A 57,671-nucleotide genomic window follows, 5' to 3' on the forward strand; every position below is an offset into this window, starting at 1 on the left:
CGCAGGCTATAGGGTGATCGACTTCGTTCGTTCTGGCGGCGTCATGACTATTCTTTTTCTAATCGTATCAATGGCGGGATTGAATCTCTTTTTCTGATTTGAGCGCTGCACTGCGAACAAACGCCCGATTTGAGGAACTGGGCCATTACGCTAAACGACTTACTGAACGTCCGGAATGGGCCGAGCCTCTGCGAATGATAGTCTTTGCGGGGTCGGCAGCGCGAACTCAAGAGGGCGCCTTTGCCTTCACTCAACTCGCCAAGTCTGCCACGGATACGCCTTTAAGTTCTTCTTCAAATAGGCGACGTGCGGCCTCCAAGGCGGCTCTGGTCGCATCGGTTGCTGCATGCTCCAGCAAGCACGGAGAGGAGGGCTCTGGCGCGCCTATAGCGAAGACGTTTGGGGAGCCAAGCGCTGTATAGACCTCCAACAGGCTGATTTCGGCCGTCGGGCGCTGTAGGTGCCACCCGCCGCCGTGCCCTTTGATCGACGCCACAAGCCCGTGTTTTCGCAGACCGCCCATGGTCCTCCGTACCAAAGAGGCGTCCATGCCAAACATCTCGCCCATGCGCTCAGACGTCACCGGCTCATCAATCTCATCGAGATGAAGCAAGATGTGTAGCACACGGGGCAGCCTGTTGTCTGTTCTCATGGTGTGGACTGTAACTGACCCAGCATCTCGTGACAATTGTCGACACGTGAGATTGACATGGCAAGTCATGTGACAATATAGATCACGTGACTTGATCGAACTGGAGTCTCCATGTCCAACCCGCAATCAAACCAATCGCACGCCACAAGCGCGCAATGGACAGCTGTCTGGGCTCTCTTGCTCGCGGCGTTTGTCACACTGTTGGATGTTACAGTGGTCAACCTCGCGGTGCCGAGTATCGCGGCTGATCTGAGAGCGACGAGTGTGCAGTCACAGTGGATCTTGCTGGCGTACCTGGTGCCGCTCGCAGCGCTCCTTCTGCCATTGGGCCGGTTTGGAGATGCCCTCGGGCGTCGCCGGTTGTTCCTGCTTGGTGTGGCCGGTTTTTCACTTGGTGGTCTGGTTGCAGGAACGGCGCAGAGCATAGCGGTGTTGATTGCAGCACGCGTTCTTCAAGGTGTCGGAGCCGCGACTATGATGCCGCAGGTTCTGGCGTTGAGGTCAGCTTACTGCCCCACCAACGCGAGTGGTAAATCGCAGCGAACGGCATATTTTGTTTAGAGTGCCATCGCACCCGATACCAGTTTGTCTTAGAGTGTTGCAGCCGAAGCCCCGGAAAGGGCCAAGCCACATCACCACGAACAGGCCGCAAAACAGGAGGCGATCGTGACGGCACTTGCAGCACCGGTTCGCGCACGGGACCGGATAGAGAGTATCGACGTGCTGCGAGGCTTTGCGCTTTTGGGCATTTTGCTGATGAACATCCAGAGCTATGCGATGGTTGAGGCGGCCTATTTCGATCCGTCGCAATATGGCGATCTGACCGGCACAAACTGGTGGGTTTGGGCGCTCAGCCATGCCTTTGCTGACACGAAGTTCATGGCACTGTTTTCGATTTTGTTCGGCGCAGGGATCGTGCTTGTTACGCAGACGCGGCAGGCCAAAGGTCTCCCCACGCTCGCGCATCATTATAGCAGGAACTTCTGGCTGCTGGTCTTTGGCCTGATCCATGCCTACCTGATCTGGTATGGCGATATCCTCGTGACCTATGCGCTTGCGGCTTTTGTGCTTTATTGGCTGCGCAACCTGCGAGCGCTATGGTTGTTTATTCTCGGGACGGTGTTGCTCAGTATTCCCCTGCTGATCAACCTTTCGCTGACACTTGCCCCACCGGTGGTCCTGAAGGAGGTCGCGGCAGACTTCGCCTACACGATGGAAGAGATCGCCGCCGAGCTCAGAGCATACCGGGGTAGTTGGTCAGAGGCATTCGCGTACCGCATTCCAGCCACCCTGGACATGCACCTTGCTGCCCTCCCAGGTTTCCTCTTTTGGCGGGCGGGGGGTCTTATGTTGATCGGCATGGGGCTGTTCAAAACCGGTGTTTTGGCGGGGCGTCGCTCTGCGCGATTTTACGTGAAGCTTGCGATCGCGGGGCTGGCGGTCGGTCTGCCGCTGGTCACTCTCAGCACCCTCAAGCTGACCGAACACGGCTATGATCCCCTCTTCGGTCAGCTGGGGATGGGGATAATTTATAACTACATCGGCAGCATCGCCATAGCTTTGGCCTATATCGGTGTCGTTATGCGGTTGGTGCAAGGGAAGTGGTTACCGGGCCTGCAAAAAAGGCTCGCGGCGGTTGGGCGAACTGCCTTCACCAACTACATCATGCAATCACTGATCTGCACATTCCTTTTCTATGGGTTCGGTATCGGCCTTTTCGGCTATGTTGAACGTTGGGAACAGGTGCCAATCGTCATTGCAGTTTGGACCTTGCAGATAATCATCGCCCCGCTTTGGCTCGCGAGATTCCGTTTTGGCCCATTGGAGTGGCTTTGGCGTTCGCTTACTTACATGCGACTGCAACCGATGCGGCGAAAGACATAAACTCGAAAGGCACGTTTGCGAATGCGGTATTAAAATCTAATGCCTTATGGCATGTCTCGATTTAAAAATACCAAATAGACGACAGCGGTGGATTTCGTCTTCGTCGGCAAAGTGTGAGGTCCAATGCTTCCGGATGATGCTGGCGTAGCGAATGTTGGCAAAGCGAGCTGCGACCGCAGCATCCTAGCGCCCACTCGAGTGACCGCTTTGAGGCCGTCCTCATCGGTGATTGAAGGATTGCGACAATCAAGATTCTGCACTGCCTCAGAGGTAAGCAAAGAGCCCAGGTGATAGAAGGACCCAACACGCCGCAGGTCCGTATGGAGATGCGCGGCTTAGGTCCAACTCGGATACGCACGCTCTTAGGCGCAGGGCCTATGCCTGGTATTATCGATCCCGTCTCTGACCGCTGCCTGTAACCGATTGAGATGAACCGTCCCAGAAGGTGCTACCATTCGGTATTCTGCCAGATGCCCACGCAGTGCATTAATTGTTTGGGTTTTTCCGCACGAGCAGGTCAAAGGTTCGAAGTGCAATGCCTGATGCCTGTTTCTACGCACTCTTCACGGCAGCAAAACGCATCGTGGCGCGAGACGCAACTTCAGCAATTGCTTCAGCGTCATTTGCACCGTTCTTTTGTCGCTTGACGTAGGTCTTCACGTAGATAGGGGGATCATTTTGACAGTATGCCCAAGAGCTCCAATCTCACGTTCCCAATGATGAGAGTTGGCACACGCCTCCATCGCCACGTTGCAAGTCGGAATACCAGCCAGCAGATACAGCAGCTTTGATCGCCGAGCCTTCTTCTTGAAAACCAGCCTCCCATCGGATGTCGCTCCGTGAATTTGGAGTATGTTCTTGGCCAGATCTACGCCAATTATGCCAATCTCTTCTATGGACGTCTCCTCCTCAACGTGGTGATCACACCACCAGTTTGGCACATCGATGCCGTCGGAGGGGCGTCTACCTCATCGGATACGTAAGAGCGACTTCCAAGAACATGCGAAAAATCATTTGCGAGCAGCAGCCGGTACATACAAGTAGGCCGAGCCCGTCAGATGCACAAAATCCGACCAAGACGGTCGTGGTGCTCGCGTCTCACAATGGTTTTCGGTGGCGGATCGTCTCCAATGTCAATTGTGGGGTTGGCAGACGAACCTGCGCCCCAACCGTTCTTATCAGATCGATCTACCTCCTTCCGATGTCGACTTCGCTCCTCGCCGATCAGAGCGGAAACTCATATCAGGCGGTGGCCTCCAATCTTGCAAGCAATGCCCGTCTGGGTCTCCGAAACGGGCATTGCTGAAAGCTATAACAACCAATTCTCCAGACAGAACGGTTGCCCTGTTTCAATCGGAACTGAACATGCAGCCCAAGGCCCAGAAAGAATAGCAGGAGAATTTCCATCACTGATGTATGCGACAACCCGTGCCGCTGCGATCAGCTATTTCGGAGTGGACCCCTCCAACTTGCCTCGCCTGATCATCAGCCGCACGGACGGACATATATCGAAACGCGTCTCCATCTTCTTCTGAGCACGCTTGAGGGCACCAATCGCAATCACACTCGACTCATCCTGTTCAAACAGCACATCGTTCCTGCCGGACCCGTAGGCCCAGAGCTCGGGAGTTGTGCCGATGGGAGTGTCGAACTTTGAATGTGGGGTCTCATTCTCGATCGGAATCTCGGTCTTGTTTGTACTGACTGCCTTGCCATTCAAACCACGTTGATTGAGTGGGATCGTCAAAATGCTGGAGACCGGGGCGTCGTTTGCCTTCAATTCCTTGGTCAATTCATTGATGAACGCCTTACCGAGCGCCGAGGCAGCGCCGCCCACCGGACCGAGCAGATTCTTGAGCACTGTATCGGCCAACTTTCCTGCCAGCGCCTTGGCCTTGTTCTCGATCTGAGACATGGCGACGCGGCTCACGAACGGTGTTTTCGTCGAGCCCGCCGGTATTGGCTCAAGGACAAGAAAGGCATCGACCAGATAGTAGCGCAGATCTTCATGGATGTGATTGCCCAACAGGGCCAGTGTCTTCAGACCTTTCGAGCGATCATCATCGTTGACATATTGCTGGCGCTGCGCCTTGATTTCATCCTTTGACAGAACTTCTCCGGATTTTGCCACCGCCAGTGGATCGTAGCCGGCAATATGCGTGAAGCGGTGGAAGGTGCCTTTCGCGACCTCTTTTGGAAATGACTTATGCCGGTCGGAATGCAGGATTGGGTCCAACTTGCCCGGGAATTCACCGTCGACCTGTGTAAATGTATAGTCTTGCCCATCGCTATAGAGCTTCACAGCCCCGGCGTCTTGCCGCCGGATCAGTTGGGCGAAGGGTTCTTCTATTCCTGGAAGCCGTGCCTCAATTACGAAGAACACATGAGCAGAATAGTCACGGTCCTCGATCCATGTCAGGCCTCGCCGATCGGGTGTTACAATGGTGTTCACGGTCGACCTCCATGGAATCGTCAGCCCTGAGATGTGCAGGGCATCCGTGTAGAGTTCAGAGAACAACGAAACAAAATTTGGCGGCCGATAATCTGGAAACTCCGGCCATTTCACTGCGAAGGCGTTGAAGGATTCGCGCATTACAGGGGCGATTTCCTTGATGTCTTGGGAAACGTATGGCAGGTCCTCGGCCTTCATTTTGGCGAGTAGAGCCATCTGCGGATCGCTCTCGATCAGATCGGGCTCGAGTTCCGCAAGCATACGCACCTGTGCCAAGAGTCCCGCCGCATCGGCCATGGCGATCCGGGAGGCAAAATCGGACGGGGATGGATCGGCTGGGTTCGTCGCGCGCCGCTCCTCTAGGACGGTAATTTCACTGGGATTGATGCGCCGTGATGGAATAAATGCTTCAGTCATAACTAATATCCTTTGTTTACAATCGACCCGGACAATCCGAACAAATGTTCTTTCCGGATCACTCAAGTATCGAATGCGGCACCAGAATAGTTTCAGCCAAGCGGTAACGAATCCGTGATCAACCATTCCTGGTTTAGTCAGGCTCTCGCGCTCTGCGTTTTCACCTTTTTCGTGACTTCGGTCACCTTAGACTGGATCGATTCTGAAACAGCTCCAATATTGGATAACTATCGGGGGTCAGCACCAATGCCGATTTACAAAGCGGGCCATTGCGTGCCCGTAGCAACCGGCCGCTCCGTCCCGTAGTGCGGCTTCCAGACGACATCAAGATTTCGCGCGCGCAGCGAATGTCGGCAACGCGGGTGCAAGTCTAGAATTTGAGGACTGTGCTCAAGGTCGGCTTTGGGCCGCTCGATGAAACGGTGCGCTAGAAATTTGCCGATGCTGCGTCGGCTCTAAGGTCGATAAAGAACTCACTTTGACCGGTTCTGCGCTATTGGACGAATGTCTTCGATGTACGGTTCGACCACAGAATTAATCAAAAATTAAGCAATACTAACGCAGTGTTTGCGCGTTGCGTCGCCAGAGCTGCATGCCGAGCTGTTTTAGTGCGCTGAGAGCTTTGGGAGAACACATCAAATGATCTTGGACGACACTCTGGCCCGTAACAATGTCACCGTCCTTGGAGCGGGAACCAAAACGTTCGTTCTGGCCCATGGATTTGGGTGCGACCAGACGATGTGGCAGTTGTTGACGCCCTATCTGGAGCAGGATTTTCGAATTGTCTTGTTCGATTATGTCGGGTCGGGAAAATCTGATCCAAGAGCATTCAAGGGCGAAAAATATTCAAAGCTGGAGGGCTACGCCCAAGACATTGTCGACGTTTGCGATGCATTGAACCTATCGGATGTCACCTTGGTTGGACATTCTGTCAGCTCCATGACCGGGTTGATTGCGGCGATTGAGGCCCCTCACATCATCTCGAAGCTGGTGATGGTCTGCCCGTCGCCGTGTTTTCTAAATGATCCGCCTGACTACCAAGGTGGCTTTGAACGGGCAGATTTGGAAGAACTGCTAGGGCTTATGGACCGGAACTATGTCGGATGGGCCAATCATCTGGCCCCTATTGTCATGGGTGTAAGTGGGGCCGACATGGTTGAGACGCTCGCAGACAGCTTTTGTTCAACAGATCCACTTTTTGCGAAGACCTTTGCGCGTGCCACCTTCTTTTCGGATTGCCGCGACTTGCTGTCGAAGGCCAAGCAGCCAACACTGATCTTCCAGAGCACCGAGGACACGCTTGCTGCGGTTTCAGTGGGCAAGTTCGTTGAGGCTCAGATGATCAATGCCCGGCTGGAAATAGTCGAAGCCAATGGTCACTGTCTGCATATGACCCATCCTTGCGAGATTGCGCCGACAATGGTGCAATTTGCACTTGAGTAGGTTTGATCGAAACGACATGGTCGACATCGACCAGTTTCCCTGCGGGTGTCTGATCACCACGCGCGATCAGAAAATACTGTTTTCAAACAGATACTTTGAAGAAGAACTGGGGTGGAAAGCAAAGGTGCTGGAAAGGGCATCGGTCCACAAGTTTCTGACGACAGCCTCGGTGGCGTATTGTAGCAGTTACATTGTTCCAACCGTCTTGAAGGAGGGTCGGTGCTCTGAGTCCCAGCTTTCGGTTGTCGACATTGCAGGCGCCAGACACCCGAAGGTGGTCAGTGTCAGGCGCTTGCCAAATGGTAACTTTGCATGGGTATTCGTCGAGGCGGAAAAAAGAGACAAGTTGTTTCACGAACTTGAGTCCACAAGGCTTGAACTGCAAGGTCAGAAGGAACAGCTGGAGCATCTATCCTTGACAGACGCGTTGACGGGTCTTGCCAACCGGCGCGCGATTGATGCCGCCGCCCGGCGCATCTTCGCGGATGCAGACCGGTCCGGGGCGGCGGTGGCAGTTTTGATGATGGACATCGATAATCTCAAATCCATCAATGACGCGCATGGTCATGAAGTCGGGGACGAAGCACTTTCGACGCTGTCTAAGGTGCTGAAAGCCACGTGCAGGTCAGCCGATACAATCGCCCGCGTAGGTGGTGATGAGTTTGTCTGCATTCTGCCGAATTCATCCTTGGAACACGCGAAACTGATTTGCAGAAGGATACACATAGCACTTGCAGATCGGGTAACGGGCGTATGCAAGTTTACGGTCAGTATCGGCGCTTCTTGGCGAACGGCTACATCCTCGGGCCCTTTTGCTGACATACTAAAGCTGGCTGACGTGGCCCTGTACGAGGCCAAACAAGCAGGCCGAGATCAAACCAGAATTCAAGAACCGAAGCCGAGTGCGTTGCAGCACTCAGACTGAATACACCCTCCCGAATTCCTTCACAAAGCAGTCATTGGTTAAATTTGCTCGAACGGCAGGTTCGACGGGCCGCGCCGCAGCATCGAGACCGCACTGTGGAGGTCGGCTTCGGGTCGTCCTTACAGTGCGGAGCCAATCAGCAGGCGAGCATGCTGCGACCGATCTAAGGGCGGTTGCGAGCCCATAATGCCGCACTACGCACGAAAGTCCGGATTACTATGCTGGCTAGAACCCTGCCAAAACCAAACGGAGTTTTGCTGGGGGCTTGTGACAAAAGATCTTTCAATGACTTCTGAAGCCCCACCCCTTCCATTGGAGCTCTCGCGTGTTGCGGTGCGGCCCGATAAACCTGCCGTTCACTTCGGGCGAAAAATCGAGGGCCGACTATACTCATAGTCTGAGTACAAACCTGATGCTCAATTCAGCGTGTTGAAGGTCGAGCATCTGTAAATTTCGCAACCAAATTTCATTGCGAAGACAAGTGCATTCCTGCCATCTGCCTGCGTTTCTCGAGGTCAGAAGCTATCTATGATTCGTCGCTGTAACGCTATGGCGGTATCGCGCGTCTTGCCAATTTCTGTCGGGATCACGTAGAATGCGGCCTCCGGTTCGGCATTGCCGCCCTGAAACGTGACAAGTTCACCACGCTCAACGGCCAAGCGCGTTATTTCCCGAGGCAGGAGTGCTACGCCATACCCGGACGCGACCGCGGAAAAGACGCTCAACGCGTCTCCGAAAGGGACGAATTTTGGCGGTGTTACTTTTGACCTGCCGCTTAGGATATCTGGCCAGAAGTTGAAAACCGCCTCGTGCAGGAGCGCAACATCCTTCAGGTCGTGCACATGGTGCGGACATCCGATGCGTTCCCATTGGTCAATCGCACAAACAGCTGACCATCCGGGCGCCCCAAGGCGCATGTCCGACGGTCCATCGTGTAAAAACCGTACGGCAAGATCGACCGGATCATCCTCGACGGGTGCATTGAAATTTGCCGATCTCAATTCGATGGTCAGTCCCTCATCAATCTGGCTGACAATAGGGTGAAGGCGCAAAGCAGCTATCGCAGGCGGCGCGCTGATTACCACGCGGCCCGGATGCGACGCGCGTCTGACCGCCATTGCCACGCGATCCAGCCGTTCAAAGGCGGGTGCAGACCCGTCCAGAAGAGCCCGACCAAGTGCCGTCGGCCGTGGTCGGCGCACGCTGCGATCCAATATCGGCGCGCCAATCCACGCTTCGAGCGTGGCTATTCGGTGGCTTACAGCGGATGGCGTGACACCGGATTCTTTGGCTGCGGCCCTCAGGGATCCAAGCTCTATCGCTTCAGCAAACAGCTGGATCGCGGCATATGGAACAGATTCTGAAGACATCAAGATCCGGTTATGTTGAGTTTATTTCACTGTAAATACGTATTTTGTGGGTTCACCTTCACAATAAGGTGAAATTTTCCCACGCTCACCAGGTTTCCGATGCCTCTGTCCAGATACGCGGCCAGATGCGTTGTGACGAACACAACTAAGGAAACTGCACATGGCACTCAAAGCTCTCAGGTATGCTGTGATGATGACAGCCTCATCTTTCGCGGCCTCGCAGGCGACAGCTGAAGTCACTCTGCACGACGATGACCGGACTTTCCTGGAGATCGTAGACCCAGGTCTCTATCCGGAAGGCGTGGAGTATGATGCCGCGCGCGACCGCTTTCTCCTTGGCTCCATCCGCCGGGGCGAAGTCGTAGCTGTGGACCGCGACGGGACACCAACCGTGCTGGTTGCAGATGATCGTCTGCGATCTGTTGTGGGCATTCGGGCCGACGCGACCCGCGGCCGCCTGCTTGTGAACTCAGCCGATTACGGCGTCGCCGAGCGTTCCGGACCTGAAGATAGGTTTGAGACTGCCGCGCTGGGGGTTTATGATCTGGAGACGGGTGCACCTTTGCAGTTCATAGATTTGTCTGCGCTGCGTCCTGGCGAAAGCAACTTCATCAACGACCTGGCGGTTGATAATGATGGAAATGCCTATGTGACCGACAGTCTTGCGGCTGCAATATACCGGGTCACGCCGGAGGGGCGGGGGGACGTCTTCATTGCGCACGAGGCGTTTCGTGGCCCGGGGTTCAACCTTAATGGCATCGTAGTGCACCCCGACGGATATCTACTGGTCGCGAAGAAAAGCGATGGCAGCATATTCCGCGTTCCGCTCGAAGACCCTGCCAGCTTTGAAAAGGTTACGATCGACACATCTTTGCGTGCGCCGGATGGGCTGGTACTTGTCGATGACCGGACCCTGCTGGCCATCACCAACCGAGCGGGCGACACTGTTGGCAACGCGTTTCACCTGCTCAGGTCTGAGAACGGGTGGGCCAGCGCTAAGTCTTTGGGCACCACGGCGGCAAGCGACAGCTACCCTACGACAGGAGTGATAGTCGATGGGCGGATGGTCGTTACACATGGATATTTGCATACGCTTGGGGCGACGCTCGAGGAAAATGCCCCCCTGCAGGAGACATTCAGGCTACAGGATGTCGGGCGATTAGATTGACCGCGCTCTGTCTCTTGGGCCGAAGCGAGATGAATTGCATCGGCCTTCTTTAAGCTAAAACCCAAGGTGCCTCATGACTGACACAGAACAAATCTCGCGTGATCGCGACGACATTGCCAAATTGATCGCAACCCAGTTCAGGTCTCTTTGTTGGAACGAAGATACCCCTCCAGACACGCAAGCCCTAACGGGCATTTACTTGCAAGGCGCTCAGCTTTTTGCTTCGGTGCGGCCCGCGCGTGGTCAAACCGCAGAAGAGTTTGGTAGACGCATGCGCGCCTTGAGAGAGAGCGGGCGGATTTCGGTCTTTGAGGAGAAAGGTGTTGGTCTGCACATCTGGGTCACGGGCAATGTCGCCGTGGCCATGGCGGGCTGTGAAATGCACGAAAAACAAGAAGATGTCACAGAAGATATCAGCGCTTTTCTTTTAGTCAAAAATCCGGACGGCTGGGCGATTGCGGCCCAAGCCTGGGACGTCCTTCCATCCATATCTGACGCATTTGCCGCAAATGGCCTTGATGCTGATCGCTTTGACACCAAAGACGGAGAATGCGCATGCTAAACCCACTTCATCTCGTTCAATCAGGCAGCGTCAATATGAACAGACGGATGTTCTGCACCGCGTCACTTGCTGCCCTCGCGGTGGGGTCATCTGGACAAGCAGGTACGAACACAAATGTGACATTTCACTTCTATGGTGCCGAAGACTGCCCACCCTGCATGGCCTTCAAGCGGAACAACTTGTCAGATGTTGAGGCGGTGGGGCGGGCGTATGGATTCGCGATCGAGGACAACATCATCACCAGGACCCGCGACGTCCCCAATCCGGGCGCTTACGGTGATCGCGACCCAATCCTTCGTTTGGCGGTGCCGCAGCTAGAGCTGGTATATCCACCCATTTTCTTCGTCTCACAACGAGGAGAAATTGTGTCGGTTCATGCGCATGACTGGCAAGCCGCACTTGAGTCCGCTCGCCAATCGGCACGCTCCCCTTGAAGCCCGACGTGGTGAACCGTCGAATTCGTCTTTGACCGGCAGCTTTTGAATGGCGTTAACATCCCGTGACATGCAACTAAGAGCGAGATCTTCAAGGCGATGACAATCAGAGTAGGATCTCCGCCACTGTCATTTTACGCCGTTCAAGGCGCAGTTGTTTGCGCCGTGTTGGAAAGGGCCGGATATGCCACCGAACATGTTATGGCGTTCCACGACGAGATCTACCCCAGACTGGGCTCAGGGGAAATCGACGTTTTCTGTGCCACTTGGCTTCCAAGCGCGCATGCAACTTTATGGTCCCCCATCGAAGAACGGGCTGTAAAGTTGGGATGCCTGTTTCGCGGGGGCGGGTTTTACATTGCTGCATCGCCAAGACTGGCGCAGGACGGAGCTCGGTGCATCCTTGACCTTGCGCAGTTTGATGCCGTTGAGCGGGCGGTGGTGTCAGTGGGATCTGGTGGTGCAACACTCACCAGCCGCGCGCGCAATGCCCTACAGGTTCATGGTCTGGATACAGCGGGTTTCCATGTACATGCGGTGCCGGAAAAAGACTGGTTTGAGTGGATCAAAAACGGCACGGAAAAAGGTCGCCGATTTGCTGCTGCCGTTTGGCGACCATCATTCGTCAACGCGACGACGGATCTCGCCTTACTTTCGGACCCTGAAAACGCGATGGGTCCGCAGGACGATGGCTGGATAGCAGCCAACCGAGATTTCCTTCGAACGGCACCCAATGCGCTAAAGCATCTTCTCGCTGGATTGCAACTGGAAATTGAAACGATTGAAGCTCTTGATATCGAAGTCACAATCAGGAGCCGACATCCGCCAGATGTTGCCATCGATTGGTTGGCCGCAAACGCCGAATGCATAGACAAACTGATCTCAGAAAGCCTTCTCGCCGCGGACCTTCAGGTCTAGATCTTGCTCCGAGTTGGTTTGGAATTTTGCACGTTAAAAGTGGAAATTTTGTTGAGACTTATATACGTGCTTGACCCAAAGCGGAACTGACACTAGATGCCCCGATCATTTGCTCATATGAGGCTATCTAAATCTTCACTCTCTTCCGGTTCGGTGCCACCAACATAATCTGCCGCCATATCAGCATCTTCACGCGGCCAGTAACCGTGACCTTTCAAATGAACGATACGTTCTTGCATTCGCCAAAGCATGGTTTGAAGAACGACAGGTGGGTTGTTCCCGTGAATAACAATATCGCGCTCCGCCAACTTTTCAAACAGCTCATCGCGTGAAAGGGGCGTCCCTTCTTCGCGCAATATTTGTTTCTGGCAAATCCGTTGGAGTTCTACACGGCAGTGGTTGCGACTTTAGGTGTCGCCTTCTGGTTACTAGATCGACGATCAACGAAAGCTGCGCTCGAAGCGATCAGGGGCACCGAAATCAACTACATCGGTGCGCATGCATTGCTGAGCAACCTGCCGGAAGTCAACCGTCTACTTGGAGACCGTGGTTATGATGCCGACTGGTTTCGGGAAGCATTGAAAGACAAAGGGATACGCTTGTATCCCTGGCCGGAAGCGACGGAAGAATCCGGTGAAATACGACAAGCGCCGGTACAAACGCCGCAATCGGATCGAGATCATGTTTGGTAGGCTGAAGGATTGGCGGCGTGTTGTAACCCGATACGACAGATGCCCAAATGTCTTCCTGTCAGCCATCGCGCTCGCCGCTATCGTCATTTACTGGCTATGAGTTCTGACCCTAGTCTATTGGTTGGACTTGGCATGCGTCAGAAATGCACCCTCAGAGCCCGCTTCCATAGTTAAATTACGTCCAAAGCATTCTATCCTTTGATTTTTTTGAGGTGTATCGGAGCGCTAACGGTAGCAAGGGCAGGAAGCGCGGAGAGCTCATACATCCTTCGAACGTCAAAAGCTCGTGTTTGATCACAATTGTATACAGCACGGGTGACTCACCGACTGAAGCCCTGATCAGCTGCACCACGCCAGAACCCTTGGCCGACTGATTGTGCCGGGTCTAACATAGCTGTCCGAAGCTGAGCAGCCTTTACCGTCAACGTCGTTTTAGGGAAGCAGCACCGCAGCACGAGATGATGATGTGGCGAATACCGCTTGTGGATGGCTCGTGCGTGGCAAGAGTCTTATGATTGCGACGGTCTGTCAGTACAATCGTGTGTCCGGCCTGTTTGCATGGCACTAGTCACTGCCCCTGATGAGTTCTGCATGCCAGGTTGTTATCGGTTAAACGACCTTTGACTACGACAACATAATGAGAATAGTCATCCACATCGTTTTTCCGGTTCGGTGCGAACGGGACATCACAACCGGAAACCGCTGGTTCACCGTCTTTGGTGACGATCATTCGGGTGTGATCGTCGGGCTTCCCGCTGTCCTTGACAGCGACAGTGGGGCGCAAGTTGTCAATGAACACGGCGAACGGTATAATCAAAAAGGCTCGGAAACGATGATTTTCAGTCGAAACTCGAATTACTCCAGGACATCGTTGCTCCTTTTTTCGAGCTGTTTGACGGTCCTCATATGGATTTAAATACGCTTCCCCACTAAGTGATAAGCACGCGGGACCATGTTAGAGGCAGCGCATTTCAGTTCTTCGTGCGATCATGGAAGTTGAAGAGGTCAGGCCGCAAACTCTCGGATAACCCGCCCGGCGTTCACCTCGGTGCGCTTTCCGTTGGACATGGCCAGTTTGCCATTGACCAGAACATGGGCGATGCCCGAGGCGTAGCGGCGTGGGTGCCGTGCGGTTGCGTTACTGGCGATATTGGCCGGATCAAATACACAAATGTCTGCGGCATAACCGGGGCGCAGCTTGCCTCGATCCTTTATGCCGAGACGTTCGGCGGGGATGGCGGTAATCTTCGCGATCCCTTCGGCAAGGCTCAGCACATTCCGGTCCCGGACATAATACTGCAAGAAGCGCGCCGCCCAGCCATATCCGCTGAGAGAGCCGATGTGATCTTTCAGGATGCCGTCGTTGGCGATGGCAACCGTGTCAGAGATGACGGCGCATTCGGGTTGTTGCAGACAGAGGTCCAGATCGCTGTCGCGAAAGCTCTTCGACGACCACATGCAGGACATGAGGTTGTCTCCTTCTTCCAGCAAGATATCGAGGACGGCGTCATATGGGTGCGTGTTCCGCATGCGCCCGATCTCGGCAAAATCGGCCCCGACGATATCTTTGTTCACGGTGGCATTCAAAAGGACGATGTCTTCCCATTTCTCGGCCTTTACGATCAGCCACATGGGCTGGGGGTTTGCCTTGATGCGCGCGCGGGCTACCGGGTCAGCGAGGCGTTTCATGACCTCTTCAACACCACCAGCCTGCGCCCATTTTGGCAGGATCGCAGCCATCAGAGTGTGATTCCAATCATGCGGGATCACGTCAAAGGCGATATCCACATCATGCTGGCGTGCCAGTTCGATCATTTCCAGCGTGTGGTTCATCGCGTAATCCGGCGCGCCGAACTTTGGTTGGATGTGGCTGATTTGGAGACGCGCGCCCGATTGCCGGGCCGTGGCGATGGCTTCGGCAAACCCCAGGTCGTAATGCGTATCACGATTGCGGACATGGGTGGCGTAGAGGCGGCCGCGTTCGGCGGCGACTTCGCACATGGGGACCAGATGTTCGGGCGCCGCGAGGATGCCGGGGAAGTATTCCAGACCAGAGGAGAAACCGCCTGCGCCTTCCTCCATCGCCTGATCGACCAATCTGGCCATCTTGACAACTTCCTCGGGTTCGCCGGCGCGTAATTCGTCACCCAGAACCGCGCGGTGAATTGTACCGTGTCCGACGAAGGCCATAACGTTGACCCCAAGACCGGTCGCGTTCAATGCATCAAGATATTCTCCAAACCCAAGCCAGTTCCGATGTTTGGCCCGATCCGTGTACCAGGGCGACACAGCGCGGATATCTTTGTGGGAACAGACCGGGGCGCAAGAGATCCCGCATTGGCCGATAACCTCGGTGGTAACCCCTTGATGCACCTGACTTTCCGCGCGACCGTCCGCGATGAGCGTGAAATCGGAATGGGTGTGCATATCGACGAAACCCGGCGAGACGGTCAGGCCCGCGACATTGATTTCCCGGGCGGCGGTGCTTTTGCTCAAATCTCCGATTTCGACGATTTTGCCGTCCGTCACGCCCACATCAGCGGTCATGCTTTCTGTTCCGGTCCCGTCCAGAACCTCGCCACCTTTAAGGATCACATCGAACATAACGGGCCTCCTATTTCGCCTCGCCGTAGGCCCAGTCGGGCAGGAACAACGTCAATTCGGGGAAGAAGATCAGGATCACCATTCCGATGATATAAGCAAGGATGAACGGCAAAACGGCGACGGAGATGCGTTCAATCGAGATGCCTGAAATGCGGGCCGCGACTGTGAGGTTGGCCCCAAGCGGTGGCGTCAGAAATCCGATCTCGCAGGTGATGACAGTGAAGACACCAAACATTACCGGATCAACGCCAAGCGAGGTGACCAGCGGCAGAAAGACGGCCGTAAACAGAACAATCTGCGCCAGGCTCTCCATGAAGGTGCCGATGAAAATGTAAAAGATGCCAATGAGCAGCATCACGAGAAACACGTTCGTGGTGATCGAGGTGATGCCTTCCTGCACGGCCGTCGGCACGTCGTAAAAGGCAGTCAATTGCCCAAAGGCCAGCGTCGGTGTCAGCAGGATCAGGATGCCGGTCAGGAGTGCGGTAAAGCGCAGTGCCTCGACGATCTTCATCAGGGTCAATTCGCGATAGACGAAAAGCCCCACAAAAAGGGCGTAAAAGACAGCGACACCGGCCGCTTCCGTCGGTGTAAAGGCCCCGCCGTAGATGCCGCCCAGAATGAGGACAGGTGCGCCGATGGCCCATTTACCGTCCCAGGCCGCTGTCAGGAACGGCCCCCAGGAAAAGGCATCGCCATCGCCGCCATAGCCACGGCGGCGTGCAATGATATAGGTGGTAATCATCAGAAGGATCGTCACCATCAAGCCGGGGATGAGACCAGCGAGAAACAGTCGCGGGATCGAGGTTTCCGACACCAGCCCATAGATGATCATCAGGTTCGAGGGTGGGATCAGGCTGCCAAGCGCGCCCGCGCTTGCGGTGATGGCGGCGGCGAAAGGCACGTCATAGCCGTCGCGTTTCATCGCCGGCACTGTGACAGAGCCGATGGCAGCCGTCGTCGCGGGTCCAGATCCGGAGAGGGCGGCAAACAGCATGCAGGCAAAGACCGTGACCAGCCCCATGGAGCCGCGATAAGCCCCGACAAGATTTGTGGCGATGGCGATCATTCGGTTGGCCATGCCGCCCGTTTCCATCAATCGTCCGGCAAGGACGAACAAGGGGATGGTTAGCAACGGGAAGGGCGTCAGGCTGCCGTAACCGGTTTGCGCCATCAGCGTGTAGGGGATGTCTATCAGGAAAAGCGCCAGTGCCGTTGTCAGCCCGACTGAGACAAACAGCGGGATACCCATGATCGTCAGCAGAACGAAGACGATGGCCAGGATCATGAGCGGACTCAAAGTGACTGCTCCTGATCCTTGGTCGTCTCTTCCCACTCTTCAGCAAGCATGCCGGGCAGGCCGTCTGCACCGTCTCGCCACCATTCAAAGTACGTTTGGATCAGCCGGATCAACATCAGGCCATATCCGATGACCAAAATAGTTTGAGGGTAGAATTGGTTGATCCCAAGGCTGGGGCTGGTTTCAGGGAACCGCCAAAAAATCACCAGATAATCCCAACTAACCCGGATCATGAACACGCAGAAGAATGCCCAGAGGATGTCGGCGATGAAGATAACGATGCGTCCGAAAGACGTGGGCAGCGAAGCCACCGCAACCATGATGCGGATGTGGAAGCGTTCCCGGACACAGAGCGAGGCCCCCATGTAAACTGCCCAGACCATGCACATTGCAGCGGTCTCTTCCGTCCAGTGCAGGGCGATCTGGAAAACATAGCGGGCGACGACCTGCGCGAAAACGCTGACCGCGATGATGGACAGGCACACGCAGCAAATCAGCTCCTCGAAATGCTGCTCAAGCCATTTGAGTGCCTTCATGTCTGCCCTTGCCTCAATTTTGTTTGGCCGGGGGCACGGTCACGCCCCCGGTGTTTTCTCGAAGAGCTTATTCAGCTGCCGCCTGAATGGCTTTCACAAGTTCCACAAACTCATCACCGCGTTTGGTGGCAAAATCGTCCTGAACAGTCTTGGCTGCTGCGACAAAGTCTGTCTTATCCGGATCGGTGCGGGTCATGCCGCCTTCGTCCACCAGCCACTGACGCACTTCTTCGGTCTCATTCGCGACCTGTGCCGCAAACTCCACACCGGCCGCTTCGGCCGCTTCCAGGATTTGTGCGCGCTGCCCGTCGGTCAATTTTTTCATGAAGTTGTCCGAGGCAAATAGGGGCGCGAAGGAGACAAAGTGTTCGAGGATCACGAGGTGAGGCTCGAACTCGAAGAACTTCATGTCACGGATAAAGGATGTCCCATTATCGCCGCCGTCGACGGTTCCGGTTTGAAGCGCAGTCGGTGTTTCTGACCAGGCCAGCGGCACGGGGTTCGCCCCGAATGCTTCGAAGGTGGCGATCATGACCTCATTCTTGGGAACGCGGATTTTCAGGCCATCCATATCGGCCATCGTATTGATTGGCCGTACAGAGTTGTAAAAATCGCGATAAAGCGCAGGACCGAAAGCCAGTAGATGAACGCTGGTATCAGCCTGAAGCTTGTCCTTCATCATCTGCCCGACGTCGCCGTCCAGCACCCGCGCCAAGTGGTCGTCGTTTTGGAAGATGTAGGGCAGGACTGTCACATCCATCAGCGGCCAATGCGGTGAGACGTTGTTGGCCGTGATGAAGAAACCATCGACAGTGCCAAGCTGCATGGCCTTGAAGGCTTCGTCTTCGCTGGAAATCTGGTTGCAGCAGCGCAACTTGACTTCGATGTCTCCGCCGGAGATCTCGGCGACCTTGGCCTGGAAAATCTTGCCGAAACGACCATAGAGCGATTCCTCGGGCGCGCCAAAGCCGACATTCATCGTGACGTCGGCCGCCGCCGCCGGCAGCGCCGTTACAGTCGCCAGCACCAACGCTGCGGTGGTTTTCAATAGGCTTCTTCTGATCATTCTGGACCTCCCAAGATCATTTGACGTTTTATTTTCTGTTTTGAATGAAGCGGATCATGGGAATGGTTGTGCCGTCAAGGAATTAAGTGGTGGTGCTGATAGACTTTGGAGATCGGATCGGCAAAGCTGCGGCACAATTGCGGGGCAGGCCCATGAGCGAAATACGCGTTTTCAAAGCACGAAAGATCATCACCATGGACCGCCTGCGGCCCGTGGCCAGCCATGTCGCCGTGCGCGACGGTCGGATTCTCGCAGTTGGCAACAGCGAGTGTGCCGCGCCCTGGGGGGACTTCGTCGCCGACGACCGATTGGCTGATGCGGTACTGATGCCTGGGCTTGTCGAGGGACACGCGCACTTAATGGCGGGTGCAATGTGGCAATTCACCTATGTCGGTTATCACGACCGGATCGATCCTGAGGGCAAGACCTGGGCCGGAATTGATACTGCGGAGGCAATGATCGCTCGCCTCAAATTGGATACGCCGCAATCCAACGAGAAAATTTTTGGCTGGGGTTTCGATCCGATTTTTCTGTCTTCTGAAAGGTTGAACCGATCGCATCTGGATCAAGTCTCGACCGACCGGCCGGTCGCCGTATTGTTTTCCAACTTCCACCTGATGTGCGTGAATTCTGTGGCATTGGAAATGGCAGGCTATGACGCCCAGACGCCCTTGGAGGGTGTGGTGAAAGGCCCCGACGGCACCCCGACTGGTGAGTTGCAGGAAATGGCCGCGATGTTCCCGGTTTTGCGTCGCATGGGCATTGACTTCAGAACTCTTTCGCAAAGTGCCGACGCCATCGAAAGCTATGGCAAGATTGCGGTGCGTGCCGGGGTCACCACGATGACCGACCTTTACTCCATGTTGGAAGACGAGGACATCGCGCTGATGCTGCGTCTGACAGGCGCCGAAGACTACCCTCTGCGGATTGTCCCGGCTCTTGGGGCGAGCGGCGCACCTGCGCAGGTCGCTGACAAGGCACTGGCGTTGCGCGAAAGATCGAGCGACAAGTTGAGACTTGGCGCCGTGAAGCTGATGACCGACGGGTCGATCCAAGGGTGGACCGCGCGTGTTCGGTGGCCGGGCTATATCGGTGGGCAACCAAACGGCATCTGGAATATGGCCCCCGACGAGATTTTTGCTGTGACCCGGGAAATGCAGCACCGTGGGGTGCAAATGCACATCCATGTGAACGGCGACGAGGCCGCCGAGGTCTCGCTTGACGCGCTGGAGGCCGCAGCGCGCGCGCATCCCTGGCCCGGCGCGCGGCATGTCTTGCAACATTGTCAAATGATGGATCGCGCATTGTTCGAACGCGCCGCTGAACTGGGCGTGGCCTGCAACATCTTTGCCAACCATCTTTGGTACTTCGGGGATCAACACGCCGCTCTGACCATCGGTCCAGATCGTGCAGAACGGATGGATGCCGTCCGCACCGCCATTGACACAGGTGGGATGGTCGCGGTTCACAGCGACGCCCCGGTGACCCCACTTGCTCCCTTGTTCACGGCATGGTGCGCCGTAAACCGCCAGACCATGGGCGGCCATGTGCTTGGCCCAGAAGAGTGCATTTCGGTGCCGGAGGCGTTGGAATTGATCACGTTGGGTGCTGCCCGTAGCTTGAGGCTGGACCATGAAATCGGCAGCATCGAACCGGGCAAACGCGCCGATTTTGCGGTGCTGGGAAGTGATCCGTCAACAATCGACGCGGCAGAACTGAAAGACGTGCCTGTGCTCGGCACGGTTTCCGGAGGTCGGGTGCACTTGCTATGAGCCCTGTACCCCTTTCGGTGATTGGTGGGTATCTTGGCGCTGGCAAGACAACCTTGATCAACCAGTTGCTGGGCTTGGATCACGGGCTGAGGCTGGCCATTCTGGTTAATGATTTCGGTGCGATCAACATCGACGCCGCCCTGTTGCAATCGGCCAGCGAAGATACCATCGAGCTGACCAACGGGTGCGTGTGTTGCACCATGTCGGGCGATCTGTTCTTCACAATTGGCGATCTGCTTGATCGCAGGCCACGCCCAGACCACATCCTGGTCGAAGCCAGCGGCATTGCGGACCCGGCGAAGATTGCTGCCGTGTCATTGGCAGAGAAGGAGCTGCGCTATGCAGGCATCATTACCGTCATCGACGGGTTGAATGTCGAGCGTCAGCTTGCTGACCCGCGAATTTCCGAGCAGGTGAAGGATCAGTTCCGCTCAGCCGACCTGATTGCTGTCAGCAAAGCCAGCCGGGAAAAGGTGGCATCTCTTTTGAAGGGTGAAGGCGTTGCGCCATGTGTCAGCACTTCGGACATCGCGGCGGTCACTGGGGTGGTCTTCGGGAGCAGTCTTTTGTCTCTCGATCCAGCGCCCGGAACTCAACCCCATCCGGCCTATGTGCAATGGTCCGAACCGGCACCCCTGGCATTGTCAAAGGATGACCTTGACGCCCGTCTTTCGTCCATTCCACCAGGCTTATTGAGACTGAAGGCTCTGCTTCCAAACACCGCCGGCAGGTATTGGGAACTTCACGTTGTCGGCGCGCAAATCGACCTCCAGAAGCTCGAAGATGTTCAATCTCTGGGTGTTGTGGCTATTGGGCTCAGAGACACACTATCGTCAGCAAAACTGCGCGCGTGGTGGATGGGGCCGTAGTTTTTCGATTTCTGTCCCGTCGAGAACCTCCCCGTCTTCGCCTCATGCAAACTCTCTCGTTGTTGATGATCTTGCAGAAAACTTTGGATGCGCCGGGACAGCGGCATTTGCGTGGGTCAGATGCCGTAGGCGTTCTGTCCACGGTTTTTTGTGGGTGAAAATTGGGCTCAGCAAAACGCTTTAGTCTGAGTGTTTTTTGTTGTCAGAGTATTAGACATTCATCCGGCTGGCGCCCATCACCCGAGCGAAGATCACGACAGCGGCAATCTGGCCCAATACCACCGCCGGCCAGATCAGGCCAAACTGTGCATCAAAGTACTTTTGCGGTCCGAAGGAAACCAATGCCATCATCACGGCAAGAAGGCTGAGGGCACGACCCACCGGCGTTGTCAAAGGCTGCACGATCAGGGCGGACACGGCGATGGATACCGAGGCGCCAATAAACGGCGCAATACCAAAAAGCGGTGTCGCTGCGGGCGGGTGCGGTCTGATTCCTGCGTTGAGCGCGGACAGCATGATCAGCTGTAGCAGGATCAGCGTGACGAGAGCGGCAGATGCATGCCGGTTCGGTTGGGTCATTTTGGATCCTCAAAAGCGTATTTAATATTACGGTTGCATATATCCGTAACTCCGGTTACGGATGCTGTCAACAATCCGGAGGCAAAAAAGATTGCGGGAAGAAAAGCGGTCGCGGCGTCAAAAGCAAATCGAAGAGGCCGCTTATAAGCTGTTGGAAGTAAAGGGGTACAGTGGTACCTCGATGCTTGGCATTGCCAAAGAGGCGAGGGCGTCAAATGAGACGCTTTATAATTGGTATGGCGACAAACAGGGTCTGTTTCAGGCGCTTGTTGCCCGGAATGCAGAAGAAGTGAAACGGCACCTCGAAGCCGAACTGGAGACCGATCATGATGCCCTGTCCATTCTCGGCACGCTTGGCCCGAAACTGCTCAGGCTGCTCACCGGTGATCGCGCCGTCGCCCTGAACCGCGCCGCTGCAGCGGACAGAACCGGTGAGCTGGGTGCGACACTGTCAAAGGCTGGCCGCGAAGCGGTTTTCCCTTTGCTGGAGCAGGTTCTGCTTCGCGCGAGGCACGACGGCCAGCTTGCGTTTGAACATGCCGGCGAAGCTGTTGGTCTGTACCTCGATCTTTTGATTGGCGATCAACAGATCCGACGCGTTATCGGCCGCCTGCCAAGTCCTTCGGAAGTCGTTTGCGAAGAACGCTCAGAACGTGCTTTAGGATACCTCCGCCAATTGCTTGGCCAACCGGACCCTTGTTAATAATCAGACTGGATAGCGCATATGGACACTCTTTTACCCCCCGAAACCTGTCACTCAATGGCAGAGCTTCGCGTGCAGATCGACGCTCTGGACGTCGAACTCATCTCGCTGCTGGTCGCCCGCAGTCATTATATAGATCGCGCCGTTGATCTTAAAAAAGCTGAAGGTTTACCCGCGAGAATAACAGACCGCGTGGCGGAAGTTCTGGGTAAGGTCAGCGCAACGGCAACGGCAAAAGGGTTGGATCCCGAGCTTGCCCGCAAGCTTTGGGCAGAGCTCATTGAATGGTCCATTCAACGGGAAATCAGAGAACTGGGCGCGTAGCATTGTGAGGCTTATTAGCCCGCCATTCCGCAAGCAGGCAGTCGTCTCGTCGCGGCGATAGCCTCCTTCGCCGCGCACAATTTAAATTCGCAAATGTCTGGATTCTCTGCGTGCGAAGATGTGCCAGCGTCGCTTGCTCTGCCCATTCATTTCAATGTTCTCTTTGGGCAGTTTGCAGCCAAGCGATCGGGTGTATTCGAAGATCTGCGGATGAGGGCTCGTGGGGCATTTGTGCCCGATCAATGGCGGACTTGTTTACCGAAACGCAAAATCGGTTTATCGTTTCGATATCTACAAGAAAAGTTTTTTGAAAATCGGTATCGGTTAAGGTCCGCATTGGAGAATAGTGATGCGACGATATGTTATTCCTGCTGGCATTGTACTTCTTCTCTCGCTGTCCTTTTCGTGGTTTTGGTTATCAGGATCGAACGCCACGGCTGAACACGATGGCTGCGGAGGATTTCAATATGAAGGCGCCTGGTTCACTGTCAAAATCCCTCAGGGAATGGAAGTGGAGCCGTCCCGGACCTCATCGATCGATAAAGAAGCACTGTCCATATGGGTTCGCTCGGAGGATGGCCGTACCGAATTCTATCTCTATTCACCGCAATGGGGCGGCACACCCTATGATATTTTCTTAGGAGCGCTGGCCAAACGTGAATTGACCCAACGTGATACGCCCACCGATAATTTTACCGATCTGGAACTGACTTACAAAGATGCCATTGGACGATTTGAGATTTCACAATCATCTGATCCAGTCTCGCACCGAACTGTGGGGTATAGAACGAAGACCGGAGAACTTTCGCAAGAAACTCTCCAGAAATACGATTGTTTCAAGAATTCGATAAATCAATATTCTGACTGAGAGAGGTATATGGTCATGGAACTACGCAAATCTGAAGCGAAGGCAATCCAGCGGGGGTTGAAGGACCTCGGTATCTACGCAGATGAGATTGACGGTGATTTGGGCGGAAACTCTCTGACGGCAGCAAATGCCTATCTGCTGGCAAATGATGCCCGCTTGCCGTCGGGATACAGCGCGTGGCCCAACAAGAGAAAATTTGTCGCCTGTATCCAAATGCTTTCAGCGGATGCGGGTTTTGATCCAGGTGTTATCGACGGTTGGCTGGGAACCGATACACGTAATGCCTCGACGCTTTATATCCGTACGCTTGATGGGCTCGAGATCATCAACGTGTTCGAATCGGACCCCATCGACGTTAACCCAAATAACTGGCCCTCAGATAAAGCTTCCGATTTGAATGCGTTTTATGGGACTCCGCGCAAAAACAACAACTGCAGCGCCATTGAGCCAAGGATTGTGAAAGTTGATAGCCCGTGGAGGATGCCTCTTGACTGGAATATGGCTCAATCGCGCAGCTTTTTTAAAGTTCACGAAATTGTTGCGCCATCACTGGAACGGATTCTGGCGGCGATCGAGGCAAGCTACTCTGAATCCGAGGTGAATCAGCTTGGTCTGAACCGTTTTTCGGGAGATTACGTGTGCCGCAAGATTACAGGAGGCACACGGATGTCGACCCATGCTTACGGCATCGCAATTGATTTTTATGGATCAAAGAATGAGTTGAAGCGCACAACACATGACACGCCGCCTCCGACCTTGGCGCATGCTGATTGCCAAGCCTTTTGGGAAGCATTCGAAAACGAGGGTTGGTACTCATTGGGACGCGCGCAGAACTACGACTGGATGCACGTCCAGGCAGCGAAGGGCAGAGCGTCCAGGTTCTATAGTCACTAAACGGGCTGGCGACGGGTTACAAAGCGGCACGGTCACAAAAGGGCTGACGGCAAAGGTGTTGGCCGCGCTGTTGAATGGGCGGATTTCTCTGAGACCAGATCAAACGCTTTAATGAAAATCCCGGCTCGGGAACAGTCGTTTGGCCTGGTCGCGTGGGTGCATGGCGCGCGCGGGGTGGCGGGATTTTTTGGGGGTATCATCTGCCCGAGACCCTTCGGTGGTGAGAGCCTCCGGCATTGGGTGGCCCAACTCATAAAGCTTGTGGGACATGTCGCGAATATCTTGCGCTATCAGATGCACAACAATGCCTTCGCGTTGCAGATAGCCCCGGACATGCAGCAATCGTGCACCCATCACGATGCGGCGGAACCGCTCATAGACTTTGGGCCAGACAACCACATTGCTGACCCCTGTTTCATCCTCGAGCGTCAGGAAGATCACGCCTGATGCGGTGCCGGGGCGTTGGCGGGTGATGACAAGCCCACAGATCGTATATTGCCCCAGGGGTACATTCATGAGCGCATCGTGAGGGGTGAGTCCCGCAATGCCGGGCCGCAATAATTCCATCGGATGGGCGCGCAGTGAAAGACGGGTGGAGACGTAATCTTCGACCACCTCTTCGCCCAAATGCATGGTGGGCAAGGTGATCTGTGGCTCATGAATGTTTTCTCCGTCAATCGGATCATTAAAAAGTGGCAGAGGCTTTTGACTGCGGATGGCCTGAACCTGCCACAGAGCATCACGGCGCGTGAGGCCCATGTCGCAAAATGCATCCGCTTCGGCCAATCGTGTCAGCACATCGGGGCGCAGGCCTGCCCGTAGCCATAACGCCTCTGGATTGGGATACCCATTGCCCCGCGCGGTAATAATCTGACCAGCATCTTCTTCTTTGAAACCCTTGATCTGACGAAAACCCAGACGCAGCGCCAATGCGCCATCGGGGCGGCGTTCAAGGGTGTTATTCCACTCTGAACGGTTGACGCATATGGGGCGTGTTTCAACGTTATGTTCTCGCGCGTCGCGCACAATCTGGGCGGGGGCATAGAATCCCATGGGTTGGGAATTGAGGAGCGCACAGGCAAAGACAGCCGGATGATGGCATTTTAACCAGGCCGAGACATACGCGAGCATGGCAAAGGCGGCGGCGTGGCTCTCTGGAAAGCCGTAATCTGCAAAGCCTTCGATCTGGGAAAAGCAGCGTTTGGCGACGTCCAGATCATAGTCATTTCGGAGCATCCCATTGATAAACTTATCCTCAAATGCGCCGATTGTGCCCATGCGCCGGAATGAGGCCAGTGACCGGCGCAGATGATCAGCCTCTTCGGCGGAGAATCCGGCCCCAACCACGGCAATCTGCATGGCCTGTTCCTGAAACAGGGGCACGCCAAGCGTGCGTTTTGTAACCTCCTCCAAGGCTGGGCCAAAGGGTTCCGGCTTTTCCAGCCCCTGACGGCGTTTAATATAAGGCTGCACCATGCCGCCTTGAATTGGGCCAGGACGCACAATCGCAACCTCGATCACGAGATCATAGAAAGTCCGGGGTTTCATCCGGGGCAGGAAATTCATTTGGGCCCGGCTTTCCACCTGGAAAACCCCTACCGCATCGGCCACACAGAGCATATCGTAAGTGGCTTTGTCCTCCTGCGGGATTGTCGCGATACTTTGGGTTTGCCCTTCGTATTCCTGTAACAAGTCGAACGCTTTTTGCAGGCAGGTCAGCATCCCCAGCCCCAGCACATCGACCTTCAAAATACCCAAAGCGTCGATATCATCCTTATCCCATTCGATGACCGTACGGTCCTCCATCGCGGCATTTGATATCGGGGACAGTTCATCCAGACGCCCGCGTGTGATAACAAAGCCGCCAACATGCTGTGACAGATGTCGGGGGAAGCCGATGATCTCAGCAATCAGGTTGATGGTTTGCATCAATCGGCGATCTTCCGGATCAAGGCCAAGTTCGCGGATGCGATCCAAATCGACACCACCATTGGTCATGCCCCATATCTGGCTAGAGAGGCCGGCAGTCACATCCTGGCTCAACCCCATGACTTTGCCTACTTCGCGGATAGCCGCCCGCGTGCGGAAATGGATCACCGTCGCGCAAAGCCCCGCGCGGTCGCGGCCGTATTTTTCGTAAATCCACTGGATTACCTCTTCACGCCTCTCATGTTCGAAATCGACATCAATATCGGGCGGTTCTCCACGATATTTCGAGATAAACCGTTCAAACACCATCGAGATCATATCCGGCCCGACATCGGTGATGCCCAGGAGATAGCACAGGATCGAATTGGCTGCCGATCCGCGCCCTTGGCACAGGATATTTTTTGACTTGGCGAATTGCACTATGTCATGGACGGTCAGGAAATAGGCCGGGAAGTTCAAATCCCGGACTACGGCCAACTCTTTTTCCATGAGCTGAATTGCCCGGGCGGGCGGGCCTTCAGGGTAGCGGCGCGTCAACCCTTCGCGGGCCAGCCGGTTCAGCCGGACCTGAGGCGTTTCGCCCGCAACCTCTTCGTGGGGATATTCATAAGATAATTCGCCCAGATCGAAACTGCATTTGTCGGCAATCTCCAATGTGCGGCGTATGGCACCCAGATGATTGCGAAACAATCGCGCCATATCCCGGCCTGCCTTGATCCGGCGCTCGCCATTGGGCAGGGCCCGGGTGCCGATCTGATCAATGGTGATACGTTCGCGCATGCAGGTCAGAACATCAGCCAGCTGTTTGCGGCTGGCCCGGTGCATCAGCACATCGCCAACCGCGACCATCGGGGCACATGCCTTTTGCGCGGCTTTGGCGCAGGCCGTCAGATAGGCCTGATCACTGCCGTTATAGCGGGGGGCGGCTCCGAGAAAGACGCAATTGGGAAAGCGCCGCCGCAATGCCTGGATTTCCGGCACGGCCTCTTTTAGTTGTCTTTGCGGTAGGGCGATTAAAGTCATTCCCTTGCAGGCGAGAAACATATCCTTGGTATAAAGCTCACAATCACCTTTTTCCGCACGGAGCTTGCCCAATGTCAGCAGGCGGGTCAGGCGCTGGTAGGCCGGCCGGTCGCGGGGCAAGGCGATCCACTCCACTGAACTGTCGCGCAGGACCAGACGGCACCCGATGATCAGTTTGGGCAATGTTGCGAGGGGCGGTTTTGCAAGGCTTTCCCCCGGTCCCATCTCTTGCCGGGAGGAGGAATCCACACGCTGCTGAGAACGGATTTTCAGCGCTTCCGTGGTTGCGCGTTTCAGTTCTTTCAGTGCCGTCCATGCCCGAACGACACCTGCCAGTGAATTACGATCCGTGATGGCAATCGCAGAGAGCCCCAGTTCAGCGGCGCGCACCACCAGCTCCTCAGGGTGTGAAGCCCCGGTGAGAAAGGTGAAATTACTGGTGACGCAAAGTTCGGCGTAGTCTTGCCTCTGCATCCGCATATCCAGCAGATCCCGGCGAAATGCCTCGACGGGACGATGGGTGCGATTGACCTCGATCACGGGAATTCCCCCTGCACGAACCATCCGGGATTTTGCGGCGTGTAAAACAGCCAGAGCCGCCGTCCCTGTATGGTATCCACCCGCCAGTAATCGCGCAGGCCTGACCGCCAGCTGTCGTCCTCTAGCCACCATTCGGGGGCAATGCGTTCAGGGCCGGTGGCGCGGCCCGTGGTCAGAAACATGCGCCGCCAGCGAAACTGTTCTGGCGGGTGCGGACCACTGGCTGCGATTGGTTCGGGTGGAAACAGGCAAAGGGGCCGTGGGTTTGGGGAGGCCCAGCCGCTTTGCGGTTCACAGTAGGCGGCAGGCGCAATGATGAAGCTGCGTTCCGGGATATGGCTGTCAGCGGGAAGGAACCGTTGAATATTCTCCAGGCCGATCCTTGTACCAAGGCGGGAAATCAGATCATCCAATTGATCTTTTCCGCGTTCTAGGGTGTGGCTGATCTGGCGCACGGGCAGGGCTTCGACCTGTGTTGCTTCCAGTCGCAACTGATCAATGCCAAAGCCTGCATCTACTCCGGCCAATCCCCGTTCAAACAGCGGCAGGATGCGATGGGGATCGCGCAAAGGGCGGGCCAGACGCAATTCGACTTCCTGTTGGTCCTGATCAACCCGGCGCAGGGTGACGGCAAGCACCCGCGCGCCCATTTCCTGAGCCTTCAGTTTGGCGCAAAGCTGGATCAGCAGCCGCTCGGTCCCTGCCATCACGTCGCTGACAAGGCCAATAGGGTCCGGCAATGTCATGCGCACCCCGTAATGCGGCGGATCAGCCAGCGGCATGATTTCTTCGGGCTGTTGCCCCAAAGCCTGATCCAGCCGCATCAGCACATCAGGCCCGAAACGGCGGGTCAGGAGGGCACGCGGCGCGGCGGCAAGATCGCCAATCTTGCGCAGTCCCAGCCGGGTCAACGCCACTGATGTTTTCTCATCCAGCCGCAAGGCCGCAACAGGGAGGGTTTGCAGCGCAGGTAGCATTTCCCCGGGGGATGCCACCCCTTCGCCATGATGCGCCAATGCCCAGGCCGCCCCGCGTGTGTCTGCCAAACCGATCTGCACTGACAGGCCCGCGCGCATCAGGCGTGCGCGCATATCGCTCAGCATGCCTTCTTCGCCGCCAAAGATATGAGCAGACCCGCTGACATCCAGCACCAGCCCATCCCGCCCCTCCAGCCCGACCCAAGGGCAGTACCGGATGGCCCAGCGGCGCAGAATCTGCAAAAATCGCTGGTCTTGCGGAAGATCAGCAAGTGCCGTTTGCAAGTCGGGACAAAATGCGCGGGCATCGGAATAGGGCATGCCCTGATGCAAGCCCTGCTGTGTGGCTTCTGCGTTGAGGCAATAGAGACGGTTGGCGTTGTTCTGTTTTATCGTCAAGGCAAAGGGACCATCCAGCGGATAGCGCCGCAGAACCCGGCTACTTGCCAGCCGGGGAAACCATAATGAGACGACGCGACGTTGCATCCCATCGAACATGCCAAGCTCCTAATGTTCCCGATTTGTTCTTAATAAGCTCCCATTTTTGCGGTGTCGAGTCTCCGTGCCCAAATACGGGTGCACAGCGCCAGCGCGTTTCAGCGGCATTGCTCCCCATACCTTCGGGAATAATAACCAGGCCGGTGGATTTTCCATCACGCGCCGCAAGTTGCAAGCGTCTCCCCTCCGTCAGCCCCAAAGGCTTGTTCAGGCTCACCACGACCAGCGAAACAGCTCCTGCGCGGAGCGCCTCTTCGGTAACGGCAAGACTTTGTATTTCGTCCTTTGTGTTGCAGAATATCAACTCCGATGGGCCAATGAAGTCGGCGAAACCATTCGGATTGATCAGAGTGAGGTCCCGTCTTCCGCGCACCCACATACACGCGCCCCCCAGTCGCGCCGCCAGCACGAAGGCGTAAGTATATGCGCCAGGTCCGCAAACCTCATGCATGCGGGCCTTAGAAGGCGGGAAAAACCGTGGGTCGGGATCGTGCATAAGCAAACTTTAGCACCTGATGATAGCATTGGAAAACGCTTGCGTGCCATATTCGAACTCCTTGTTGTTCGTTGGGTCACCGCGATGATTTTTGAGCTGGCGGGAGGGTGCCAAATTGGGGGCCTTGGACGCGAAAAACAAAAGCTGTGCAGCCGGGTACTTGCTAGATGCTTCGTTGGAACTTGGGTCGCGGAACCGTCATTCGCGCTGACAACGGGTTTGAGAGTGTCGACGTTTGAATGATCAAAGGAAGTCCAACAACTGTTGTCTGGTCGCATCGGGATCTTCCAACTGGGGCATGTGGCCAACACCGCGCAGCGCTGCAAACTCGGCATGTCCCACGGCCTTGTGCAGTGCTTTGCCGCGGTCAATTGGAATCCAGGGGTCATCTTCTCCCCAAATGATCTTGGTTGCGCACCGAATCTCGCCGAAATGGGGTTCGATCTCGGCGGTATATGCCTCATCTGCCTGAGCGAACTGTCGATAAAAACTGGTTGCGCCGTCTTCGGTCAACCATGGCGCGACGAGATGATCAAAATCGATTCGATCAATTTCAGTGGCGAAAGCCCCTTTTATATATGCTTCGACAATGGCGCGATGGATGTGCGGTGGGAGGTTTTGAAACGCTTCGACATGCTTGCCGACATGGTCAAAGAAGGCTGATCCCCAGGGGCGCATCGCGACAACGTTCATCAATACGAAGCGCTGAAATTCGCAGCCGAGCAGCAAGTGCGCCCTGAGTGTCGTGGCACCGCCAAAATCATGGGCTACCACCCTCGGCATTGTCAGATCCCAGTGCGCCAGCATTTCGGCAAAAACCTCGCCTTGCACATCGAGGGAGGTCCGTTGCTCAACAGGTTTTTCCGACTGGCCGTATCCGGGCATATCGTACCAGTGCACTCTGAACTGCCGGGCCAGTGGCGGGATCAAGCGGCGCCACGAATAGGATGACCACGGCCACCCGTGGGCGAGCACGAGATCGGGTCCATCGCCAGCCCGGCCTGCCGCAACCAGACCGGCAGACGTTTTGAAAGTCTCATTCAATGCCCATTCGGCCACGTTTTCTCCTCTCAAATCATCAAGCCCGATGCAGGTTTGCCAATTTCACGCCAAATCCGATGAACACCACGCCGATGGTGTATTTCAAGTACCTTTGTGCTTGGGAGCTTTGGGTCCAGCCCGAGAACCTGCTCAGCAAAAGGACCATTGCGCCAAACCAGAGGGCGTTTAGCAGGGAGTGGATAGCAACAAGAACAAAGGATGATAAGGCAGGTGCGTCGCCTACTGTCACAAACTGGGGGAACGCAGCAAGATAAAACATCGAAACCTTTGGATTGAGCGCGTTTGTCAAAAAACCTTCGGAAAAGGCGACAAAGAAGGAGCGGTATTTCCTCGTGGGGCTTGTGCGGGAAAAAGACGCACAGCGTTGCCTTGTGGATATCAGTGCCTTGACGCCAATCCAAATAAGGTAGGTTGCACCAGCAAACTTCACGATGGCAAAGGCGGTGGCTGACTGTGTCAGGAGAAGCGAGATGCCAAGGATGGACAACGCTCCATGCAGATAGAAGGCGGCCATGAAACCTGCGACATTTGCAAACCCAGCCCTGCGACCAGACGTCGGTACGGTTTTTGCGATCAACATCCCGTTTGGACCCGGTGACATCACAAGCAGAGAGGCCACAAGGGTGAAGGTTAAAACATCCGACAGGTTCAACTCAGAATGCCCCTGACTGGGCTTGATCCGATATCCCCTGACATGCTGTCACCTCGATCTCAACGAGCAAGTCGGGCGCCGCCAGTCCGGCAACGACGAGTGTGGTGACCGCTGGTCCGCTGTCGGATTGCCAGCGTTCTTGTCGCAGATCGCTGAGTGTTTTCAGATTGGCCGCATCGGTGACATAGTAGATCACCCGCAAGATATCGTCTTGCTGCATCTCGGCGGCGTGCAAGAGTGCTTCAACATTATCCATTGCTTGTCGCGTCTGCGCTTCAAAGCCTCTTTGCGTGATGCCGCGAGTGTCTACTCCGATCTGACCAGACAGGAAAAGAAAGCGCACAGGCGCGCTGATTTCCACACCATGAGAAAAGATCCCAGCATAGCGGGGTGGGATTTCAGAGACGGTTTTGGGAGCATGTCGGAGGATCATTGGTGACGCCTGTCCTGGTAAATACAGTGTACCAAGTGGCACCGATGTCATTGGTGAACCAACAAAATCAGGATACCCGCCATCAACTCAATTGATATGTCATGCTTGACGGTAAGCCCGTGTCGCTTTTTCGATCCATGACCGGAACCGGCGGATCTTCAATGCGTTTCGCCGGCTTTCGGGGTAAACCAGCCAATAGCCGCTGCCGTCATCGCCGATTTCCTCAAAGGGTTGTATCAGCTTTCCGCGTGCTAATTCGTTTTGGAAAAAGGCGGGTGTCAGCATCGCAACACCGTGCCCCGACATCGCGGCGCCCGCTTCGACCACCTGCGGGCCAAATGAGCGGGCTGCATGGGTCTCCGCAGATTTATCTGCGACGCCAGCGGTGGCCAGCCAGATGCGCCACCAAGGATCATCTTTTGACAAGATCGGGAGCTTTAGTAGATCTTCGGGGCTGTGAATGCCGCCAATGCTGTCGATCAATTCAGGTGAGAGCATGGGCGTGAAGGTTGTGGGCATCAGCAGGTGGCTGACCAGTCCCTCCCATTTGCCTTGGCCGCCCCGTATGGCCACATCAATGTCGTCTTGCGTAAAATCAGTGAGAGCCTCACCGATTTCCATCCCAACGGCGATCCCAGGTTGTTCGAGCTGGAACGCCCCCAAATGCTGTGCCAGAAAATTGGTGGCAAAGGTTGGGATTACGCTGATCGACAGAACGCCTTCCACCGCACCTTTAGCATCGCCATACGCGTCAGAAAGAATGTCCAGGGCAGCGGCCGTGCGCTGATGGAACCGTTGCCCGATGGCCGTCAGGCCGACACCGCGCGCGTAGCGTTCAAAGAGAGGTGCGCCAACGCGCTCTTCAAGAACTTTAATCTGATAACTCACCGCGGATTGTGTCATCCCAAGCTCGTCCGCTGCGGAGGTGAATGTCCCGTGCCGGGCGGCGGCATCGAACACCCGAACGGCGGTCAGTGGGGGTAGGTTGCGGGTATTCATATATCAATTCATTTGATGGCAGTTGCAGTTTTCGAATTGGTTTTCAGTTCCTCGAACGGCGATGTCAATACCGGCGCCAACCCAATCGGTTGCTGTTGATGATCGAGCGGAGATGAAAAGATGTTTCAATTTTTTAAAGGAAAAAGACGTCCATTGCCGCGTTTTGGAAAAGTTTTTAGGCGGTCGCGGGCAGACAATATCGATATCGCGAACTGGTCGCGACATATGAAGAATGATATTGGCTGGATTGATCGTTGTTCCATGAGTGGCGCACGTGATCATTTTACGGTGGTCGTTCACGGTTTTGCATTTCACGTAGATCGGTGATCCATTGGGGTTCACCGTAAATGCACAGGGCGGGTTTCCATGATCGACAGCGCTACGCAAATTTCTAACGACCGCCTGCGCTCCGCGATGAACCTGGCCTTTTCGGACTATCCGGTCCCAATGCGCCTTGAAGCGGATGCGTTCGATCTCATGATGCGGTCACGCGGCTTGAACAAAGGTTTGTCGCAGGTTGCGATCCTTGATGGAAAGGTTGCCGCCTTTTGGCTGATGGGCGCGCGTGGCAGCCGTGCCTACCTGATCTCAAGCGGGACGTTGCCACAATTTCGCAGAGGTGGATTGTCACGGATGATCGGGCGATCCGTGATCGACGATCTGAAATCGAAAACCTTTGACACGCTGCAATCCGAAGTGCTGGAAAACAATCCGGCGGCGCGCGCGCTTTACGGCGCGCTCGGCTTTGTCGAAACCCGGACTTTGGCGTGTTACACGCGCCCGATGCAAGCGCAGGAAGCAACCCCGAACGATTTGACAATCTGCGAGATTTCTTCGATTGCATCCTTGGCGACGCCGTTTTGGGAAAGTAAACCGAGTTGGCAGAACGACATCCCGTCGCTGATTGACACGGGAAATCACGCGACCTGCTTTGCAATCCAGGATACATCGGGATTGGTCGCTTATGCTGCATTTGTGCGGGCTCAATCGAGCCTGGCGCAAATCGCAGTACGTCAGGATATGCGGCGCAAAAATCTTGCAACCCAGCTTCTGACATATGGGCAAAATACGCTGAATATCGACAATTTAAGGGTAATCAACGTTGATCGCGCGAATATCGGTCTCAACACATTTTTATGCGGGGTGGGTGCCCGGCTTACCCTGTCACAAAAAGAACTGCGCCTGAGTTTCTGACACTTTCAAACAAGCCATATTGATGGCGCGCTGGCATAATTGGCTGGCTTTGCCCGTGACAAAGGACGAAATCCGGATAACGTTCGTTGGCAACCGACGAGGCCGGAGCCACGGTTTAAATCTTGGCTGACCTTGGGCGAAGCGGGATAAGGTCAAAGCATTTTCTTGGCGCAACCTTGTGCTAGATACCCGTCTCGCAGAGACCTGAGTGTCCTTCATCATATTGATGTTATATGATTTTCCGGGTCATTCCGGAAACCTGAACGGGTGCGCCTTTGATATTGTCCATCTTCACCTTGATTAACGAAGGGCTGCCCATATCTTCGCCCTGGCGAATGGTAAACTGCCCGCCATGGGGCCAATTCTCGTCCCTGAGATAACCGGCAAAGGCGGCAGCCGCCGCACCGGTGGCCGGGTCTTCGAGAACGCCACCTGAAGCAAAGGCATTGCGTGCCACAAACATCTGATCCGTTTCGATAAAGACGAGCATGACCGTGACAAGACCATGCTTGCGCATGACGGCACGCCCCTTATCAAGATCATAACCCATATCGGCCAGCTTTGCGCGGGATTTCAGTAGTATAACGATGTGGTCTGCGCCACCGTGGATGCGCGCTGGTGCAAGACGTGAGTCCAGATCGTCGTTCGTGAGGTTGAAAAGAAACATGACATCTTGAAGCTCATCATCACCGATGGCTTGGCTTCGGGTGGGGGGGGACGTGAGCGTGGCCAGAATGCCTCCGCCTTCGTTTGCAGCATCAACCGATATTGAGGCATTGTTCAGTGTCAGCGCGTATGTGCCTGCGCCGTGCTGTTGACCCAATGCGGCGCCAAGGGCAATCGTCGCGTGCCCGCAAAAGGGAACTTCGGATTCTGGTGAGAAATACCGTACGCGCCAATTCTTGCCACTGTCATCCAGCGCCACGGCAAATGCCGTCTCGGAATACCCGACCTCAGCGGCAATGCGTGCCATATCTTCGGCGCGCGCTTCAGTTTTCAACAACACTACACCGGCAGGGTTTCCCCCTTTGTCGCCCTGGCTAAATGCCGCAATCTTCTGAATGTTCATTTCCGTCTCCAGTTTGATTTGGTGTTAAAATAGCGGTTCGATCTGTGATTGTCCCAGTTGAGGCGAGTGCAATTTATCGATTCTCCTTTCAAATCATTCGTATTAGCGCTAATTCTCTTTCATGTCGAAATCTCTTGACCAAACAGACTGCGCCATTATCGAGATTCTCGATGGCGATGGTCGAGCAAGCCTTTCAGAAATCGGGAAAGGCGTGGGCCTGACCGGCCCCGCCGTTGGGGAGAGGCTACGTCGGATGCGCGATTTGAAATACATTCAGAGCATTGGCGCGCGCGTCAATTTGCGTGAAATCGGTTACACGATTCAGGCGCTTGTCAGAATCAAGCCGCGCAGCGGGCAGCTCCAAACGGTGGAACGTATGATCGAAGACCAGCCACGTTTCATGTCCTGTGACAGGGTAACGGGTGACGATTGTTATGTCGCGAGGCTGGCGCTGGCAGATGTGGCGGAACTGGATGACATTTTGCTTCCCTTTCACGACAGAGCCGAGACCCACACGTCGATTATCAAGTCGTCCATCTTTGAAGACAGATTGCCGCCACTGCGTCCATCGGCCTGAAACGTAGTTTCTGAAAATCGGCTGCTAAGCAGCTGGTTATTCAATCTAACGCCCGTTTTGTCATGTGGCGAGGACATGCTTACGACCAGGCGCCGTGCGACCACCCAATGAAGCTGCAACCCTCGACTTATCGGGGAGATCAACACGCAAGGGCGCGGTGCTGTATCTGCTCTGCTCGCGTCAATCTTTCCGGGTGTACCTGCGCGTTGTAACACAGAGTGGTTTCTCATCAGTGCAGCGCAATTAACCAACTCTTAAGCGCAAGTGCCTTATTACAAGTTAAGTTTAATTGGAATGAACTGGGAGGTCAGATGGCAGTTCAGAGTTCCGTTTTCGTGATTTTCTTTGCTGGCGCCTCTGTCGCCGGGGCGGCTGCTGGTTTTCACCGGGACGCAATCCTCGACAAAGTCGCAGGTGCGGTTCAGCCCTTAGAGGTCAATCCGATAAGTGCGATGACCGGCGCGCCCTTGGAGGGTTTGCCGCTCCTTCAAATCCCGGATGGGCGAAGTCAGTTCCGCCAAAAGCCCATCACAGACGCAACCTGGGCTGTGCCAACGAGACCGGTAGCAAGCCAACTCGCCGCTCAAACTTCAGACATACTTCCGGTGGAAGCGAAACCCCAGGCCCCCCAACTCTCATTGTCTCCGCTCCAAGAGGTCGATCTGGAAGGAATGCCGCCGATTGAATTGATGAAAAGTGCTGCAAAGGGGCGGCACACGCCAAAGCCATCACAACTTGATCTGATACTCTCCGCCTTGCCGATGGCTGAAAAAGGCAAAAACCAAAGCGTGGAGGTCAGCGAAGGGACTGACGACACCCATCCAGATGCGCTGAGTGAACAGGCGGCTGTCGTCAAACCACCCAAGGTCCGGGCTGCGCCCGTTCCACGACCGGTGGCGCATTCAGACCAGCAGACAAAGCACCCAGAGGCACCGGGCTATTCGGCAAAGCACTACCACAATCTTCGATATCATTTGAGTGGGCAAAAAAATAAGAAATCAGAGATCGCCTGTATTGCGGAGCTGCAATTGATGGCAAGTTACACGCAAATCTACTTCGACAGCGGCTCCAGCATCCTTGATGAACGTGGCGCAAGCGCGGCGCGACAAATTGCGGCCAAGGCCCAGTCATGTCCCGAAGCACATGTATCCATAATCGGGTTCACGGATCCCGGTGGTGCCGAAGACGTCAATCAGCGGATCAGCTGGAGTCGTGCGAACGGTGTTTTCCACTCCATAAAGGAAGCCGGGTTTTCCATGGAGAATATGGAGGTCAGCAGCCACATGGAAGATCACCCCGAGTTTTGCGTGCACTACGAGGGCATTGACCGGCGGGTTGTTTTTGACGTGCATGAAGAAGTCGACGATTGAGCGTGGGTGCTTTGAGCACCTTTTCCATGAAAAATAAACGGTTGAAAATGCTTGGTAAGCTTCGAAGCAGGCGGGTTCCTTGATTTTGCAGAGTTAGGCGCGCGCGCGTTTCTTGATTTGGTCTGATGCAAGAGCTTTGAGAGCTTGCAATCTCCATCAATTTTCCCGTGTTTGCCTGAGCTTGAGACGTCGTGGCTGGCTTGGGCCCGGCCACAAGAACGCGCGGACGATTCATTCTTCAAATTCCGCTGTCATTTTGGCTTCTCTTTTCAGAGACATTGAAAGCTTGGGCCGGGAATTGCCGCCTTCTCGAAGCGAGTGCGGAATTTCACAAAATCTTCGTGGCAAAGCCTGATGAATTCGGCTTTTATATTCCCGGGTGAGTTGTGAATCGGACATTCAGAATTCTCATCTCTGTGTTCGCGATCCATTACCAGTAAATCCGGTCAATTTGCCATTCACCAATAGCGGGGCTGTTCAATGAGCGCTTTCATAAATGAATTTCACTATGACAATGCTGGCGGAGATATCGGCGAATTTGTCGAAATCGCTGCACCGGCCGGTTTCGATCTGACTGGATGGTCTCTTGTTTTGTACAACGGCAGCAATGGGGCCAGTTATAACACGCTTGATTTGAGTAGATTGACCGTCACCGACAGCGGCAATGGTTTTGGTTTTGTGTCCGTCGATGCAGTGGGCATTCAGAATGGGTCACCAGACGGAATTGCGCTGGTTGATAATACCGGCGGGGTCGTGGAATTTCTCAGCTATGAAGGCAGTCTTGTTGCAACAGACGGCCCGGCTGCGGGCCTGACGTCTACAGATATCGGTGTGTCTGAGCCCGGGAATACGAATGTCGGACAATCTTTGCAAAGAACCGGGGATGGGCAAGCAGGTGCAGATTTCGTGTTTTCCGCGCCATTGGACGCCACGCGCGATGCGGTCAATGAGGGCCAGACGTTTGGTCCGGTTGTCGCAGCCCCTCCTTCTCTTGTGATCAATGAAATTCATGCGGACCCTGCCGCCGATATCTCTGGAGATGCGAATGGCGATGGCGTGCGGGATGCGACTGATGATGAATTTGTCGAGATCGTAAACCAGGGTGATCTGGAAGTTGATCTCTCGGGCATCACACTCTCTGACGCGGTGGGTGTCCGTCATACATTTGCAGATGGAACCACGCTCGCGGCCGGTGCGGCTGTTGTCGTCTTCGGTGGCGGAACGCCGACAGGTGATTTTGGTGGTGCACAGATATTCACGGCCTCCACAGGCTCGCTGGGGCTCAACAATGGCGGCGAGACTGTCAGCCTGGAAACGGCTGATGGCGAAACCATCCAGGAAGTCACTTACGGATCTGAAGGTGGTAACAACCAATCGTTGACGCGAGATCCGGATATATCTGGCGACCTCGCTGGCCATTCCGACATTGCTGCGGCCAATGGGGCAATTTTCTCACCGGGAACAGAGGTAGATGGCGATCCGTTTGAGCCGGACCCAGAACCTGTGTTGACGCTGACAATCAATGAGATTCACGCCGACCCTGCCGCCGACCTCACTGGCGATGCGAATGGCGATGGCACCCGAAGTGCCACAGACGATGAATTCATCGAGGTCGTCAACACCGGTTCGGAAGAGGCCGACCTTTCAGGAGTGACCCTTTCCGATGCCGTTGGGCTTCGTCATACTTTTGCAGATGGTACGATCCTTGCGGCTGGCGCCGCGATCGTCGTTTTTGGTGGCGGTACACCCACGGGTGATTTCGGCGGCGCGCAAGTTGTAACGGCGTCCTCTGGTTCGCTTGGGCTGAACAATGGCGGCGACACGGTTACCTTGGCCAACGCAGATGGCACCCTGTTCCAGGAAGTTGTCTATGGATCGGAAGGGGGAAACAATCAGTCAGTGACTCGCGACCCTGATCTTGACGGCGAGTTCGTTCAGCACACGGATGCAAGTGGTGCGGAAGGCGCGGTTTACTCACCCGGCAGTCAAGTGAACAGTGACCCTTTCGTGGCGGGTCCCGTGATGCTGACAATCAATGAGGTTGACGCGGATCAAACCGGCAGCGATGCAGCGGAATTCATCGAGTTGTATGACGGTGGCGTTGGGGGAACCCCACTTGATGGCTACACTGTCGTTTTGTTCAACGGGAACGATGACACTGCCTATGACGCCTTCGATCTCGACGGGTTCAGCACGGATGAGAACGGTTTTTTTGTTATCGGATCAGAAAACGTCGCAAATGTGGACCTTGAAGCCTTCACAACGAATGGTCTGCAAAACGGGGCTGATGCCGTGGGGTTATATCTTGGGGACCCCGCTGACATTTCTGTCGCCACAACGGATAATCTGGTTGATGCGCTTGTCTATGACACCAACGATGTTGACGATGCAGGTCTGTTGGCGGCGCTTGGTCAGACAACGCAATATAATGAAGGGGCGAACAATTCGACGGCAGATGCGCTGGCGCGCAATCCCGACGGTTCAGGCGAATTTGTTGCGCAAGCGCCAACACCCGGCGAGACCAACGAGGTGATTGCATCACCGGAGTTGGTCAAGATTTCGGAAATCCAGGGCAGCACGGCATTTAACGGGTTTGCAGATTTTGCCACTGTCGGCATAGATGATCGTTCGGTCCTCGAAGGCCAAACCATTCGAATACAGGCCATCGTTACAGCAGACTTCCAGTCGATGATGTCCAACGTAGAGGGCGCAGACCTCAACGGGTTCTTTGTGCAGGAAGAAGACGCGGACGCGGATGCAGACGCCAGCACATCCGAGGGCATTTTTATCTTTGACGACTTTGCGGAGGGCAATCCCGATGTGCAGGTTGGTGATCTTGTTGAGGTGACCGGCACGGTGTCCGAATTCTTCGGGGAAACCCAGATATCCGCCAGTGCAGTCGAAGTCATCGCCTCCAACCAACTGCTGCCGACCGCGACGGTCGTCAATCTGGGCAGCGAAGGGGTGATGATTGATCAAGATGGCGATTTTGTCGCAAATCTTGAGGCCTATGAAGGCATGTTGGTCACTCTGCCGCAGAGCCTTGAGGTGACCGAGCTTTTCCAACTTGGGCGCTTTGGGACGCTGAAAGCCTCCGCCGATGGACGGTTGGAGCAGTTTACCCAAAACAACGCCCCGGACGCCGAAGGGTATGCGCAGCACCTGCAGGATATTGCTGCGCGAACAATCACCCTGGATGATGGGTCGCGTGAGCAAAACGCCGACCTGATCAGAATACCCGATGGAAACGACGGCATTTTGACGGCCAGTGATAGTTTTCGCATGGGCGATACGCTGACCAATGTCACCGGCGTTCTGTCCTATTCAGAGGACTTCCAATCCAGTTCCGAGGAGCCCGAATTCCGCATTCATTTGCCGACTGCGGATTACGAGGCATCCAACCCGCGGACGGAAACACCCGAAGATGTCGGCGGCAATTTCAAAGTCGCCTCGTTGAATGTTCTGAATTACTTCACCACGCTTGACGATGGGTCGAACACCGCAGGCCCGAATGATGACCAAGGGGGCCGTGGTGCAGATGATCTGACGCGCTTTGGGGTAGAGCCGGCAACGGCTGAATTCGACCGACAGGTGAACAAGATCGTGCAGGCTGTGGTTGAGATCGACGCGGATGTCCTGGGCCTGGTGGAACTTGAGAACGATGATGATATCGCCATCGCCGATCTCGTTGCCCGTGTGAACGCCGAATTGGGTTCTGAGGTCTATGATTTTATTCCGACCGGTGATTTCGGCGGTGACGCGATCACTGTGGGCATGATCTACAAGATCGGATCGGTAGCACCTCTAGGCGAAAGCGCAGGTCTGTTCGAGTTCGAAGGCCGCAATTTTCTGGATCCGCTGGATGCGGGGCGCGAACTTAACCGCCCGGCTCTTGCACAGACATTCCAGGATCTTTCCAGCGGTGAGACGATCACGGTGGCGGTCAATCACCTCAAGTCCAAAGGGTCGCTTTCGGGTCTGGAGGCAGACAACGATCAACTTGATGGTCAGGGCAATAACAATGCGACCCGCACCGAAGCCGCGAAGATTCTTGCAGATTGGCTGGCCGCCGATCCAACTGGCCAAGGGGCCGAGAACACATTGATCGTCGGCGACCTGAATGCTTATGCTCAGGAAGACCCCATCACCGCGCTTGAAGACGCAGGTTATACCGATCTGGCAGATGCGTTCATCGACGGGGCCACAAGTTTTGTGTTCGATGGTCAAGCCGGAACATTGGATTATGCCCTGGCAAACGATGCGTTGTTGTCAAAGGTCACCGGGGTGACCGAATGGCGGATCAATTCCGATGAAGCAACGATCACTGACTACAATCTCGATTTTGGCCGCGATCCAACACTTTACAACGGCGATACTGCGGCGCGAAACTCGGACCACGATCCTGTCATTGTCGGTTTCAACTTCAAATCCGAAATCTTCGGTACTGCCAAAAACGACAAGCTGGTCGGAACGGAGTTCGATGATTTCATCGACGGCCTTGCCGGGCGTGACAAATATACGGGTGGGGATGGCGCGGACACCTTTATTCTGGGTGACGGGGACAGGGACAAGATTCTCGACTTTTCCAAAGTCGAGGGAGATCGGATTGACGTTTCTCAATGGGGTGTTCAAGGCTTCGAAGAACTGGAGATTTATGGCCAGGGCAGAACGGCGATCCTGGCCGATACGATTTCAGGCAATATCGCCAAAGTCAGGTTCGATGATCGCGATACACGCGGTTCCGATCTGACGGAGGACGATTTCGTCTTTGCGCCTGTGACAGATCTGGTTCTGGTCGGCGGCAAGTCTTTCGACCGGCTTAGCGGTCGACAAGGCGACGACCTGATTGATGGTGGCCGGGGTTTCAACGTTCTTTCGGGAGGCGGCGGGGAGGACGTGTTTGTCTTCAACGACAAATCCACCAATCTGGTGACAGATTTCGATGTTGGCGTGGATAAAATTGACGTATCCGGCCTTGGCATCAACACCTTCGAGGACCTGGCAATCCGTGACGTGTTTTCAAATGCTCTGGTAAGGGCGGACAAGGGATCAATGTATCTTACCGGGGTGAATTCCGCTGAACTGACCGAGGATGATTTCATTTTCTCGGATACGGTGTTTGTCTGACCAGACCTGGCGGGAGGCCTCTGTCCAGAACAATCAAACGGGCGCCTGTCTTTGCTATGTTGGATAGATGACAGACGATGTGAGACGGCAAGGGATACTTTGGAACCCGCGCAGAAATGTTTTAACGCCGTTTGTAGGGCCGCAATCGAGTTGATTGCGCCCTCACGTTTGACGCGCAATTGATGCCATCTCTTTTCCCCGATTTTCACGCCAACCAGGGACAATGAACCCGAGTTTGTGATCTGCATAAATTCTGAGCATCGACACCCGAGCCTGCTTGCCATTTGAGCAGCGCGACCCGATCATGGGCTTACACGCGTCGTGTCTGTGGATCAAAACCGCCAGCCATGTTGAACCCAATTGGTCGGGATCTGGGAGGTGGCTCCGTCTATGACGCATGTAATGCCGGTATCGCGGGAAACGGGTGCCACGCCACGGTCGGTTGGCTCGTTGAGGCTGTCGACCAAGCGTGTTCAAGAACGTTCGGGCATTGACCGCTTCAGAACTTCTGGCTCCATCAAGGTGGCGTTTCCGCGGCGTGATGATGCTGTCGAAGCCATAATTCTGAATACATCCGGAGGATTGACCGGCGGTGATCGGGTCGATCTGATGGCTGAAGCGGGTGCTGGCAGTCATCTTATCCTGACAACCCAGGCGGCCGAGCGGGCTTATCGCAGCCGATCAGGCCGTGCGCGTGTCGGCACACGATTGGTCGCTGCGGCGGGTTCGGTGCTGCATTGGTTACCCCAGGAGACCATCGTGTTTGACGGGGCTTCGATAGAGCGTCGGTTACACGTCGATCTGGCAACAAATGCCGAGCTGGTACTGGTCGAACCCATCGTTTTCGGTCGCCGTGCCATGGGCGAGACCCTGACGTCGGGAATGTTTCGCGACAGCATTACGATCAATCGTAACAACGAGCCGATCTATTTGGACCGGATTGATCTGACCGGGGACATCGGTACGCAACTGGCGCGCCCGGCCGTCTGTGCCGGCATGACCTCTCTGGCCAGTGCCCTGTACTGTGGGCCGCGTGCGCAGGGGCTATTGCCGACTGTCCGTCAAGCCTTGCCAGCGACGGGTGGGGCAAGCTTGCTGGCGCCCGATTTGCTGAGCATTCGGTGCCTTGCACCGGATTCGTTTCTTTTGCGTCGATCTCTGGTGCCCGTTTTGGAAATGCTCACCGACAAACCTCTACCAAAATCATGGAGCCTTTGAGCGATGCAATTGACCCCCCGGGAAAAAGACAAGCTGCTGGTTGCGGTGGCCGCCGAAATTGCGCGCAGACGCCTCGCTCGGGGCGTGAAACTGAACTACCCCGAAGCCATCGCCCTGATCACGGACACGGTCGTCGAGGGCGCGCGCGACGGTCGTTCGGTTGCAGACATGATGGAAGCAGGAGCCGAGGTCATTGGTCGCGACCACTGCATGGAGGGCATCCCCGAGATGATCCACGAAGTGCAGGTCGAAGCGACCTTCCAGGACGGGACCAAACTTGTCACCGTTCACAACCCTATCCGATAGGAGGCCGGCCATGATCCCGGGAGAATATTTCATCACCGATGGGGAAATCGAACTGAACAGTGGACGAAAAGCGGTGACGCTCATGGTTGCGAATACGGGAGACCGACCAGTGCAGATCGGCTCACATTACCACTTTGGCGAAGCCAACATGGCTTTGGATTTTGATAGGGATATTGCCCGCGGAATGCGGCTGGACATCGCTGCGGGAACCGCCGTGCGCTTCGAGCCCGGGCAACGGCGCGAAGTGCAACTCATTCCGATCGGCGGCGCGCGCAAGGTTTTCGGGTTCAATCAAAACGTGATGGGAGAGCTGTAATGCCAGCGATGATTTCCCGCAGGGAACATGCCGCCATGTTCGGGCCCACGACCGGGGACAGGCTCCGCCTCGCGGACACTGACCTGATCATTGAGGTCGAACGTGATTTGACCGGGCCATTCGGAGAGGAAGTAAAGTTTGGTGGCGGAAAGGTAATTCGGGACGGTATGGGGCAGTCGCAGGTGACCCGTATCGACGGAGCCGTTGACACGGTGATCACCAACGCGCTGATCGTGGATTCGACAGGTATCTACAAAGCTGATGTCGGCTTGAAGGATGGCCGCATCCACAAGATCGGAAAGGCCGGGAATCCAGATACGCAACCCGGTGTCAATATCATCGTTGGTCCCGGCACCGAAGTGCTTGCCGGGGAAGGCAGGATATTGACCGCTGGCGGCTTTGACAGCCACATCCATTTCATCTGCCCCCAACAAATCGAAGATGCGTTGCACTCCGGTATGACCACGATGTTGGGCGGCGGCACTGGTCCCGCACATGGCACGCTCGCGACGACCTGCACACCCGGTCCGTGGCATATCGGGCGTATGCTGCAAGCTGCCGATGCCTTTCCGATGAACCTCGCCTTTGCCGGGAAGGGCAACGCGTCATTGCCCGCTGCTCTCGAAGAGCAGGTGAAGGCAGGTGCTTGCGCGCTGAAACTTCACGAAGACTGGGGCACTACCCCCGCCGCCATAGATTGCTGTCTTTCCGTGGCCGACGCGATGGATGTGCAGGTGATGATACATACGGACACGCTGAACGAATCTGGTTTCGTTGAAAACACCATTGCCGCAATCAAGGGCCGGACCATTCATGCGTTCCACACGGAAGGCGCGGGTGGAGGTCATGCGCCCGACATCATCAAAATCTGCGGCGAAGCACATGTGCTGCCGTCCTCCACCAACCCGACACGTCCCTTCACGGTCAATACGGTTGATGAGCATCTTGATATGCTGATGGTCTGCCATCACCTGGACAAATCGATCCCCGAAGATGTCGCCTTTGCCGAAAGCCGCATAAGGCGCGAGACCATAGCCGCCGAGGATATCCTGCACGACATGGGGGCTTTTTCGATCATTGCCTCCGATAGTCAAGCCATGGGCCGCGTCGGTGAGGTTATCATTCGTACCTGGCAGACGGCCGACAAGATGAAAAAGCAGCGCGGACAATTGGCTGACGAAACCGGGGACAATGACAATCTGCGTGTCCGCCGTTACATCGCGAAATACACGATTAATCCGGCTATTGCTCATGGGTTGTCGAGCTACATCGGATCGGTCGAAGAGGGCAAACGTGCCGACCTTGTGCTGTGGCATCCCGCGTTTTTTGGCGTGAAGCCTGAGATGGTGCTGATGGGGGGGAGCATCGTCTGCGCACAGATGGGTGACCCGAATGCGTCCATCCCGACCCCGCAACCTGTTTACACCCGTCCGATGTTTGGCGCCTACGGCAGGTCTTTGGAAGCAAGTGCTGTGAGCTTTGTATCCCCGGCCGCGATGAGCGAAGGGATAGGCGGCAGGCTGGGGCTGGCAAAAGAAACGCTGCCGGTCGCGAATACGCGCGATATCGGTAAGAAAGATCTCGTGTTGAATGACGCTACGCCCGAGATCGAGGTTCATCCTGAAACCTATGAAGTGCGCGCAAATGGTGAGCTTTTGACCTGCCAACCCGCAACCGAGCTGCCGATGGCGCAGCGATATTTCCTGTATTGAGGCCCTATGACAAAACTACCCGTTGCCCAAAAATTTCACGCCGCCGGCACCTGGAGCGGAGCGGCCTCGACCTGCGCTTTGAGCTATGAAGACAGGTTTTTTCGTCGCAAGAAACTCACGACACAGGACGGCTGGTCGTTTGTTGCGGATTTTGAAAAAACGGTGTCGCTTAACCATGGCGATGCGCTGGCGTTGAGTGATGGGAAGCTGGTCGAGGTCAGGGCCGCCCCTGAAAGCCTGCTGGCAATTAGCGGATCGGACCTGCCGCGACTGGCCTGGCATATCGGAAATCGCCATACCCCCTGCCAGATTGAGGCGACACGCTTGCTGATCCAAAACGACCCGGTCATCACGCATATGCTGACCCATCTTGGCGCTACGGCGATGGCGGTCATCGAACCATTCACGCCGGAAGGCGGCGCATATGGTCTTGGCCGAACCCATTCGCATGAGCATGGGCACAGCGTGCATTCTCATGCCCATTGATGCAAAAATACTCACTCTTACCCAATGGTTATCCCCCGCCTATCCGATTGGCGCTTTCGCTTACTCTCACGGGATCGAGGCCGCCATCGCGCATGGCTGGATCGAAGATACCGAAGGGCTGGAGCATTGGGTGCGCGACTGTCTGACCCGCGGTTCGGGGCGCGCGGACGCGGTCTGGCTCCGCCTCGCTTTCGCCTCTGAAGACCCGTGTCAGATAGATGCTCTTGCGCGTGCCTTTGCCCCAAGTCAGGAAAGGTTGCGCGAGGCCGCGTTGCAGGGCAGAGCCTTCGTGCAAACCACGAATTCTGTCTGGGGGTTCGAACTGCCAAATCTGCTGTTGCCCGTTGCCGTCGGACACGCTGCCCGGATCGCGCATCTTGAAGAGGAAGCCACAGTCAGCCTCTTTTTGCAGGCGTTTGTGACGAACCTTGTTTCGGCGGCCATGCGCCTGATGCCGATTGGTCAAACCGCTGGTCAACGGGTCATCCATCAATTGCAAAACGATTGTCTCAAAGCCGTTTTCGAAACGCGAAGCGCAACGCCCGATGACGTTTTCAGCAACGCCTTTCTTTCCGACATTGCAGCAATGAAACATGAAACCCAGCAACCAAGGCTATTCCAATCATGACAAAGCTAAACGGCCCACTGCGGGTGGGGATCGGTGGCCCTGTCGGCGCCGGGAAAACGACGCTGACGGCCCGTCTGGCCGAGTTGATGAAGGCCGACCACTCAATTGGCGTCATCACCAACGACATCTATACTCAAGAAGATGCGGAGGCCCTGATGCGCATGCAGATATTGCCGCAGGATCGCATTATTGGGGTTGAGACTGGTGGGTGCCCCCATACGGCGATCCGCGAAGATGCATCCATCAATCTTGCGGCCGTCGCCGAAATGCGCGCCCGCCATCCGGACGTCGAGGTCGTTTTGATCGAATCCGGTGGTGACAACCTCTCAGCCACTTTCAGCCCGGAACTCGCCGATCTGACGATCTACGTCATCGACGTGGCCGCGGGCGAAGAGATACCGCGCAAAGGTGGCCCGGCAATAACGCGGTCGGACATTCTTGTCGTGAATAAAACGGATCTTGCGCCGCATGTCGGGGCGTCTCTCGACGTGATGCGGGTTGATGCCGCGCGTATGCGGGGTGATTTACCGGTTGTTTTTGCCTGCCTGAAAGAGCGGGAGGGTTCTGGAGAAGTGCTTGAGTGTCTCAAGTCCATATCCGGAATTTGACCTGTTTTCGGGGAGTTACGGGCTCGCTACCTATTCGGGTGCGCCGACAGTTATCTCGAAAGCTGCGAAATACGCTGCCAGATCCTTTAGGTCCTCGTCGCTCAGGTTCTTGACAATAAGGGTCATGCGCCGGTCTTCCCTGGCGCCGCTCCGATAGTCCTTGAGGCTTTTCTCCAGATAGAGAGCGGGCTGTCCTGCGAGATTGGGAACCTCGGGGTCCTTGGATAACCCGTCCTTGCCATGACAGACCGAGCATTGGCGAGACAGCTTCTTGCCGTTCTCGATATCGGCGGCAAGACTTGGTGCCGCGGCAAAAAGCAGGGCCACGACAGAGATCAGATTGACGTGTTTCTTCATGAAGGCTCCCGCAGAAGGGGCGGACCGGCTGAACCGGTCCGCAAGTCGCGTCGTGTCACTCAGAATAGGTAATGCGATAGACCGCGTTCGCAAAATCATCTGAAACCAGAAGGGATCCGTCTTTCATCGGAATGACGTCCACCGGACGGCCATCGTATTCGCCGTTCTCGTTCAACCAGCCTTCGGCAAAGGGCTCAGTTGTGGCGTTGCCTTCGTCATCAATGAAGGTGACCATGACGCGCGCGCCGATCGGCTCTGTCCGGTTCCAGGACCCGTGTTGCGCAGAAAAGATCGCATTCTTGTACTTTGCCGGGAACATATTGCCGTTGTAAAACGACATGCCCAGATCGGCGGCATGTGCAACCGTCTCTACTGCTGGCATCACCACGTCGACCGGAACTTCCTGGCCTGCGTATTCATTGGTGCGCACATCTCCGCCGCCGTACCACGGGTGCCCAAAATGTTGCCCCGCAGCGGTCTGGCGGTTGATTTCACCGGGCGGAATATCATCGCCCATGCCATCGACCTGATTGTCTGTCCACCAAAGCTCGCCGGTCACCGGGTGGAAATCATGGCCTACCGAGTTCCGGACACCGTAGGTATAGACTTCTCGGTTGCTGCCATCACGATCCATGCGGATGATGCCGCCGATCCCGGTTTCATTGTAAAGATCGAGCTTTTCCGGCGGGGCGACGTTAAAGGGCTGGCCGAGAGAGATATAAAGCTTGTTGTCCGGGCCTACTTTGACGACGCGGGCTGTATGATTGTAGCTTTCTTCCTCGACCGGGATCAGCGTGCCCTGAGGCACGATGGGAACTGCCACAACATCGGGGCTTTCATGGAAAAACTCCGCGGCAGGATACATCATCACCCGGTTACGTTCCGCAATGAACAAGAAGCCGTCCTTTGAAAAGGCGACACCATTTGGTACGTCCAGTTCCAGAGACGGGGCAAAATCCTTGACCTCATCGGCGACCTTGTTGCGGTCGCGGTCCATGACGGCCCAGACCTTGTTTTTCTTTGTGCCGACGAACAGAACTGTGCCTTGCGGAGCCATTGCCATATGGCGTGCATCCGGAACGAGCGCATAAAGTTCGATTTTGAAACCTTCCGGCATCGTGATGTTTTCCAGCACCGCCCGGATCGAATCCGCGCTGCCGCTGTTCTGGTCAACAACAGTATGCTCCTTCGTGCCGGTGACTTTGAATGCACCGAGCTTTTCCAGATTGCTTTGCGCCATTGCCGTGCCGCCAAGAAGGGCGATGGCCGTTGTTGCTGTAAGAAGTTTTTTCATATGATCCTCCCAAATCATGTAATCGCTTTGCAAATTTCGCCACGCTCGGCGAAACCCGCATTTGACGAAGGGTCCCAAAATTGAACGACCATGAAAGCTAAAGGATCGCGCTTACCTCGTTTCACGCGCGCCGGAATTATCGGTCTGGGCGAAGATAGCTTTGGTCACACAACCTAAGAACACTAGCCTGACATTGCGGGAATCCAAACACCTGAGAGTTAAGACTTTTGGGTGCATTTAAGGGTTGATTTGGCAGGATTGTGCAGAAAAATGTCGAATTGATCTCGATCACCGCAACCAATGGGGCAATTCGTCATCAACGATTCCAGAAGTTGCCGCCGCAGCGCAGGCCGCCAGCCCTCCGAAACGAACCTGCCGCCCCGACAGACCGGGCGCATAATGTGCGTATTTGCCAGAATTCGTCATCAACGTTTGCGCATCAGTTGGAAACACCGGCTCTGAAATGGAGCACCAACACAGGTCGCAAAGGACTTGGACGCCCTTGGCTGTGAGCTCGGACAAGAGGCCCTCGGCAGCCGCCGCTGCCTTTGTTGCCCGGCTTAAAGTGATGATGGTCGATGTTGAAGGATGGCATTTGCGTCCTGTCATCAAAGACGCGAAGGTGCGCGTCTCGCACAGCGAAAAATGCGGACTTCCAAGTGCCACAAGATCGATCTTTGACGGGCCCGTGTTGAACGCTTTCCAGGCGGCTTTAAAGTCTGCCTGGGTCAGTTGAACCTGCGTCGCACCCGCCTTTGCGGCGTGGTCTCCCTCTGGTGTGATCCCGGCAAGGTGTAATAACGGGGCCGCCGATGTCGTTCCGAATGCGGCGCAAACTGCGCGAAGATCGTCCTCACTGGGAGAAGTTCCCTCCAACCCTTTCAGCACCGGAATTCGGTCCGGTGCCTTTTGCCCGACCAACCATCCGATCAGCGGCCAGATCGCATCGTCAAATCCTGCTGGCAATGCGACATCGATGATCACTTCTGCCTGTCGATTTTCCGCCAAATACACACCCGACAATGGCGCGCGGCCCGTCAGTGCAATGAAGAGATCAAGGAAATCGGGATGTTTTGTGCTGCGTGCGCCCAGAACGCTATTGGCATAGATTACCGCGTTGGATTCCGACCAACCAACCTGCTCGCCCATCAGGGGGCGATCTGTCGATTGATAGGGGGCGCAGGTAAAGGTCGGTTGCGCGCCCATGTCGACATAGACGTCGGCGAGCCGACTGGCCGGCAACCCAAGGTCGGGCGGGACATCCTGATGCCGCCAGTTTTGCCGATCAACCGAAATGGCGTTCATGGTCGTAGGAATGCAGACCTTCGCGCCCAGCGAGGCGATTTTTTCAGCAAAAATAAGATTGGCAGGGCTCGCATAGATGCAGCCATCAATATGCGCCCGTGTCACATCCGTGAGCTGCTTGGCGTTTTGTGATGACGCAACAGTACAAAGGGTTTCCATTGCAAATTTCGCGGCGGATCCCATTGTTCCGTCCAGCATAGAACGGTCGCTTTCCGAGAGAGCCAGGTCCGATGTTGGCAATGCATTCAGCCTCAGCGAAAGCCCGTCGGCGAGAAGTCGGGTGCCGGTGATTTCCGCCTGAGACTTCGTTGCCAGCGTGTCATAATCGCGCGCTGCCAATCGAACAACGGTGATGGGGCGGTCAAACATGCGTGTGGCGATGATGGCCCCAAGGGTCAGGACGTCTTCCGGCTCGCGAAATATCAGGGCCGCGGGCGCCCGCCCGTTCATAGCAAGTTCAACAAGGACCCCGCTACCTGAGCAGGAGCCGCGACTGGTCGGCATCATGACAATTCGACCCGCAAGGCTTTGGCCTGATTGCGGATGATAGGCGTCAATCACCGCGCCGCTGCTGGCATCGACACCACCCCAGAAACTCAGCCCTTCTGTGCAAACCAGAATGCTGCCCGACGCGGGTGCTGGAACGATCAATTGCGCCATTGCCGGGCCTTCCATATCAGCAAATGCAGCGCGGGGCTGAGCGCTTCAGCGGTTGGATGTCGATCCGAAACCTGAATGGGATCACCAATCGGCCATCTTCAATGTACACTCCAGTCCCCGCCGCATGTGGTCATCAAGATGTGCCAACACTGCTTCCAGACCGTCCCCATTTGCAAGGCGGATATAGGTGTCGTGCGATTTTCTGAGCGAGCCGCCTCGCCCATGTGCCTTCTGATGCAGGGCAAAGTAGAATTGGAGGTTGGGCTTCAGCCGTCCCGGCAGGTGAGTGAATTGCCTATGTTTCAAGACGCCAAATACAACAGTCATTCGAGATTGAATGGCGTGATTGCCTGCTTGCAGGCTGAGCAGGCCGGGCCGATGAAGCGCTGATGCTGGACCCACATGGTTTTGCGAACACCACAAACGGCTGCGACTTTTTCATCGTGCGCAAAGGAGAGGTTTAGACCTCAACCGGGAACTATTGCATGAACGGTGTGACCCGTCAGAAGGCTATCGATCTTTGCCGTGCCAATGATATTCCGGTTCATGAGAAAAGTTACTCACTCTATGAAGCTTACGGGGCTGACGAAGCTTTTCTGACCGGCACATTCGGGGCTCAGACGCCTGTTGCAGAGATCGATGGCAAGCCGATTGGTGAAAACACCGGGGCAGGTCCGATGACGCTGAGACTCCGAAAGCTCTAGAAGGAGCTTGTCGCGCAAAACGTTGCTGATCAGAAAGCCCAGGGTCGTTGAATGCGTTTCAAAGCGGCTGGTTAAAGGCGAGCTGATACAAATGTCAGCTATAGCTGATCCGCATTCATCGCGAATACCGGTCGGGATAGGCGTATTTCACCAGCAACAAAACCCGCCGTCGACCAGCAGATCGACGCCCGTACAATAGGACGCCGCGTCCGATAGCAGGAAAACCGCCGGTCCGACCATTTCATTTACATGCGCCATACGCTGCATGGGCGTTTGCTGTTCGAACTCATTGGTTTGATGCACCATTTCCGGTCGGGTGTTCATGGGAGTGGCGGTATATCCCGGGCTGATGGAATTTACCCGGATACCACGATCCACCCATTCCATCGCCATTGATTTTGACATGTGGATGACCCCTGCTTTGGATGCATTATAGTGAACCTGTGACAGACCTTTGTTCACGATCACCCCCGACATGGACGCGATGTTCACGATGGCACCGCCTTTGCCGTGATCCAGCATGGCGCGCGCTTCGGCCTGACAGGAAAGCCAGACCCCTTTCATGTTGATGTCCATGAGGGTCTGGTACTGTTCTTCGCCCATCTTTTCGCAAGGGTTTGCATTGGCGACCCCTGCTGCATTAAGGGCAAGGGTCAGGGGACCGAGGACTTCCTGGGTTTGCGAAACGGCGCCCGCCAAAGCGTCGGCGTCCGTTACGTCTGCCGCGATTTGCAGTGATTTACGCCCTGTTTGCGCGATAAACTCAGCTGTCTGTGACAGGCCATCATCGCCGCGCCGATCCAGCAACGCAACATCCGCGCCGCATTGCGCGAGGCCCATCGCAATGCGTTGCCCGATGCCGCTGCCCGCGCCTGTGACAAGTGCCACCTGGCCGGACAGATCGAACATGGCAGGCGTATTCAGGGAGGGATCGGGCATTTCGTTTTCCATTCTGTGGTTGTGATCGGCACGGTTCAGGACATGATCAGGCCGCCGTCTACGTTGATGGTCTGGCCGGTAATGTAATCGGCGTCTTCGCTGGCAAGAAAGGCGATCAGAGCGGCAACGTCCTTGCCTTCGCCTGCGCGCTTCATTGGAATATTCTCAACCCAGCTGGCCATAAGTTCACCGGGGCCGAAATCGCCCAGCATTTCCCCCCAGACGCGGTCGTTGTAATCCCACATGTCGGTCTTGATGATGCCGGGGCAGATCGCATTGACGGTGATGTTGTCCAGAGCGACCTCTTTGGCGAGGCTCTGGGTCAGTCCCATCACGCCAAATTTCGACGCGGCATAGTGGGGGGTATAGATGAATCCGTCGCGTGCCTGACCCGACGCGAGGTTGATCAGCCGTCCGCCGTTGCCGGATTTCCGCATGCGCCTTATGGCCTCCTGACAGCATAAGAAAACGCCCTTGGTATTCACCGCCATCGTTGCATCCCATTCCGCTTCGGTCAGGTCTTCGATCTTGGCGATGGTGATGATGCCTGCATTCTGGACAGAGATATCGACCGATCCGAATTCTTCGGTTGCGCGATCATAAAGTTCGCTCACCGCTGCTTTGTCAGAGACGTCGCATTGCACGGCAATCGCTGTTCCACCGGCGTTGCGCAAGGTATCGGCCGCTTGCGCCACGCTGTCCTCGACTGACCCCAGCACCAGATTGGCACCTTCCTGCGAAAAACGTTTGGCGATGGCAAAGCCAATGCCCTTGTTTCCACCGGTCACGACAGCCGTTTTTCCACTGAACCGCTTCATCAGAATCTCCCTGTTGATCTCATGCGGTGGCCAACTCCATGACCGACACATCGTTGGCCTCTGCATGATCCAGAATGCCGGATTGCCGCCCCGCCGCCATCACCAGAATGCGATTGGAAACGCCAAGTACCTCTTCAAGATCGGAACTTACCACAACCACGGCGACGCCCTGTGCCGCCAGCCCATGAATAATCTCGTATATCGAAGAACGCGCGCCCACATCGATCCCGCGTGTGGGCTCATCCAGAAGCACCACGCGGGGATTGCGCGCGAGCCACTTGGCCAGCACGACCTTTTGTTGATTGCCCCCTGACATCTCGCTTACGTTCTGGCGGCCTATGCCTTTGATCCCGAATTTTTCGATCACCCCATCCGCGAAAGCCTTTATCTTCGGTGCGCTGATCCATCCTGACTTACTGACCGTTTCGAAATTCGAATAAACGATATTTTCGTCAATGCGGTGATCCAATACCACGCCCTGAAGTTTACGATCTTCCGGAACCAGAACGATGCCCTGCCTGATGGCGTCTCGCGGTGAGTTCGGTGTGATGTCATCGCCGTTCAAAATGATCGATCCCGACCGGATCGGATCTGCACCGGCGATTGCACGCACCAGTTCCGTGCGGCCCGCACCGACAAGCCCGGAAATACCAAAAATCTCGCCTTTTCGGACCGTAAAATTCACGTCTTCAAATCGGCCAACAGGGGATGTCAGGCCTTTGACCTCAAGGACCGTTTCGTCGGTTGGTTGAGCTATTGGCGGGAACATCTGGTCCATGCTTCTGCCCACCATCGCTTCGACAATCGTACGCACCGGGATTTTAGCTGTATCGAATTCCTGAACCTTTTCACCATCCCGCATCACCACGACCCGATCAGCGATTTCCCTGATCTCCTCCAGACGATGGGAAATGTAGATGACCCCGACACCTTCGGCCTTGACGCGCTCGATTTGCTTGAAGAGCAATTTCGTTTCTTCGCTGCCTAAGGCTGCGGTGGGTTCGTCCAGGATCAGCAACCGGGCGTTCAGCGTCAGTGCTTTGGCGATCTCGATCAGTTGCTGGCTGGCGGTGGACAGGCCTTCGACGACACGACGGGGGGATATGTCCAGCCCCAGACGTTCTAGCCCGCTATGCGCCCGGGCTTCCATTGTTGAACGATCAATGCGACCCGCCTTCATCGGATAACGCCCGACAAAGATGTTCTCCGCGACAGACAGATGCGGCAGGAGAAGCAGTTCCTGGTGGATCATGCCAACGCCGGCGTCGAGGGCTTCGCGGGGGGAGGCGGGCGCAAAGCGCGCGCCCTGCCACGTCATTTCGCCAGAACTCGGCAAGGTCGTACCCGAAATAATATTCGAGACCGTCGATTTTCCGGCCCCGTTCTCGCCAAGCAGCGCCACGACTTCTCCGGCATGAATATCCAGATCAATTCCGTGCAGAACTTCAATGAGTCCGAAGGACTTGTGAATGTTCCGCAGGCTAAGGATCGGTGATTTGCCGTCTGGTGTCATGGCGCTGCCCGTCTGTTCAGATTGCAGACCTATTGCGTTATGGATGTTTCTCCACGAAGGTTGGTGCGTTGTCGCAGGTTGTCAGTACCGCATTGGGGATCTGACGGGCTGGCACGGAAGCGTTGTTTGCAACCGCAATTGCCGAGTTCACGGCCAGAACACCCATCGCCTGCGTGCTTTGGGTCGCGGTAACAACAAACGGACCCTCGCATTTGGCAAGATACTCCAGCGCGGCCACATCACCATCATAGCCACCGATGATGACCTTGTCCGACAGCCCGGCGACATCTACGGCTTTGGCCGCGCCCATTGCGAGACCATCAGCCTGACCAAAAATCATCGTGATGTCGGGGTGGGCTTGAAGCATGTTCTGGGCAATCGAGAAACCCTCATCGGGCGACCACATCTGGCTCCACTGGTTGTCGACAACCTCCACGCCCGGATTTTCCGCAACGGCCTTCATGCACCCTTCGTAGCGCAGAACTTCGGGCGTCGTGCCTTTTTGCCCGTGGATGATTGCCATCTTGCCCTCGCCCCCCGCGAGGCCAATGACGTGGTTGCATACCTCATAGGCCGATTGGACGCTTTCGCCTGCAATGAAGGTGTCGCCGGGCGCCCCATCAGGTTCGCGGTCGACGTTTATCACCGGGATACCTTCGGCGCGGGCCAGCCGTGTAGGCACTGCGGCTGCCGCGGCACCAGCCGGAATGTAAATAAATGCATCGATGCCTTGCGTAATCAGATCCTGAACCTGGCTTACCTGCGTTGCCGTGTCATTCTTGGCGTCCACGACGATCACTTCGATGCCCAAAGCGCCAGCATAGCTCTCTACGCCAAGTTTGATCTGGTTGAAGAAGTCAGCCTGCAGATTTGGAACGGCCAGGCCAATTTTCGAAACACCCTCCGCCACAGCGGCTGTTGGTGCGGCCAGCGCAAAGGCCATGGCAGATGCGAGCAGAGCCCTTTTGGTAAATGTCATTTTTATTCCTCCATGTGGTTTGGGTTATTGAGCTTGAACCCGATTTGGCCCGCTATTGCCGGGCAATTTTTTGGGGGCCGGAAAAACGGCCCCAACGATCTACTTGCCTCTGTGCTTGAACGTTTCTGCGACCACCGCCAGCAAGATAACGGTGCCGATTATGACGGCTTGTAAAAATGGGGAGACGCTGAGCAGATTGAGGCCGTTACGTAAAACGCCAATGATCAGGACGCCAACAATTGTACCCCCAACGCCGCCGGTGCCACCTGAAAGGCTGGTGCCCCCAATGACCACAGCGGCGATTGCGTCCAGTTCATAGGCCACACCTGAACTGGGCTGAACTGAATCAAGGCGCGCAGCAAGCAGGACGCCAGCCAGTCCCGCAAGCGTGCTGCACGCGGTATAGACGGCGATGGTTTTTCTCTTGACGTTGATACCGGCGAGCCGCGCAACCTCGGGGTTGCCGCCAATGGCATAGAGTTCACGCCCGCCTTTGCGATAGCGCTGATATAACAGCGCCACGACAAAAACGATGAGCATGACTGCCACCGTCATGGTCAAGAACCCACCATACCTTATGATAGCACCCATATTGAACCAGGGCGGAAATCCGATGATCTGAGAACCGTTCGTAATCATATTGGCCAGCCCCCTGGCGATAGACATCATCGCCAGGGTGGCGATAAATGCCGGGACCTTGAATTCTGCAATCATGATGCCGGCGAATGCACCTGTCAGGGCGGCCGCGATCAGCGCGCCGGAAATCGCGGCTCCCATGGGCAACCCAGCCGTAACGTTCAGGTATCCGAGCACCATCATTGACAAGGCGAGCACTGATCCAACGGCAAGATCAATGCCGCCTATCAGGATTACAAACGTCATGCCGACGGCCAGAATTCCAAGAACTGTGATTTGGTCAAGAATGTTCAGGAAATTGCGGATTGATAAGAAGGAATCGGTTGCTACAGTAAGGAATGCACAAAGTACCAAGAGGCCGATGAAAGGCCCGGTGGCTCCGCTCAAAGAGAAGATTTCCCGAACGCTCAACCTCTCCTTTTTCGGAGGCATTGTCCCCGACATCAATAGATTCCCCAAACAGCATAATTATGCAAGCAAGATGGAAAATGCTTACCCGAGGATGTGGCGCGTGTCAAGCGTTCGGGTTACGCCGCTTTAGTTCTGTCTGTTGCAATGTCAGGTCTATATGGCTTGACATATCGGGCATAGAATGTATAACTGAGCAAGAATAAATATGCAAGGTTGAAGATGGAAGCTCATGATCTCCGCGCCATTGCGAACCGGATGCGTCGTCGCGACCTTCGTGCGGTCTATGAAGCGGGGGCAGGTCATATCGGTGGCGAGATGTCCGTGACCGACCTTTTGACCGCACTCTATTTCCATATAATGAACGTAAATCCCCTTGAGCCGCGCGACCCAAATCGGGATCGGA

General features: G+C 55.6%; 51 protein-coding genes and 2 pseudogenes (1 of these 53 running past the window's edge). 28 read left to right on the forward strand and 25 right to left on the reverse strand.

Translation table 11 applies throughout. From position 1 onward, the window contains the following. Nucleotides 1-250: 250 nt before the first annotated feature. Nucleotides 251-652 carry an Rrf2 family transcriptional regulator gene (locus tag ACOTTU_RS14265; protein ID WP_425658972.1) on the reverse strand — a complete coding sequence of 134 codons (402 nt, stop codon included), beginning with the start codon at nt 650-652 and terminating at the stop codon, nt 251-253. Nucleotides 653-763: 111 nt separating this feature from the next. On the opposite strand from ACOTTU_RS14265, the gene ACOTTU_RS14270 reads away from it, so the two are divergent. Next, nucleotides 764-1,213 (forward strand): MFS transporter, encoded by a 450-nt coding sequence (locus ACOTTU_RS14270; RefSeq protein WP_425658974.1) that lies wholly within the window; start codon nt 764-766, stop codon nt 1,211-1,213. A gap of 105 nt (nt 1,214-1,318) precedes the next feature. Next, the gene (locus ACOTTU_RS14275; protein WP_425658975.1) at nt 1,319-2,536 is read left to right on the forward strand and encodes a DUF418 domain-containing protein; all 1,218 of its coding nucleotides are present in this window, start codon (nt 1,319-1,321) and stop codon (nt 2,534-2,536) included. Nucleotides 2,537-3,980: 1,444 nt separating this feature from the next. Here ACOTTU_RS14275 and ACOTTU_RS14280 read toward each other — a convergent pair. Continuing rightward, the gene (locus tag ACOTTU_RS14280) at nt 3,981-5,405 is read right to left on the reverse strand and encodes a hypothetical protein (protein WP_425658977.1); all 1,425 of its coding nucleotides are present in this window, start codon (nt 5,403-5,405) and stop codon (nt 3,981-3,983) included. A gap of 639 nt (nt 5,406-6,044) precedes the next feature. On the opposite strand from ACOTTU_RS14280, the gene ACOTTU_RS14285 reads away from it, so the two are divergent. Together ACOTTU_RS14285 and ACOTTU_RS14290 are read left to right on the forward strand one after the other, a co-directional pair. Beyond that, on the forward strand, nt 6,045-6,848 hold the full coding sequence (locus ACOTTU_RS14285) for an alpha/beta fold hydrolase (protein ID WP_425658979.1): 804 nt from the start codon (nt 6,045-6,047) through the stop codon (nt 6,846-6,848). After that, nucleotides 6,841-7,773: a GGDEF domain-containing protein gene (locus ACOTTU_RS14290; protein ID WP_425658981.1), complete on the forward strand. Its 933-nt coding sequence runs from the start codon at nt 6,841-6,843 to the stop codon at nt 7,771-7,773. The genes ACOTTU_RS14285 and ACOTTU_RS14290 overlap by 8 nt, the downstream gene beginning before the upstream one ends. A gap of 515 nt (nt 7,774-8,288) precedes the next feature. Here ACOTTU_RS14290 and ACOTTU_RS14295 read toward each other — a convergent pair. Further along, nucleotides 8,289-9,143, reverse strand: a complete 855-nt coding sequence (locus ACOTTU_RS14295) for a LysR family transcriptional regulator (protein WP_425658982.1) — start codon at nt 9,141-9,143, stop codon at nt 8,289-8,291. A gap of 160 nt (nt 9,144-9,303) precedes the next feature. Here ACOTTU_RS14295 and ACOTTU_RS14300 point away from each other — a divergent pair, with 160 nt between their 5' ends. The 4 genes from ACOTTU_RS14300 (at nt 9,304) to ACOTTU_RS14315 (ending at nt 12,225) form a co-directional block, all read left to right on the forward strand. Further along, nucleotides 9,304-10,311 (forward strand): hypothetical protein, encoded by a 1,008-nt coding sequence (locus tag ACOTTU_RS14300; protein WP_425658984.1) that lies wholly within the window; start codon nt 9,304-9,306, stop codon nt 10,309-10,311. Between the two features lie 73 nt (nt 10,312-10,384). Then, on the forward strand, nt 10,385-10,873 hold the full coding sequence (locus tag ACOTTU_RS14305) for a hypothetical protein (protein ID WP_425658985.1): 489 nt from the start codon (nt 10,385-10,387) through the stop codon (nt 10,871-10,873). Continuing rightward, on the forward strand, nt 10,867-11,307 hold the full coding sequence (locus ACOTTU_RS14310; protein ID WP_425658987.1) for a hypothetical protein: 441 nt from the start codon (nt 10,867-10,869) through the stop codon (nt 11,305-11,307). The genes ACOTTU_RS14305 and ACOTTU_RS14310 overlap by 7 nt, the downstream gene beginning before the upstream one ends. 99 nt (nt 11,308-11,406) lie before the next feature. Continuing rightward, nucleotides 11,407-12,225 (forward strand): glycine betaine ABC transporter substrate-binding protein, encoded by an 819-nt coding sequence (locus ACOTTU_RS14315; RefSeq protein WP_425658989.1) that lies wholly within the window; start codon nt 11,407-11,409, stop codon nt 12,223-12,225. Between the two features lie 113 nt (nt 12,226-12,338). Here the strand turns inward: ACOTTU_RS14315 and ACOTTU_RS14320 are convergent, their stop codons facing one another. Next, on the reverse strand, nt 12,339-12,581 hold the full coding sequence (locus ACOTTU_RS14320; RefSeq protein ID WP_425658991.1) for a hypothetical protein: 243 nt from the start codon (nt 12,579-12,581) through the stop codon (nt 12,339-12,341). A gap of 129 nt (nt 12,582-12,710) precedes the next feature. Between ACOTTU_RS14320 and ACOTTU_RS14325 the strand changes: the two are divergent. Beyond that, nucleotides 12,711-13,017 (forward strand): annotated as a pseudogene (locus tag ACOTTU_RS14325) (transposase); the annotation flags it as partial. A 905-nt stretch (nt 13,018-13,922) separates the two neighbouring features. Here ACOTTU_RS14325 and ACOTTU_RS14330 read toward each other — a convergent pair. From ACOTTU_RS14330 to ACOTTU_RS14345, 4 genes are all read right to left on the reverse strand, one after another. After that, nucleotides 13,923-15,521 carry an N-acyl-D-amino-acid deacylase family protein gene (locus tag ACOTTU_RS14330; protein WP_425658992.1) on the reverse strand — a complete coding sequence of 533 codons (1,599 nt, stop codon included), beginning with the start codon at nt 15,519-15,521 and terminating at the stop codon, nt 13,923-13,925. Nucleotides 15,522-15,531: 10 nt separating this feature from the next. Next, nucleotides 15,532-16,821, reverse strand: coding sequence for a TRAP transporter large permease (locus ACOTTU_RS14335; protein WP_425658993.1), 1,290 nt, complete (start codon nt 16,819-16,821; stop codon nt 15,532-15,534). After that, a complete protein-coding gene (locus ACOTTU_RS14340; protein WP_425658994.1) occupies nt 16,818-17,357 on the reverse strand; it encodes a TRAP transporter small permease in 540 nt (179 codons plus the stop codon). The genes ACOTTU_RS14335 and ACOTTU_RS14340 overlap by 4 nt, the downstream gene beginning before the upstream one ends. A 67-nt stretch (nt 17,358-17,424) precedes the next feature. After that, nucleotides 17,425-18,423, reverse strand: a complete 999-nt coding sequence (locus ACOTTU_RS14345) for a TRAP transporter substrate-binding protein (RefSeq protein ID WP_425658996.1) — start codon at nt 18,421-18,423, stop codon at nt 17,425-17,427. Between the two features lie 152 nt (nt 18,424-18,575). Here ACOTTU_RS14345 and ACOTTU_RS14350 point away from each other — a divergent pair, with 152 nt between their 5' ends. Next, the gene (locus tag ACOTTU_RS14350; protein ID WP_425658998.1) at nt 18,576-20,195 is read left to right on the forward strand and encodes an amidohydrolase; all 1,620 of its coding nucleotides are present in this window, start codon (nt 18,576-18,578) and stop codon (nt 20,193-20,195) included. Continuing rightward, nucleotides 20,192-21,064, forward strand: coding sequence for a CobW family GTP-binding protein (locus tag ACOTTU_RS14355; RefSeq protein ID WP_425659000.1), 873 nt, complete (start codon nt 20,192-20,194; stop codon nt 21,062-21,064). The genes ACOTTU_RS14350 and ACOTTU_RS14355 overlap by 4 nt, the downstream gene beginning before the upstream one ends. Nucleotides 21,065-21,274: 210 nt before the next feature. On the opposite strand, the gene ACOTTU_RS14360 is transcribed toward ACOTTU_RS14355, so the two are convergent. Continuing rightward, a complete protein-coding gene (locus tag ACOTTU_RS14360) occupies nt 21,275-21,643 on the reverse strand; it encodes a hypothetical protein (protein WP_298914129.1) in 369 nt (122 codons plus the stop codon). A 91-nt stretch (nt 21,644-21,734) separates the two neighbouring features. Here ACOTTU_RS14360 and ACOTTU_RS14365 point away from each other — a divergent pair, with 91 nt between their 5' ends. The 4 genes from ACOTTU_RS14365 (at nt 21,735) to ACOTTU_RS14380 (ending at nt 24,432) form a co-directional block, all read left to right on the forward strand. After that, nucleotides 21,735-22,346, forward strand: a complete 612-nt coding sequence (locus ACOTTU_RS14365) for a TetR/AcrR family transcriptional regulator (RefSeq protein ID WP_425659002.1) — start codon at nt 21,735-21,737, stop codon at nt 22,344-22,346. Between the two features lie 57 nt (nt 22,347-22,403). Continuing rightward, complete coding sequence (locus ACOTTU_RS14370; RefSeq protein WP_425659004.1) at nt 22,404-22,670, forward strand: chorismate mutase; 267 nt, start codon at nt 22,404-22,406, stop codon at nt 22,668-22,670. 349 nt (nt 22,671-23,019) lie between these two features. Continuing rightward, nucleotides 23,020-23,538 carry a hypothetical protein gene (locus tag ACOTTU_RS14375; RefSeq protein WP_298914138.1) on the forward strand — a complete coding sequence of 173 codons (519 nt, stop codon included), beginning with the start codon at nt 23,020-23,022 and terminating at the stop codon, nt 23,536-23,538. Nucleotides 23,539-23,553: 15 nt separating this feature from the next. Beyond that, nucleotides 23,554-24,432 carry a M15 family metallopeptidase gene (locus tag ACOTTU_RS14380; RefSeq protein WP_298914144.1) on the forward strand — a complete coding sequence of 293 codons (879 nt, stop codon included), beginning with the start codon at nt 23,554-23,556 and terminating at the stop codon, nt 24,430-24,432. 108 nt (nt 24,433-24,540) lie between these two features. Here the strand turns inward: ACOTTU_RS14380 and ACOTTU_RS14385 are convergent, their stop codons facing one another. The 7 genes from ACOTTU_RS14385 to ACOTTU_RS14415 all read right to left on the reverse strand — a co-directional run bounded on the left by ACOTTU_RS14385 (nt 24,541) and on the right by ACOTTU_RS14415 (nt 33,041). After that, nucleotides 24,541-27,864 (reverse strand): error-prone DNA polymerase, encoded by a 3,324-nt coding sequence (locus ACOTTU_RS14385; protein WP_425659442.1) that lies wholly within the window; start codon nt 27,862-27,864, stop codon nt 24,541-24,543. 56 nt (nt 27,865-27,920) lie between these two features. Further along, the gene (locus tag ACOTTU_RS14390; protein ID WP_425659006.1) at nt 27,921-29,399 is read right to left on the reverse strand and encodes a Y-family DNA polymerase; all 1,479 of its coding nucleotides are present in this window, start codon (nt 29,397-29,399) and stop codon (nt 27,921-27,923) included. After that, nucleotides 29,341-29,778: an ImuA family protein gene (locus ACOTTU_RS14395; protein WP_425659007.1), complete on the reverse strand. Its 438-nt coding sequence runs from the start codon at nt 29,776-29,778 to the stop codon at nt 29,341-29,343. Before ACOTTU_RS14395 ends, ACOTTU_RS14390 begins: the two co-directional genes overlap by 59 nt. A gap of 360 nt (nt 29,779-30,138) precedes the next feature. Continuing rightward, the gene (locus tag ACOTTU_RS14400) at nt 30,139-30,954 is read right to left on the reverse strand and encodes an alpha/beta fold hydrolase (protein WP_425659008.1); all 816 of its coding nucleotides are present in this window, start codon (nt 30,952-30,954) and stop codon (nt 30,139-30,141) included. A 19-nt stretch (nt 30,955-30,973) separates the two neighbouring features. Then, entirely contained in the window at nt 30,974-31,609 is a 636-nt protein-coding gene (locus ACOTTU_RS14405) for a LysE family translocator (RefSeq protein WP_425659010.1), read from the reverse strand. A 1-nt stretch (nt 31,610) separates the two neighbouring features. Further along, entirely contained in the window at nt 31,611-32,042 is a 432-nt protein-coding gene (locus ACOTTU_RS14410; protein WP_425659012.1) for a RidA family protein, read from the reverse strand. Between the two features lie 99 nt (nt 32,043-32,141). Next, nucleotides 32,142-33,041 (reverse strand): LysR substrate-binding domain-containing protein, encoded by a 900-nt coding sequence (locus ACOTTU_RS14415; RefSeq protein WP_425659014.1) that lies wholly within the window; start codon nt 33,039-33,041, stop codon nt 32,142-32,144. Nucleotides 33,042-33,407: 366 nt separating this feature from the next. Between ACOTTU_RS14415 and ACOTTU_RS14420 the strand changes: the two genes are divergently transcribed. Then, a complete protein-coding gene (locus tag ACOTTU_RS14420) occupies nt 33,408-34,235 on the forward strand; it encodes a GNAT family N-acetyltransferase (RefSeq protein ID WP_425659016.1) in 828 nt (275 codons plus the stop codon). A 229-nt stretch (nt 34,236-34,464) separates the two neighbouring features. Here ACOTTU_RS14420 and ACOTTU_RS14425 read toward each other — a convergent pair whose 3' ends face one another. After that, on the reverse strand, nt 34,465-35,304 hold the full coding sequence (locus ACOTTU_RS14425) for a PhzF family phenazine biosynthesis protein (protein ID WP_425659018.1): 840 nt from the start codon (nt 35,302-35,304) through the stop codon (nt 34,465-34,467). 121 nt (nt 35,305-35,425) lie between these two features. Between ACOTTU_RS14425 and ACOTTU_RS14430 the strand changes: the two genes are divergently transcribed. The 10 genes from ACOTTU_RS14430 (at nt 35,426) to ureG (ending at nt 47,652) form a co-directional block, all read left to right on the forward strand. Then, nucleotides 35,426-35,881 carry an Lrp/AsnC family transcriptional regulator gene (locus ACOTTU_RS14430; RefSeq protein WP_425659020.1) on the forward strand — a complete coding sequence of 152 codons (456 nt, stop codon included), beginning with the start codon at nt 35,426-35,428 and terminating at the stop codon, nt 35,879-35,881. A gap of 311 nt (nt 35,882-36,192) precedes the next feature. Beyond that, entirely contained in the window at nt 36,193-37,251 is a 1,059-nt protein-coding gene (locus ACOTTU_RS14435) for an OmpA family protein (RefSeq protein WP_425659022.1), read from the forward strand. Nucleotides 37,252-37,731: 480 nt separating this feature from the next. After that, nucleotides 37,732-42,378: an ExeM/NucH family extracellular endonuclease gene (locus tag ACOTTU_RS14440; RefSeq protein WP_425659024.1), complete on the forward strand. Its 4,647-nt coding sequence runs from the start codon at nt 37,732-37,734 to the stop codon at nt 42,376-42,378. Between the two features lie 390 nt (nt 42,379-42,768). After that, a complete protein-coding gene (locus ACOTTU_RS14445) occupies nt 42,769-43,596 on the forward strand; it encodes an urease accessory protein UreD (protein ID WP_425659026.1) in 828 nt (275 codons plus the stop codon). A 3-nt stretch (nt 43,597-43,599) separates the two neighbouring features. Beyond that, nucleotides 43,600-43,902: an urease subunit gamma gene (locus ACOTTU_RS14450; protein WP_425659028.1), complete on the forward strand. Its 303-nt coding sequence runs from the start codon at nt 43,600-43,602 to the stop codon at nt 43,900-43,902. A gap of 10 nt (nt 43,903-43,912) precedes the next feature. Next, complete coding sequence (locus ACOTTU_RS14455; RefSeq protein ID WP_425659030.1) at nt 43,913-44,218, forward strand: urease subunit beta; 306 nt, start codon at nt 43,913-43,915, stop codon at nt 44,216-44,218. Then, the gene (gene ureC / locus ACOTTU_RS14460) at nt 44,218-45,930 is read left to right on the forward strand and encodes an urease subunit alpha (RefSeq protein ID WP_425659032.1); all 1,713 of its coding nucleotides are present in this window, start codon (nt 44,218-44,220) and stop codon (nt 45,928-45,930) included. Before ACOTTU_RS14455 ends, ureC begins: the two co-directional genes overlap by 1 nt. A 6-nt stretch (nt 45,931-45,936) precedes the next feature. Beyond that, nucleotides 45,937-46,416: an urease accessory protein UreE gene (locus tag ACOTTU_RS14465; protein WP_425659033.1), complete on the forward strand. Its 480-nt coding sequence runs from the start codon at nt 45,937-45,939 to the stop codon at nt 46,414-46,416. Then, the gene (locus ACOTTU_RS14470) at nt 46,379-47,044 is read left to right on the forward strand and encodes an urease accessory protein UreF (RefSeq protein WP_425659035.1); all 666 of its coding nucleotides are present in this window, start codon (nt 46,379-46,381) and stop codon (nt 47,042-47,044) included. The genes ACOTTU_RS14465 and ACOTTU_RS14470 overlap by 38 nt, the downstream gene beginning before the upstream one ends. Continuing rightward, nucleotides 47,041-47,652 (forward strand): urease accessory protein UreG, encoded by a 612-nt coding sequence (gene ureG / locus ACOTTU_RS14475; RefSeq protein ID WP_425659037.1) that lies wholly within the window; start codon nt 47,041-47,043, stop codon nt 47,650-47,652. Before ACOTTU_RS14470 ends, ureG begins: the two co-directional genes overlap by 4 nt. Nucleotides 47,653-47,682: 30 nt before the next feature. Here the strand turns inward: ureG and ACOTTU_RS14480 are convergent, their stop codons facing one another. The 3 genes from ACOTTU_RS14480 to ACOTTU_RS14490 all read right to left on the reverse strand — a co-directional run bounded on the left by ACOTTU_RS14480 (nt 47,683) and on the right by ACOTTU_RS14490 (nt 51,268). Then, complete coding sequence (locus ACOTTU_RS14480; protein WP_425659038.1) at nt 47,683-48,009, reverse strand: c-type cytochrome; 327 nt, start codon at nt 48,007-48,009, stop codon at nt 47,683-47,685. A gap of 55 nt (nt 48,010-48,064) precedes the next feature. After that, nucleotides 48,065-49,303, reverse strand: a complete 1,239-nt coding sequence (locus ACOTTU_RS14485; protein WP_425659040.1) for a PQQ-dependent sugar dehydrogenase — start codon at nt 49,301-49,303, stop codon at nt 48,065-48,067. Nucleotides 49,304-49,591: 288 nt separating this feature from the next. Beyond that, entirely contained in the window at nt 49,592-51,268 is a 1,677-nt protein-coding gene (locus ACOTTU_RS14490) for an aconitase X (protein ID WP_425659042.1), read from the reverse strand. 282 nt (nt 51,269-51,550) lie between these two features. On the opposite strand from ACOTTU_RS14490, the pseudogene ACOTTU_RS14495 reads away from it, so the two are divergent. Beyond that, nucleotides 51,551-51,972: pseudogene (locus tag ACOTTU_RS14495) on the forward strand (aminotransferase class IV); the annotation flags it as partial. 147 nt (nt 51,973-52,119) lie between these two features. Here the strand turns inward: ACOTTU_RS14495 and ACOTTU_RS14500 are convergent. The 5 genes from ACOTTU_RS14500 to ACOTTU_RS14520 all read right to left on the reverse strand — a co-directional run bounded on the left by ACOTTU_RS14500 (nt 52,120) and on the right by ACOTTU_RS14520 (nt 57,301). Beyond that, nucleotides 52,120-52,911: an SDR family oxidoreductase gene (locus tag ACOTTU_RS14500; RefSeq protein WP_425659044.1), complete on the reverse strand. Its 792-nt coding sequence runs from the start codon at nt 52,909-52,911 to the stop codon at nt 52,120-52,122. 35 nt (nt 52,912-52,946) lie between these two features. Further along, nucleotides 52,947-53,729, reverse strand: a complete 783-nt coding sequence (locus tag ACOTTU_RS14505; RefSeq protein WP_298914220.1) for a glucose 1-dehydrogenase — start codon at nt 53,727-53,729, stop codon at nt 52,947-52,949. Nucleotides 53,730-53,748: 19 nt separating this feature from the next. Further along, on the reverse strand, nt 53,749-55,242 hold the full coding sequence (locus ACOTTU_RS14510) for a sugar ABC transporter ATP-binding protein (RefSeq protein WP_425659045.1): 1,494 nt from the start codon (nt 55,240-55,242) through the stop codon (nt 53,749-53,751). A 37-nt stretch (nt 55,243-55,279) separates the two neighbouring features. Next, on the reverse strand, nt 55,280-56,221 hold the full coding sequence (locus ACOTTU_RS14515; RefSeq protein WP_298914226.1) for a substrate-binding domain-containing protein: 942 nt from the start codon (nt 56,219-56,221) through the stop codon (nt 55,280-55,282). A gap of 99 nt (nt 56,222-56,320) precedes the next feature. Next, a complete protein-coding gene (locus ACOTTU_RS14520; protein ID WP_366523299.1) occupies nt 56,321-57,301 on the reverse strand; it encodes an ABC transporter permease in 981 nt (326 codons plus the stop codon). A gap of 186 nt (nt 57,302-57,487) precedes the next feature. Here ACOTTU_RS14520 and ACOTTU_RS14525 point away from each other — a divergent pair, with 186 nt between their 5' ends. Continuing rightward, on the forward strand, nt 57,488-57,671 hold the start of the coding sequence (locus tag ACOTTU_RS14525) for a transketolase (protein WP_425659048.1). It continues 650 nt past the right edge of the window; the window shows 184 of its 834 coding nt (coding positions 1-184); the start codon lies at nt 57,488-57,490; its stop codon lies off the right edge, out of view.

Source organism: Roseobacter sp. EG26, from assembly GCF_049830555.1.
Taxonomy (GTDB): Bacteria; Pseudomonadota; Alphaproteobacteria; order Rhodobacterales; family Rhodobacteraceae; genus Roseobacter.

Coding starts and splice junctions, on each gene's coding strand:
- ACOTTU_RS14420 (WP_425659016.1), top strand. CDS start 33,408: ATGATCGACAGCGCTACGCAAATTTCTAACGACCGCCTGCGCTCCGCG.
- ACOTTU_RS14520 (WP_366523299.1), bottom strand. CDS start 57,301: ATGTCGGGGACAATGCCTCCGAAAAAGGAGAGGTTGAGCGTTCGGGAA.
- ACOTTU_RS14480 (WP_425659038.1), bottom strand. CDS start 48,009: ATGAAGAAACACGTCAATCTGATCTCTGTCGTGGCCCTGCTTTTTGCC.
- ACOTTU_RS14470 (WP_425659035.1), top strand. CDS start 46,379: ATGAGCATGGGCACAGCGTGCATTCTCATGCCCATTGATGCAAAAATA.
- ACOTTU_RS14430 (WP_425659020.1), top strand. CDS start 35,426: ATGTCGAAATCTCTTGACCAAACAGACTGCGCCATTATCGAGATTCTC.
- ACOTTU_RS14465 (WP_425659033.1), top strand. CDS start 45,937: ATGACAAAACTACCCGTTGCCCAAAAATTTCACGCCGCCGGCACCTGG.
- ACOTTU_RS14305 (WP_425658985.1), top strand. CDS start 10,385: ATGACTGACACAGAACAAATCTCGCGTGATCGCGACGACATTGCCAAA.
- ACOTTU_RS14445 (WP_425659026.1), top strand. CDS start 42,769: ATGACGCATGTAATGCCGGTATCGCGGGAAACGGGTGCCACGCCACGG.
- ACOTTU_RS14265 (WP_425658972.1), bottom strand. CDS start 652: ATGAGAACAGACAACAGGCTGCCCCGTGTGCTACACATCTTGCTTCAT.
- ACOTTU_RS14410 (WP_425659012.1), bottom strand. CDS start 32,042: ATGATCCTCCGACATGCTCCCAAAACCGTCTCTGAAATCCCACCCCGC.
- ACOTTU_RS14300 (WP_425658984.1), top strand. CDS start 9,304: ATGGCACTCAAAGCTCTCAGGTATGCTGTGATGATGACAGCCTCATCT.
- ACOTTU_RS14415 (WP_425659014.1), bottom strand. CDS start 33,041: ATGAATACCCGCAACCTACCCCCACTGACCGCCGTTCGGGTGTTCGAT.
- ACOTTU_RS14450 (WP_425659028.1), top strand. CDS start 43,600: ATGCAATTGACCCCCCGGGAAAAAGACAAGCTGCTGGTTGCGGTGGCC.
- ACOTTU_RS14295 (WP_425658982.1), bottom strand. CDS start 9,143: ATGTCTTCAGAATCTGTTCCATATGCCGCGATCCAGCTGTTTGCTGAA.
- ureC (WP_425659032.1), top strand. CDS start 44,218: ATGCCAGCGATGATTTCCCGCAGGGAACATGCCGCCATGTTCGGGCCC.
- ACOTTU_RS14485 (WP_425659040.1), bottom strand. CDS start 49,303: ATGAAAAAACTTCTTACAGCAACAACGGCCATCGCCCTTCTTGGCGGC.
- ACOTTU_RS14455 (WP_425659030.1), top strand. CDS start 43,913: ATGATCCCGGGAGAATATTTCATCACCGATGGGGAAATCGAACTGAAC.
- ACOTTU_RS14280 (WP_425658977.1), bottom strand. CDS start 5,405: ATGACTGAAGCATTTATTCCATCACGGCGCATCAATCCCAGTGAAATT.
- ACOTTU_RS14435 (WP_425659022.1), top strand. CDS start 36,193: ATGGCAGTTCAGAGTTCCGTTTTCGTGATTTTCTTTGCTGGCGCCTCT.
- ACOTTU_RS14310 (WP_425658987.1), top strand. CDS start 10,867: ATGCTAAACCCACTTCATCTCGTTCAATCAGGCAGCGTCAATATGAAC.
- ACOTTU_RS14380 (WP_298914144.1), top strand. CDS start 23,554: ATGGAACTACGCAAATCTGAAGCGAAGGCAATCCAGCGGGGGTTGAAG.
- ACOTTU_RS14345 (WP_425658996.1), bottom strand. CDS start 18,423: ATGATCAGAAGAAGCCTATTGAAAACCACCGCAGCGTTGGTGCTGGCG.
- ACOTTU_RS14505 (WP_298914220.1), bottom strand. CDS start 53,729: ATGAAGCGGTTCAGTGGAAAAACGGCTGTCGTGACCGGTGGAAACAAG.
- ACOTTU_RS14500 (WP_425659044.1), bottom strand. CDS start 52,911: ATGCCCGATCCCTCCCTGAATACGCCTGCCATGTTCGATCTGTCCGGC.
- ACOTTU_RS14350 (WP_425658998.1), top strand. CDS start 18,576: ATGAGCGAAATACGCGTTTTCAAAGCACGAAAGATCATCACCATGGAC.
- ureG (WP_425659037.1), top strand. CDS start 47,041: ATGACAAAGCTAAACGGCCCACTGCGGGTGGGGATCGGTGGCCCTGTC.
- ACOTTU_RS14270 (WP_425658974.1), top strand. CDS start 764: ATGTCCAACCCGCAATCAAACCAATCGCACGCCACAAGCGCGCAATGG.
- ACOTTU_RS14515 (WP_298914226.1), bottom strand. CDS start 56,221: ATGACATTTACCAAAAGGGCTCTGCTCGCATCTGCCATGGCCTTTGCG.
- ACOTTU_RS14340 (WP_425658994.1), bottom strand. CDS start 17,357: ATGAAGGCACTCAAATGGCTTGAGCAGCATTTCGAGGAGCTGATTTGC.
- ACOTTU_RS14390 (WP_425659006.1), bottom strand. CDS start 29,399: ATGTTCGATGGGATGCAACGTCGCGTCGTCTCATTATGGTTTCCCCGG.
- ACOTTU_RS14375 (WP_298914138.1), top strand. CDS start 23,020: ATGCGACGATATGTTATTCCTGCTGGCATTGTACTTCTTCTCTCGCTG.
- ACOTTU_RS14395 (WP_425659007.1), bottom strand. CDS start 29,778: ATGTGGGTGCGCGGAAGACGGGACCTCACTCTGATCAATCCGAATGGT.
- ACOTTU_RS14490 (WP_425659042.1), bottom strand. CDS start 51,268: ATGGCGCAATTGATCGTTCCAGCACCCGCGTCGGGCAGCATTCTGGTT.
- ACOTTU_RS14385 (WP_425659442.1), bottom strand. CDS start 27,864: ATGCGGATGCAGAGGCAAGACTACGCCGAACTTTGCGTCACCAGTAAT.
- ACOTTU_RS14315 (WP_425658989.1), top strand. CDS start 11,407: ATGACAATCAGAGTAGGATCTCCGCCACTGTCATTTTACGCCGTTCAA.
- ACOTTU_RS14510 (WP_425659045.1), bottom strand. CDS start 55,242: ATGACACCAGACGGCAAATCACCGATCCTTAGCCTGCGGAACATTCAC.
- ACOTTU_RS14355 (WP_425659000.1), top strand. CDS start 20,192: ATGAGCCCTGTACCCCTTTCGGTGATTGGTGGGTATCTTGGCGCTGGC.
- ACOTTU_RS14425 (WP_425659018.1), bottom strand. CDS start 35,304: ATGAACATTCAGAAGATTGCGGCATTTAGCCAGGGCGACAAAGGGGGA.
- ACOTTU_RS14285 (WP_425658979.1), top strand. CDS start 6,045: ATGATCTTGGACGACACTCTGGCCCGTAACAATGTCACCGTCCTTGGA.
- ACOTTU_RS14370 (WP_425659004.1), top strand. CDS start 22,404: ATGGCAGAGCTTCGCGTGCAGATCGACGCTCTGGACGTCGAACTCATC.
- ACOTTU_RS14330 (WP_425658992.1), bottom strand. CDS start 15,521: ATGTTCGATGTGATCCTTAAAGGTGGCGAGGTTCTGGACGGGACCGGA.
- ACOTTU_RS14440 (WP_425659024.1), top strand. CDS start 37,732: ATGAGCGCTTTCATAAATGAATTTCACTATGACAATGCTGGCGGAGAT.
- ACOTTU_RS14360 (WP_298914129.1), bottom strand. CDS start 21,643: ATGACCCAACCGAACCGGCATGCATCTGCCGCTCTCGTCACGCTGATC.